The sequence below is a fragment of the Loktanella salsilacus genome (assembly GCF_900114485.1).
GTDB classification, from domain to species: domain Bacteria; phylum Pseudomonadota; class Alphaproteobacteria; order Rhodobacterales; family Rhodobacteraceae; genus Loktanella; species Loktanella salsilacus.
In genome coordinates this window covers 1-41,854 of sequence record NZ_FOTF01000025.1, presented here as the reverse complement: position 1 = coordinate 41,854, position 41,854 = coordinate 1, and the positions used below count along the sequence as shown (strand labels likewise).

The 41,854-nt window shown below is 61.4% G+C and carries 37 protein-coding genes and 1 riboswitch; of the genes, 18 read left to right on the top strand and 19 right to left on the bottom strand.

The genetic code is table 11. The features are described from left to right. The 7 genes from BM131_RS16750 to BM131_RS16720 form a co-directional block, all read right to left on the bottom strand. Window positions 1-257 (bottom strand): transposase (locus BM131_RS16750; protein WP_139222669.1); only part of this gene is annotated, 257 nt, incomplete at its 3' end. A 147-nt stretch (window positions 258-404) separates the two neighbouring features. Next, the gene (locus BM131_RS16745; RefSeq protein ID WP_090191297.1) at window positions 405-1,586 is read right to left on the bottom strand and encodes an acyl-CoA dehydrogenase family protein; all 1,182 of its coding nucleotides are present in this window, start codon (window positions 1,584-1,586) and stop codon (window positions 405-407) included. Further along, on the bottom strand, window positions 1,583-2,353 hold the full coding sequence (locus tag BM131_RS16740; RefSeq protein ID WP_090191296.1) for an SDR family NAD(P)-dependent oxidoreductase: 771 nt from the start codon (window positions 2,351-2,353) through the stop codon (window positions 1,583-1,585). The genes BM131_RS16745 and BM131_RS16740 overlap by 4 nt, the downstream gene beginning before the upstream one ends. Window positions 2,354-2,570: 217 nt before the next feature. Next, window positions 2,571-3,134, bottom strand: a complete 564-nt coding sequence (locus tag BM131_RS16735) for a PqiC family protein (RefSeq protein WP_090191294.1) — start codon at window positions 3,132-3,134, stop codon at window positions 2,571-2,573. Between the two features lies 1 nt (window position 3,135). Further along, window positions 3,136-5,580 carry an MlaD family protein gene (locus tag BM131_RS16730; RefSeq protein ID WP_090191292.1) on the bottom strand — a complete coding sequence of 815 codons (2,445 nt, stop codon included), beginning with the start codon at window positions 5,578-5,580 and terminating at the stop codon, window positions 3,136-3,138. Further along, window positions 5,577-6,212, bottom strand: a complete 636-nt coding sequence (locus BM131_RS16725) for a paraquat-inducible protein A (RefSeq protein WP_090191291.1) — start codon at window positions 6,210-6,212, stop codon at window positions 5,577-5,579. The genes BM131_RS16730 and BM131_RS16725 overlap by 4 nt, the downstream gene beginning before the upstream one ends. Continuing rightward, entirely contained in the window at window positions 6,179-6,817 is a 639-nt protein-coding gene (locus BM131_RS16720; protein WP_175499408.1) for a paraquat-inducible protein A, read from the bottom strand. Before BM131_RS16720 ends, BM131_RS16725 begins: the two co-directional genes overlap by 34 nt. Window positions 6,818-6,927: 110 nt before the next feature. Between BM131_RS16720 and BM131_RS16715 the strand changes: the two genes are divergently transcribed. Further along, window positions 6,928-7,614, top strand: coding sequence for a fumarylacetoacetate hydrolase family protein (locus BM131_RS16715; protein ID WP_090191289.1), 687 nt, complete (start codon window positions 6,928-6,930; stop codon window positions 7,612-7,614). A gap of 60 nt (window positions 7,615-7,674) precedes the next feature. On the opposite strand, the gene BM131_RS16710 is transcribed toward BM131_RS16715, so the two are convergent. The 5 genes from BM131_RS16710 to BM131_RS20315 form a co-directional block, all read right to left on the bottom strand. Next, window positions 7,675-8,901, bottom strand: coding sequence for a D-amino acid dehydrogenase (locus BM131_RS16710; protein WP_090191288.1), 1,227 nt, complete (start codon window positions 8,899-8,901; stop codon window positions 7,675-7,677). A gap of 155 nt (window positions 8,902-9,056) precedes the next feature. Continuing rightward, window positions 9,057-9,144: riboswitch (glycine riboswitch) on the bottom strand. A gap of 171 nt (window positions 9,145-9,315) precedes the next feature. Then, window positions 9,316-9,708, bottom strand: a complete 393-nt coding sequence (locus BM131_RS16705; protein WP_217646881.1) for a copper-binding protein — start codon at window positions 9,706-9,708, stop codon at window positions 9,316-9,318. A 41-nt stretch (window positions 9,709-9,749) separates the two neighbouring features. After that, window positions 9,750-12,941 (bottom strand): efflux RND transporter permease subunit, encoded by a 3,192-nt coding sequence (locus BM131_RS16700; RefSeq protein WP_090191286.1) that lies wholly within the window; start codon window positions 12,939-12,941, stop codon window positions 9,750-9,752. Then, entirely contained in the window at window positions 12,938-15,139 is a 2,202-nt protein-coding gene (locus tag BM131_RS16695) for an efflux RND transporter periplasmic adaptor subunit (protein WP_090191284.1), read from the bottom strand. Before BM131_RS16695 ends, BM131_RS16700 begins: the two co-directional genes overlap by 4 nt. 97 nt (window positions 15,140-15,236) lie before the next feature. Then, window positions 15,237-15,629: a hypothetical protein gene (locus tag BM131_RS20315; RefSeq protein ID WP_090191283.1), complete on the bottom strand. Its 393-nt coding sequence runs from the start codon at window positions 15,627-15,629 to the stop codon at window positions 15,237-15,239. 179 nt (window positions 15,630-15,808) lie between these two features. Here BM131_RS20315 and BM131_RS16685 point away from each other — a divergent pair, with 179 nt between their 5' ends. From BM131_RS16685 to BM131_RS16665, 5 genes are all read left to right on the top strand, one after another. Continuing rightward, window positions 15,809-16,129 carry a hypothetical protein gene (locus BM131_RS16685; RefSeq protein ID WP_090191281.1) on the top strand — a complete coding sequence of 107 codons (321 nt, stop codon included), beginning with the start codon at window positions 15,809-15,811 and terminating at the stop codon, window positions 16,127-16,129. 84 nt (window positions 16,130-16,213) lie between these two features. Beyond that, window positions 16,214-16,684, top strand: coding sequence for a DUF411 domain-containing protein (locus BM131_RS16680; RefSeq protein WP_090191279.1), 471 nt, complete (start codon window positions 16,214-16,216; stop codon window positions 16,682-16,684). Beyond that, a complete protein-coding gene (locus BM131_RS16675) occupies window positions 16,681-17,142 on the top strand; it encodes a c-type cytochrome (RefSeq protein ID WP_245754283.1) in 462 nt (153 codons plus the stop codon). The genes BM131_RS16680 and BM131_RS16675 overlap by 4 nt, the downstream gene beginning before the upstream one ends. Then, a complete protein-coding gene (locus BM131_RS16670; protein ID WP_090191278.1) occupies window positions 17,139-17,480 on the top strand; it encodes a copper resistance CopC family protein in 342 nt (113 codons plus the stop codon). Before BM131_RS16675 ends, BM131_RS16670 begins: the two co-directional genes overlap by 4 nt. Before the next feature lie 6 nt (window positions 17,481-17,486). Further along, window positions 17,487-18,365, top strand: a complete 879-nt coding sequence (locus BM131_RS16665; protein WP_090191276.1) for a copper resistance D family protein — start codon at window positions 17,487-17,489, stop codon at window positions 18,363-18,365. Between the two features lie 50 nt (window positions 18,366-18,415). Here the strand turns inward: BM131_RS16665 and BM131_RS16660 are convergent, their stop codons facing one another. Both BM131_RS16660 and BM131_RS16655 read right to left on the bottom strand, forming a co-directional pair. Beyond that, entirely contained in the window at window positions 18,416-18,865 is a 450-nt protein-coding gene (locus BM131_RS16660; RefSeq protein WP_139222672.1) for a hypothetical protein, read from the bottom strand. A 271-nt stretch (window positions 18,866-19,136) separates the two neighbouring features. Continuing rightward, window positions 19,137-19,706 (bottom strand): TetR/AcrR family transcriptional regulator, encoded by a 570-nt coding sequence (locus BM131_RS16655; protein ID WP_090191273.1) that lies wholly within the window; start codon window positions 19,704-19,706, stop codon window positions 19,137-19,139. A 118-nt stretch (window positions 19,707-19,824) separates the two neighbouring features. Here BM131_RS16655 and BM131_RS16650 point away from each other — a divergent pair, with 118 nt between their 5' ends. After that, window positions 19,825-20,760, top strand: coding sequence for an MBL fold metallo-hydrolase (locus BM131_RS16650; protein WP_090191271.1), 936 nt, complete (start codon window positions 19,825-19,827; stop codon window positions 20,758-20,760). Between the two features lie 52 nt (window positions 20,761-20,812). Here the strand turns inward: BM131_RS16650 and BM131_RS16645 are convergent, their stop codons facing one another. Continuing rightward, window positions 20,813-21,448, bottom strand: a complete 636-nt coding sequence (locus BM131_RS16645) for a nucleoside/nucleotide kinase family protein (RefSeq protein WP_090191301.1) — start codon at window positions 21,446-21,448, stop codon at window positions 20,813-20,815. A 163-nt stretch (window positions 21,449-21,611) separates the two neighbouring features. Between BM131_RS16645 and BM131_RS16640 the strand changes: the two genes are divergently transcribed. From BM131_RS16640 to BM131_RS16620, 5 genes are all read left to right on the top strand, one after another. Then, window positions 21,612-22,505 carry a YihY/virulence factor BrkB family protein gene (locus tag BM131_RS16640; RefSeq protein WP_245754282.1) on the top strand — a complete coding sequence of 298 codons (894 nt, stop codon included), beginning with the start codon at window positions 21,612-21,614 and terminating at the stop codon, window positions 22,503-22,505. Window positions 22,506-22,660: 155 nt separating this feature from the next. Continuing rightward, window positions 22,661-25,783 carry a BapA/Bap/LapF family prefix-like domain-containing protein gene (locus tag BM131_RS16635; protein WP_090191268.1) on the top strand — a complete coding sequence of 1,041 codons (3,123 nt, stop codon included), beginning with the start codon at window positions 22,661-22,663 and terminating at the stop codon, window positions 25,781-25,783. A gap of 95 nt (window positions 25,784-25,878) precedes the next feature. Further along, a complete protein-coding gene (locus BM131_RS16630; protein WP_139222670.1) occupies window positions 25,879-27,210 on the top strand; it encodes a TolC family protein in 1,332 nt (443 codons plus the stop codon). Beyond that, entirely contained in the window at window positions 27,207-29,480 is a 2,274-nt protein-coding gene (locus tag BM131_RS16625) for an ATP-binding cassette domain-containing protein (RefSeq protein ID WP_090191265.1), read from the top strand. Before BM131_RS16630 ends, BM131_RS16625 begins: the two co-directional genes overlap by 4 nt. After that, on the top strand, window positions 29,480-30,649 hold the full coding sequence (locus tag BM131_RS16620) for a beta-barrel domain-containing protein (protein WP_090191263.1): 1,170 nt from the start codon (window positions 29,480-29,482) through the stop codon (window positions 30,647-30,649). The genes BM131_RS16625 and BM131_RS16620 overlap by 1 nt, the downstream gene beginning before the upstream one ends. A 169-nt stretch (window positions 30,650-30,818) precedes the next feature. Here BM131_RS16620 and kynU read toward each other — a convergent pair whose 3' ends face one another. Next, on the bottom strand, window positions 30,819-32,006 hold the full coding sequence (gene kynU, locus BM131_RS16615; protein ID WP_090191262.1) for a kynureninase: 1,188 nt from the start codon (window positions 32,004-32,006) through the stop codon (window positions 30,819-30,821). Window positions 32,007-32,042: 36 nt separating this feature from the next. Beyond that, entirely contained in the window at window positions 32,043-32,804 is a 762-nt protein-coding gene (locus BM131_RS16610) for an SDR family NAD(P)-dependent oxidoreductase (RefSeq protein ID WP_090191260.1), read from the bottom strand. Window positions 32,805-32,865: 61 nt separating this feature from the next. Between BM131_RS16610 and BM131_RS16605 the strand changes: the two genes are divergently transcribed. The 3 genes from BM131_RS16605 (at window position 32,866) to BM131_RS16595 (ending at window position 36,500) form a co-directional block, all read left to right on the top strand. Continuing rightward, the gene (locus BM131_RS16605; RefSeq protein ID WP_090191258.1) at window positions 32,866-33,303 is read left to right on the top strand and encodes a methyltransferase family protein; all 438 of its coding nucleotides are present in this window, start codon (window positions 32,866-32,868) and stop codon (window positions 33,301-33,303) included. Window positions 33,304-33,397: 94 nt separating this feature from the next. Further along, window positions 33,398-34,972 (top strand): Re/Si-specific NAD(P)(+) transhydrogenase subunit alpha, encoded by a 1,575-nt coding sequence (locus BM131_RS16600; protein ID WP_090191257.1) that lies wholly within the window; start codon window positions 33,398-33,400, stop codon window positions 34,970-34,972. A gap of 10 nt (window positions 34,973-34,982) precedes the next feature. Then, a complete protein-coding gene (locus tag BM131_RS16595) occupies window positions 34,983-36,500 on the top strand; it encodes an NAD(P)(+) transhydrogenase (Re/Si-specific) subunit beta (protein ID WP_090191255.1) in 1,518 nt (505 codons plus the stop codon). A gap of 74 nt (window positions 36,501-36,574) precedes the next feature. On the opposite strand, the gene BM131_RS16590 is transcribed toward BM131_RS16595, so the two are convergent. Next, window positions 36,575-38,005 (bottom strand): methyl-accepting chemotaxis protein, encoded by a 1,431-nt coding sequence (locus BM131_RS16590; RefSeq protein ID WP_090191254.1) that lies wholly within the window; start codon window positions 38,003-38,005, stop codon window positions 36,575-36,577. A gap of 100 nt (window positions 38,006-38,105) precedes the next feature. After that, window positions 38,106-38,654: an rRNA large subunit pseudouridine synthase E gene (locus BM131_RS16585; protein WP_090191300.1), complete on the bottom strand. Its 549-nt coding sequence runs from the start codon at window positions 38,652-38,654 to the stop codon at window positions 38,106-38,108. 226 nt (window positions 38,655-38,880) lie between these two features. On the opposite strand from BM131_RS16585, the gene BM131_RS16580 reads away from it, so the two are divergent. The 3 genes from BM131_RS16580 to BM131_RS16570 all read left to right on the top strand — a co-directional run. Then, window positions 38,881-40,056 carry a type III PLP-dependent enzyme gene (locus BM131_RS16580; RefSeq protein WP_392338515.1) on the top strand — a complete coding sequence of 392 codons (1,176 nt, stop codon included), beginning with the start codon at window positions 38,881-38,883 and terminating at the stop codon, window positions 40,054-40,056. 145 nt (window positions 40,057-40,201) lie between these two features. Continuing rightward, on the top strand, window positions 40,202-41,482 hold the full coding sequence (locus BM131_RS16575) for a DUF3422 family protein (RefSeq protein WP_090191252.1): 1,281 nt from the start codon (window positions 40,202-40,204) through the stop codon (window positions 41,480-41,482). A 115-nt stretch (window positions 41,483-41,597) separates the two neighbouring features. After that, on the top strand, window positions 41,598-41,854 hold a 257-nt coding region (locus tag BM131_RS16570), incomplete at its 3' end, for a transposase (RefSeq protein ID WP_139222669.1).

Genomic DNA, 41,854 nt, shown 5'->3' with positions numbered 1-41,854 from the left:
CGCCACGCGTAGAAATAGCCCCGAACCGTTGAAACCGGCGGGAAGTCGTTGGGCAACATACGCCATTGGCATCCGGTCGTTGCAATGTAGAGGAGTGCGTCGACCACGTCGCGCAAACATGTCGTACGGGGCCGACCAGTTGTCTTCGGCGGCGACATCGAAGGCGCTATCAACGCCCATTCCGCATCCTTCATATCGCTTGCGTATTTATCGCCTTTTCGATCATGTTGACGGCGGGTGAGTTCAGTCCAAGCCATTGTGATCTCCATTCAGCTTCACAACCGAACAGAATCACAAACCACTGAACTCACTCAAATAGTTTTAAATCGGGCTCTAAGACTTTTCGCACGAATAGTCCTAAAGCGGGGAGGATGTCTCATCCAAAACATCCTCCCCCCTGTCGCTTAGCTTTGCGTCTTTTTCCAGTCGCGGGCGATTTTACCCGCCAGCGACCATTTATGCACTTCGGTCGGCCCGTCATAGATGCGGAACGCGCGGATTTCGCGGAATACCTTTTCCACGATGGTGTCTGCAGTCACGCCTTGGCCGCCCATGACCTGCACGCAGTTGTCGGCGACGCGCATCAGCGCCTCTGACACCGCGACCTTGGTCATTGACGATTCCGTTGTCCCGTAAGCCCCGCTGTCCAGCACATCGGCGCACCACAGCGTCATCAGCTCTGCCTGTTTCAAATCGATGCGGTTCTGCGCGAGCATAAAGCCGACGCCTTCGTGTTCGATCAGCGGTTTGCCAAAGGCGTGGCGGCGGTTGGCGTAGTCGGTTGCGATTTCTTGCGCCCGCACGCAGGCCCCCAGCCAGCGCATACAATGCGACAGCCGCGCCGGGGCAAGGCGGACTTGGGCATAGCGAAAGCCTTCGCCAGCGGCGCCCAGCATCTGATCGGCGGGCAGGCGCAGGTTGTCGATCTCGATCTCGGCATGGCCGCCGGGCATAGAGTTGTCGATGGTATCAAGGATGCGAACGGTTTTGATCGCCGGGTGCGGCAAGTCCACGAGGAACATGCAGGCCCCGTCATCGGATTTCGCCATGACGATGCCGACCTTCGCCCCTACGGCCCCGGTGATATAGGTTTTGCGCCCGTTGATGACCCAGTGATTGCCATCGGGCTTGCAGGTCGTCTGCATCATCGACGGATCAGACCCCGCGCCGCCGTCCGGTTCAGTCATGAAAAAGGCGGATCGCGCGTCGCCTGAGACGAGGGGTTTGAGGAAGCGGTCCTTTAGGTCATCGCTGGCAACTTTGCCCAGCAGAAACATATTGCCTTCATCCGGCGCGGCGGTGTTCAGCGCGACAGGGCCCAGCGGCGACAGGCCAGAGCGGATCAGCACGGCTGCGGTTTCGCGCTGGGTCAAATGCCCAGTGCCGCCGGGGATATGCGGCGTCATGAGCCCGGCAGCGCGGGCGCGGTCGCGCAGATCGGCGACCAGCTCCTCTGACGGGCCATGCGCGCCTTGGCGCGGGTCCTGCTCGAACGGGGCGACGACGTCGCGCACGAAGGCTTCGACTTTGTCGGCAAGGTCGAGCGCGCGGTCGCTGATGCCGCGGCGTTCCAACAGCGCGCTCATTTCGGGGCCATGCGGATGGCGCCGTCTAGGCGGATGACTTCACCGTTCAGCATGATGTTGTCGACGATGGACAGCACCAGCTTGGCATAATCCGCAGGGTCACCAAGGCGGGGCGGAAAGGGGACTTGGCGGCCAAGGCTTTCCTGTGCGTCGGCGGGCAGGCTTTCCATCAAGGGCGTCAGGAACAGGCCCGGCGCGATGGTCATCACGCGGATGCCAAAGCGCGCCATTTCCCGCGCCACGGGCAAGGTCATCGCCGCAATGCCGCCTTTGGACGCCGCATAGGCCGCTTGCCCGATCTGCCCGTCATAGGCCGCGACCGAGGCGGTGTTGATGATCACGCCGCGTTCTTCGTTCTGGGGGCCCAGCGGGTCCAGCCGCTGCATCGCCGCTGCGGCCTGCGCCATGACGTTAAAGCTGCCCGCAAGGTTCACGTTCACGGTGGCCATAAAGTCGGCCAGCGGCAAAGCGTCCCCGTCGCGGTTCACGACCTTGGCGGGCGGCGCGATTCCGGCGCAATTCACGACGATGCGGGCAGGGCCATGGGCTGCTGCCGCATCAATGATCGCCTGCGCGACACTGGCGGGATCGGTGACATCGGTTTGGCAAAAGGTGCCGCCGATCTGCTGCGCGATCGCTTGGCCGGCTTCGGCGTTGCGATCAAAGATCGCGACCTTTGCGCCTGCGGCCGCCATGGCGCGTGCTGTCGCGGCCCCTAGGCCAGAGGCCCCGCCGGCCACGATGGCGGCTTGCTGTGATATGTTCATGGTGTTCCCTCCCTTGTACGCGTCGCGCTGCGCTTTGGGGGAGTGTGGCACTGCGGCCAAGGAAAGGTCCAGAGGGGGATCGGGCGGATTGTTGTGCGGGCAGGGTGACGGGGGCCAGCCCCCGGCGCTGCGCGCCTCCCCCGAGGTATTTTTGACCAGAAGAAGGGGGAGCGGGGCGGCGCGCCGCTGTGCGGGGCGCGCTGCCGGAATGACGTGGTTAGCGGCCTAGCTTGCGCGCGATGTCTTCGGCCAGTTGCGCGACAGCGCTGCCTTGGGCGGCGATGGCACCGGGGATGTCCGGGGTGGCCATGGGCACGGAATAGGCGAAGTTGTGGCTGCTATTGGCAAAATCGATCCCGTCGCCGCCAATGTAGTATTGGCCCGCAAGGCGGAAGGTACCGGTGACGGCGCTGCCCAGCATATCGGACACGCGCACATCGACAGCCACATCGGGCAGTCCGGCAAAGGGCCAAGGATCGGGGCCGACGTTGGCGTTCAGGATATCGCCGACGCCTTGGGTCAGGGCCAGCGTCACGCTGCGGGACGGATCGTCGGCAGACAGCAGATCGCCGTCAGAGGTGATGACGCCCGGCGCGGTTTCCAGCGCGATTTCCTCGGCTGCGGCATAGGTCGGCAGTGACACCGTGCGGATCATGACCGATCCGACACTGGCGCGCAGGCTGGCGGTGGGCTCCACCGCGGGCATGTTCAGCCGGGTGACGGTGCTGCCGCAGGCGGTCGCGGTCAGCAGGGCGGCAAGGGTGAGGGTGGTTTTTAGCATGTTATCGCCCCGTGATCAAAGAGTTAGGATTGCGCTGGATCGCCCGCGCGAGAGAGGACACGGCATCGGCGGCCTCTTGGATGTCGCGCAGGGTGGATAGTGTTTCAGCATTAAAGCGCGAGCGGTCGCCGTAGGACGACAGCACTTCGCCAGTGGATGTCACCAGCAGGCCGGTCTGGCGGGACAGTTCCGGCAGGCTGCGGGCGGCTTCTTCGATCGCTTGGGCCGCATTGTTAGCCGACTGCAAGGCAGCGTTGACGTTCTGGACTGCGCCGCCTGCGCGGATGTCGTTCAGGAACAGCTGCACCTCGTCCAAGGCGGACGACAGGGACGCGGGCAGGGCCTGTGCACTGGGGGTGCCGACCAGCGCGTCGATGCTGTTGAGCGTGGTCTCTGCCGATTTCGCGAGGCTTTCGAGGTCCATCTGCGCGGCATTGGCGGACAGCGTATTGAGCTGCTGCGTGATCGCGGGCAGTTGCTGCGATGCGGTATCCAGATTTTCAGCCGCGCTGGCCGCTGCCGCGATGGCGTTGGTCAATTGGCCGCTGACGTTTTCCGCCGTCAGGTCCGACAGGATCTGGTCGGCGCTGGCGGCAACATTGCGCAATTCGCCGGGCAGGGCCTGCACGTCGCCGCTGGCGATCAGCGCGCGCGCTTCGTCCAGTAGCTGGTTCAGGAACACGGGCACTTCGGCGATGTCGGAATTGTTGGCCACGCCCTCGATCGCGTCCAGCGCAGAGGTCGCCTGCGCCATCAGCGCCTCGACTTCCAAGGCGTTGACCTTGGTCAGCAGGGCCTGCGCCTGGTCAGAGATTTCGCCAAGGTTCTTGGTGCCGTCTTCGACGTTGGCCACGGTTCGGGTGACGCTGCCGACCAGATCGGCGTTGCCGACCTGTTCGATCACGCCGTTGACCTGCGCCATGATGGTCTGCGCCTGTTCCACGACCGCTGCGATCTGGTCTGGGATGGCTTGGATCGCATCGCCGCCAATCAGCGTGCGGGCATCCGACAGCAGACCAGCGACCTGTTCCGGCGTTTGCATCACACCGTCAGACCGCACCAACGCATTGGCGCTGTCCATCAGGTCGATGGCAGAGGTCATCAAATCCTCAATCGGGAGGTTGTTGATCCGGTTCAGCACACCCTGCGCCTGATCGGCTACATCGGTGATGTTGGACACGGTTGTCGGGATGACGGCAAAGGGCTGCTGTTCCACGTTCAGCGTGGCCGGGGCGGCGTCTGCGACCTCTACCAGTTCGACAATCAGCGACCCGGACAGGATATTGCCCGTCACCAGCCGCGCCCGCAGGCCTTGGTTCACGAAGTCTGCCAGCAGGGCCAGCGCGTCGTCCGGTGTCGCGTCTTCGCCAAGGCCAAGGCGGCCCGGTTCAATCGCCAGCACGGTGCGCAGCTCGACCTTAGCTTCGCCTGCGGTGTCGATCACGACAGCCCCCAGATCGGCGACTTGGCCGACGCGCAAACCTTGGAATCGCACCTCGGACCCGACAGCCAAACCGTTGACCGAGCCGTCGAACATGACGGCGACGTTCAGCTTGGGGCGGCCTGCGTCATTGAACAGGCTGCTGCGGGCGGTTTCTTCGTCGGTGAACAGGTCATAAACCTGACCATCGCGGATCGGCGTGCCGCCGGAAACCACGGTATCAAAAGCGATGCCGCCTTCGAGCAGGGACGCCAGCGATCCGACGTTCAGCGCCAAGCCGCCAGAGCCGAGCGAGACGCTGAAGCCAGCGGTGTCCCAAAAGCGGGTGTTGGATGTGATGATCTTGTCGTAGGGCGCGTTCACGAAGGCGCTGACCTCTACCGTCAGGCCGTCGTCTTGCAGCACGGGGGTGCCCAAAACGCCGACTTCGATGCCTTGGTGCAGCACAGGCGCGCCGCCCGACAGGGCGCTGCCGTCATTGGTGCGCAGAACAATTTCCGTGCCCTTTTGACCAGCAGGGGCCAAGGGCGCGCTTTCCAATCCGGTGAAATGGGTTTGCGCGACGTCGGCTTCGGTGTTCCAGTCGCCGGTGATATAAACACCCGACAAAACCGTATCGAGGCCGCTGACACCGCGCAGACCGACCTCTGGCCGGACCACCCAGAAATTGGCGTCCGCATCCAAATAGGGCGCGACGTTCTGATCGACGCGGGCATAGACCAGCACATTTTGCAGATCAGAGGCGAATTCGACCCGTTCCACTGTGCCGACTTCGACGTCGCGGAATTTGATCTTGGTCTCGCCTGCGGTGACGCCGCTGGCGTTTTCAAAGCTGATCTCGACCTCGACGCCGCGGTTGGCAAAGGACTGCCACGCGACGGACACGGACACGATTAATGCCAGGATTGGCACCAGCCAGACAAAGGACAACCGCCGCCAAATGCTGGGCTTTGCGCTGCGCACATCAAGGGCTGCGGCGTTTGTGTTGGGGGTCTCATCGCTCATTCAGCAGTCCTGTCCGCATCCCAGATCAACCGGGGATCAAAGGCCAAAGCCGATAGCATGGTGAACACCACCGACAACGCAAAACTCAACGCAGCAACGCCGGGATTGATCGTTGCGACCCCGCCCAACTGCACTAAGGCCGATAAAATAGCAACGACGAAGACGTCGATCATCGACCAGCGGCCGATGAATTCAACCACATCATATAGTTTGTGGCGCTGGTGCATCTTCAATATCTGCTGCCGGTGCACACTGATCGCCAGATAAGCGATGGCAAAGAACTTGCCGATCGGGATCATGATGGAGGCAACAAACACGATGGCCGCAATGCCATAGCTGTGGTGCCCGACCAACTGGACAACGCCGCCAAGGATTGTCGCCTCTGAATGTTCGACCAGCGTGTTGGTGATCAGCATCGGATAGATATTGGCCGGGATAAAGGCGATGATCCCGGCGATCAGCCAGGCCCATACCTTTTGCATGCTTTGCGTATCGCGGCTTTCCAGCGGGCCATGGCAACGCTTGCAACGCACTGCGCCGCCCGCGTGGACTTGTCCGCAGCGGGTGCAGGCGATCAGCCCCGCCTCGCGTGCGGTGGTCAGGCGTTGTAGCCCGTGTCCAGTGCTTTCCAAATCGAATACCTATTCATGATTTGATCGTTAAAGACGGTGATGATGACCAGCGCCACAAAGGCCCAGAACGCGGGGCCGACCGTGACCGTGGCCATGCCTGCAATCTTGACCAGCGCCACGGTGACGCCGACCATGAAAATCTCGGCCATGGCCCAAGGGCGCAGCTGTTCGGTCAGGGCAAAGGCGACGCGGGCGCTGTGATGCGGCTTGGACCCGTTCACCAGCGGGCCGATGGCAAAGATCAGCGCCAGAAGCCGCACCAGCGGCAGCACGACGATAAACAACGCCACCGCAATCGCCAGCGGGATCCCCTTGCCGGAACTGAACACCGTGATCGCATGAATGACCGAGGTCGCGTTGTGCTGACCCGACACATCCAGATCAAGGAACGGAAAGCTGATCGCCGCGACCATCAGCACGACGGCGGCGCTGGCAAGGCTGACAAGGCGGACAATTGCCTGCGGCTCTGACGTCAGCAGCAGGATGCCGCAGCGGCGGCAATAGGCCTTTGACCCTTCGGGCAAATCCTGTTCCAGATGCAGCGTGTCGCAGTGCGGGCAAGCGATCAGGTCATCCAATGGGGGCAGGGCAGCGGTGTCGGTCATAGGGTGGCGGCACTTGACTTTATCTGGGGCAGCATACCTGCTGCGGTAACATGTCAGGGCATCATAATCGCAATCAGCGGCAATGGCTACGCCCCCCACAAAAGGTTCATATGTCAGACTTCATCTTTGCCCCCGCCGATCAGCCCAGCCTGCCCATCGCGGGCGCGGCAGACCGTTTCCCTGTGCGCCGCATTTTTTGCGTGGGCCGCAACTATGCCGCCCATGCCGCCGAGATGGGCAATGAGGTGGACCGGGATGCGCCGTTCTATTTCACCAAATCCGCCCATGCCTTGCTGCAATCGGGCCAAGACATGCCCTATCCTCAAGCCACCCACGATCTGCACCATGAGATCGAGCTTGTCGTCGCCATCGGCCCATCCGTCGGGTTGACCAATCCGCCAGCGGATGAAGTCGCGATCTTTGGCTATGCCGTCGGTCTGGATATGACCCGCCGCGACCTGCAAGCGGCGGCCAAGGACGGGCGCAAGCCGTGGGATACGGGCAAGGACTTTGAAAACGCGGCCATCATTGGCGCGATCACCCCGGCAGAGGGCGCCTTGCTGGACGCCGCCCATATCCGGCTTGATGTGAATGGGGACCTGCGCCAAACCGCGCCGCTGTCCGATATGATTCACAGCGTGAAAGCGATCATCGCGCATCTGTCCACGCTGTATCACCTGCGGTCCGGCGATCTGATCATGACCGGCACCCCCGCAGGCGTTGCCGCCGTGGTGCGCGGGGATAAGCTGGTGGGCATCGTCGACGGGCTAGAGCCTGTCACAACCACCATCGTCTAATACGAAAACGGCGGCCCCATGGAACGGGGCCGCCGTAAGCTTTGTTTTAGAAGCCTTTGATCAGGCAGGCATATCCGCCTTGATCTTATCGCCGATAATTTCGGCCGTGGCCGCCGACAGAGTCCAGCCAAGGTGGCCGTGGCCTGTGTTGTAATAGACGCCCGGACGCTTGCCCGCATCGACCTTGGGCAGCATGTTCGGCATCATCGGACGCAGGCCCGCCCAAGGTATTGCATGTTCGGTGACGACGTCGGGAAAGTAATCCTCGACCCAGCGGACCAGCGGCTGCACCCGGTCATCGCGGATGTCCCAGTTGTAGCCGTTGAACTCTGCCGTGCCAGCGATCCGCAGACGGTCATTGCCCAGACGCGAGGTGACGACCTTGGCCTTATCGTCCAGCAAGCTGACCCAAGGGGCGGCTTCGCGGCTTTTGTCGTCGTCCAGTTTCACGGTGATGGAATAGCCTTTCACCGGATAGATGTTCACCCGGTCGCCCAGCATCTTGCCGAACTTGCGGCTGGTCACACCGGCGCAGATCACGACAGCGTCGAACTCGGCATCGAACTTCGCGCCTTTGTTGTCCTTCCACTTGACCAAATGCCCGCCATCCTGCGGCGCGATGTTGGTCACGTCAGAGCTATAGTGGAACGTCACACCCTTTTTCTGGCAGGCATCCGACAGCCCGCGGCTATACATGTGAATGTCGCCGGTGGCGTCCGACGGCGTAAAGAAACCGCCGTAAAAATCGCCGTGCACAGCAGGTTCAATCGTCTTGATCTCGGACGGGGAAACGGCATTGCGCTCTAGCCCGCCTTCGGCCAGCAGGGCGTTTACCCGCTCGGCGTGCTGGTAATCTTTCTTGTCCTTATAGACGTGCAGAATCCCGCGCTCTTCGACGTCAAAGGCAAAGCCTTCTTTCTTGGCCGTCGCGTGCAAATGCTCGCGCGCGGTGATCGCAAGGCGCACGGTTTCCACGGTGTTTTTGCGGTAATGCGGGATATTGGCGACGAATTCGGCCATCCACGAATATTTGTGCCAGCTTGGCTTGGGGTTCACCAGCAGCGGGGCGCTGCGCTGGGTCATGTATTTCAGACCCTTGATGACGGTGGACCACTGATTCCACACCTCGGCGTTGGACGCGGACAGCTGTCCGCCATTGGCGAACGACGTATCCATCGCCGCATAGCGGTTCTGGTCAAACACGGTGACCGCGTAGCCCCGGTTCAGCAGGGCATAGGCGGTTGTTACACCGGTCACGCCGGCTCCGATTACAGCAATTTTCTTCATAGATCACATAGCCTTATCAACAGATCACGTTTCGACGCAGGATACCTGCGCCAACGACCCCCTCTGTCGATGAACCTGAGAGTTTACGCAGAAGCGACCCTTCTGCTTTCCCCTTCGGTGGGCCCGGGAATGACCGGACCGCTTTCCAGATTGTCAGCTTTCGTGCAGTCCGTTTGCCTGAGAGTTTCCGGGGGGTTGCTCCTTCGGCGCCAGGTCAGGACTGGTCTCTCCTGCACAAGCTTATGTGACACGCGCTGATTAATTGCGAAACGCGCACCGGGCAAGAGAATTTGTTGGCGGTCGTGGGGATGTAGGGCAGTTTTGCCCCGCGCCGGGCGTCAGTGCTTAGTTAATAAGCGCCGTTAGAACAGCGGCGCTGGCCGAGGCCCGGCGCACCGGGCCTCGACCGATCAATCACATGTCGGGCACAAGCGCCGCGACGCCGTACATGCCGTCTTCGCCTTTGATCAGCATCATTGTCACGGCCTGACCGTCGGCCATGTCTTCCATGACTTCGGCATTTTCCATCAGCGTCATGTCCATGGTCATCGCGGGCCAACCGATTTCGGGGATCGGTTCGTGGCTGACGTTGACGGTGCCATCGCCCATTGAATGAACGATCGCCTTTACATGAATGGCGCTGTCCAGCACCGCCTGATCCATCGGCGTTTCGCCGTGGCCCATGGTGCTGTGATCCATCGCGCCATGATCCATGCTGGTCATGTCGTTTGTCATGTCGTTTGTTTGGGCAAAGGCTGTGCCTGCGCTGAGGATTAGGCCTGTCACCAGTGTGAGTGTCTTGTGCATCGTCGTCTCCTTCTTGGGGTTTGGGTTATGGGGCTGGGCGATCATTCGCCCGGCACCGCATGGGGTCCGGTGACAGGGGCGTCATGCGCGCCGGCCAGCCGTTCAGCGTTGACGCGGGGTAGCGCAAAGCGTTTCCAGATCACAAAAATTGCGGGGATCACGAGCAGGGTCAGCAGCGTGGCAGTCGCCATGCCGCCAACCATCGGGGCCGCGATCCGCTGCATGATCTCTGACCCGGTGCCGTGGCCATACATGATCGGGATCAGCCCGGCAAAGATCGTGGCGACGGTCATCACCTTGGGGCGCACCCGCAGCAGCGCGCCTTCAAACACGACCTGTTCGACGTCCACTGGCGTCAGATCGCGCTGTTCGGCAACGGCGACCTTTTTGCGCTTTTCCCACGCAAGGTTCAGGTAAAGCAGCATGACGATGGCTGTTTCCACCGCGACCCCGGCCAGCGCGATAAATCCGACCAGCACGGCGACCGAGATATCAAAACTTAGGTACCAGATCAGCCAGACCCCGCCCGCCAAGGCCACGGGTAGGGCGGCCAAAATGATCGCCACCTCTGTCACGCGGCTAAAGGCCATGAACAGCATCAGGGTGATGATCAGCAGCGTCGCCGGGGCCACCAGCGCTAGCCGGTCCTGCATCCGTTCGATGTATTCGTATTGCCCGGACCACGCGATGGAATAGCCCGTGGGCAGATCGACAGTGCGGGCGACAAGATCGCGCGCTTCGTTCACATAGCCGCCCAGATCGCGCCCCGCGATGTCGATGAAAACAAAGCCCGTGCGCCGCGCGTTTTCGGACCGGATCATGCCGGGGCCGTCGACGATGGCGATCTCTGCAATGGCACCCAGCGGGATATGCGCGCCTGACGGTGTGACGACAGGCAAATCGCGCAGGCGTTCGGGGCTGTTGCGCCATTCCTGCGGATACCGCAGGTTGATCGGAAAGCGTTCCAGCCCTTCGACGCTCTCGGACACCTGCATGCCGCCGATGGCGGTCTGCACGACGTCTTGGACGTCTCGCACGCTCATCATATAGCGCGCGGCCTCGTCGCGGTTGACGTTAATCTCGATAAAGCGCCCGCCGACCGGGCGTTCGGCATAGGCCGAGGCGGTGCCGTCGATCCCGGCGACGGCCTGTTCAACCGCGATGCCGATGGTTTCGATCACCTTCAGATCAGCGCCCGAGATTTTGACGCCGACGGGTGTCTTGATGCCCGTCGCCAGCATGTCGATCCGGTTCTTGATTGGCTGAATCCATACATTGGTGACGCCGGGGATTTGCACGGCGCGGTCAAGTTCCGCGCGGATGCCTTCCATGGTCATGCCCTCGCGCCACTCCGCCTCTGGCTTTAGCTGCACAGTGGTTTCGATCATCGTTAGGGGGGCAGGGTCGGTGGCGCTGTCGGCGCGGCCCAGCTTGCCGTGAACGGTCAGCACCTCTGGCACTGTGGCGATCAGGCGGTCAGTCTGTTGCAGAACCTCGCGCGCTTTACCGATGGACACGCCGGGATACAGCGATGGCATGTAAAGGAAATCGCCCTCGTTCAGTTCGGGCATGAATTCCGTGCCGATGCGTTGCAGGGGCCACGCCATCGACCCCACCAGCACGACAGCCAGCAGCGTCGTGGCATAGGGCCACGCGACGGCGGCATCCAGAAACGGGCGGTAGATCCAGATGACGAAGCGGTTCAGCGGGTTCTTATGCTCTGGCAGGATGCGGCCCCGCACGAAGTAGCCCATCAGAACCGGCACCAGCGTGATCGACAGGATAGAGGCCGCGGCCATGGCATAGGTTTTGGTGAACGCCAGCGGTTTGAACAGGCGTCCTTCTTGGCTTTCCAGCACAAAGACGGGCAGGAAACTGACTGCAATGATGGCGAGGGAAAAGAACAGGGCAGGGCCGACTTCTTCGCAACACTCCGTCACGATGCGCCAGCGGTTTTGCGGCGTCAGGGGTTCCTTTTCGATCCGCCTGTGCATCGCTTCGATCATCACAATCGCTGCGTCCACCATCGCGCCGATGGCGATTGCGATGCCGCCAAGGGACATGATGTTGGCGTTCACGCCTTGCAGCTTCATCACGATGACCGCGACGAAAATACCCAAGGGCAGTGACAGCACGATCACCAGCGACGACCGGATGTGCAGCAGGAACGCGGCACAGACCAGCACGACGACGATAAATTCCTCGGTCAGTTTGTCCGACAGGTTCTCAATCGCGCGCTCGATCACGCCGGCGCGGTTGTAGGTCGTGACGATCTCGACGCCCTCTGGTAGGTTGGGGCGCAGCTCTTCGATCCGCGCCTCGACCGCCTTGATCGTGGACAGGGCATTGCCGCCCCAGCGCAGGATCACGACACCGCCGACAGCGTCACCGATCCCGCCAAATTCACCGACACCGCGACGCAGTTCTGGCCCCAGCCGGATGTCGGCCACGTCGCCCAGCGTCACTGCGGCACCGCGCGCGTTCACCATCAGCGGCGCGCTGGCCAGATCGGACAGTTCGTCCACATACCCGGTAGAGCGGACCATATATTCCGCCTCGCCCATCTCGATCACGCTGCCGCCGGTTTCGCGGTTTGCGCCTTGGATCGCGCCGCGCACTTGTGCGAGCGTCAGGTCATAGGCGCGCAGTTTGTTGGGGTCGATCACGACCTGATACTGCTTGACCATGCCGCCGATGGTGGCGACCTCTGACACGCCATCGACGGTCTGAAGCTCGTATTTCAGGAACCAGTCCTGAAGCGTGCGCAGTTCGGACAGGTCGTGATTTCCGGTCCGGTCGATCAGCGCATATTGATAGATCCAGCCGACACCGGTGGCGTCCGGTCCCAGTTCGGGCGACACCCCGTCAGGCAGGTTCGACGTGATCTGGCTGAGGTATTCCAGCACCCGTGACCGCGCCCAGTACAGGTCGGTGCCATCCTCGAACACGACATAGACGTAGCTGTCGCCAAAGAACGAAAACCCGCGCACGTCCGTCGCCCCCGGCACCGCAAGCATGGCCGTGGTGATGGGATAGGTGACCTGATCTTCGACCACTTGCGGGGCTTGGCCTGCGTAGGGCGTCTTGATGATGACCTGCACGTCCGACAGGTCGGGGATCGCGTCAACAGGCGTTTCGCGTACGGCCCAGACGCCAGCGATGGCGATCATGACGCTGACCGCGAGCACCAGAAAGCGGTTCGCGATGGACGCGCGGATGATGGCAGGGATCATTGGCCGACCTGCTGATCATCTGCCACGCCCACCAGCGTCAGCGTGAAATCATCGTTGCGCGTCATCAACAGCGTCACGTCCTGCCCAATCGGCAGATCGCCCGCCGCAAGCGCCGGGTCCACGGCAAAGTCCATCGTCATGCCGGGCATGCCGATATCGACCATCGGGCCGTGGGTGATATTGGCCATGCCGGCCTCGGGGTCGATGGTGTTGATGGTGCCGGTCACCGTCATCGGGGGTTTTGGCATTTCTGCCGCAGCCAGCACCATCGTCATGCCGTCCGGGCGGTCAAAGGTCAGGGTCGTTGCCACGCCGACGGGCAGGGCCGCGGGATCGACGGCGGCCGTCAGGTCAAAGTCCATTGTCATGCCCGGCATGCCAATTTCGGTGATGTTGCCATGGGTGATCGTGGCGCGGCGGGCAGCCACATCGACGGCGTCAATGGTGCCTGCAACGGTGATCGGGGCGGCGGTTGTGGGGGCTGGCGTTACGGCAGAGGTTTCAGGCATCTCCATTTGCATGCCGTCTTCCACCGGGCGCACGCCGACAATCACAAAGGTATCGCCGTCCTTGGCGAGATCAAAGTTGACGGCGGTGCCGACCGTGACAGCTGCGGTGTCTACGCCCGCCACAGGCATATCCATCACCATCGCGGGCCAGCCCAAATCGGGGATCGGCTCGTGGTTCATGGTCAGCTTGCCGTCAGCGGTGACGCCTTCGACCACGCCAACCCCGGTCGCAGCGATCCCGTCGTCGCTGCGGACATCGGACAGATACAGCAGTCCTCCGGCGCCTCTTGTAATCTGGAAGGCGACGTCTTGCCCGATGGTCATGCGGTCCATCGCCACATCGGCGCGGACGGGGAACTTAGATTCCATCGCAGGCCAACCCAAGGAATCAAGCGCGGCATGACGGATCGTCGCGTTTCGTGTTTCGGGATCAAAGGCTAGCAGCGTGCCGGCCCCCTTGGCGGGGGCCGCATCCGTCGGGGCCATCCGCATCAGACCCGCGTTCAGCGCGCTTTCGCTGTCGATCAGGAACTGAGCCGAGGCGACGACTTCGTCCCCCGCAGCCAAACCCTGCACGACTTCGGTGCGGCCGCCTTCGTCGAAATCATCGCGCAGACCGGTTGTGATCAGACGCGGGGCAAAGGTGCCTTCGCCGGTCTTTAGGATCACACGCTCGGCGCTGCCCGTGCGGATAATCGCCTCTGTCGGGACGGTCAGCGCCAGCCGCGATGCGCCCGGGGACAGGGCCACAGTTGCGAACATATTCGGCTTCAGCAGCCCTTCGGCATTATCCACGACCAGCCGCACGGGCAGGGTCCGCGTCTTGGCGTCAAGTTCGGGATAGATGTAGTCGACACGGCCTTCGAATACGCGGCCGTTCATGTGTTCAAAGCGGATCGCGGCGGTCATGTCGTCGGTCAGGCGGGCGATGTCCCGCTCGAACACATCGACGACCAGCCAGACAGTCGCCAAGTCGGTCAGGGACACGGCGCGGACATTGGGTTGCAGATACATGCCATCCGCCGCCTCGATCCCGATGACAACGCCGTCTTGCGGGGCATAGACCGACAGGTTGCGCGCAATCTCGCGCGAGGTTTCGACCTGTGTGATCTGGTGGTCCGACATGCCGACGCTGCGCAGGCGGTTGCGCGAAATCTCGATGATGCGGGTATTGCCCTCTTGCAGGGCGCGGATGTGTTCGGCGCTGGCCGATCCGATTTCGGGCGAGAACATAGCGAACAGCAGATCGCCCTTGGCCACCCGGTCCCCGACGGCGCGGACCTTCAGATCCTCGATCCAGCCTTCCACGCGGGTGTGCACATGGCTGGTCAGGTGATCGTCATAGCCGACATAGCCAACGGTCGGAATTGTCTGGGAAATATCCTGCGTTGTGGCGACGGCCGTGCGCACGCCGATGGCGTTAATCTCGGCCGCGGAAAGCGTGACGGTGGATGGATCGGCGGCGGGCGCATCCCCTGCGTAAACCGGGATCAGGTCCATCCCCATTGGGGATTTGCCCGGACCGTCCTTGCGAAAGTTCGCGTCCATAGGCGCGACCCAATACAGGACCTCTGGCCCCGTATCCGCCATGGTGTCATCGCGGTTAAAGTAAAACCGTTCAGCCGAAATGCCGCCGGCCAAACCGGCCCCAAGCGCCAGAATGGAAAGTGCTGCGTAGCGTCCGCTCATCGTGTGCCCTCACGCGGCCCGCCATTGCGCGCCGTGGATAAAGATCAATTGTAAAAGGGGTGCGGTCCATTTGACGGCGCAGCCCCTCGGTTATCGATCAGGCGTGTTTTGGGGGTTTGGGAAGCATGGCAGGGCTGGTGCCGCCGGCCACCGCTTCATCAAGCGTCGCCGGATTTGCCATCACCTCTATCCGGGATGATGCATTTTGGATCATGGCCACAGGCATGGCATAAAAACAAATCATGCCCGCACACAGCGCGTCTGTTTCGTGGCATGTCTGGGTCTGGGTCTGGGGCTGCGTTTGGTCAACGTCACTTGCGCCGTGATGGTGCGCAGCTGCAGATGCCTGCATGTCTGACATGGCAGACATATCGCACTGCATGCCCATCGCTGCGTGCGCCGCAAGCGGTGCCAGCAAGCCCACGATGACACAAAGCACCGCAAGGTGCTGCATGATTACACGAAAAGGGTTTTGCAGGGCAGACGTCATATCCCGTGGATACCGCCGAACGGCAGAACTGCAAGTCACAAAAGTAACAGATCATGTTTCACGGCACGTCATGTTGCCGCACACCCGTGCACGCTGCAAACGCGCGCAAACCGCGACCCGCTGCCGCGCCCACATTCAGCAACTTGCTTTTGTTGGCATACCCACCATAGGTAGGGGTCATGTTGATCCTGCGTGCCTTACTCGTTCTGTTGGTCCTTTGCACCACAGTCACTGCCAGCGTCGCCGCTGGTGGGCACGAACATGTGATGGGCGATGCCGCACACGCAGGGAACGACACCCCTGCAGCGGACGCGACTGTCGCATGCTGCGGTGACGCGAATGACGCGGCACCCGTGTGCCATGTCTGGGTCGCGCTTGTGCCCGAAGCTGCGACGATCCACGGCGCACAGCAACTGCGGCGCGCTGCGTCCATTGGGCCGCCAAACAGGCTTGCTGGAACAGCGCCTTCATCTCTTTTGAACCCTCCCCGCGTAGGCTGAGCGTCTAAGCCGTCCCGTAACGCTGCGCCTTTTGCCATCCTATGGATTGGCGCAGTTTGATCACTTCGTCCGAGGTTCAAAATCATGACTTTTATCAAACTTCCCCTGATGGCTCTGGCCGTCGGTCTGTCGACACTCAGCTTGCCTGTCTTTGCGCAGGCCGCAGATTCTGCGATGGACCATGCCATGCATGTCACCAAAAGCCCCACCTGCGGCTGCTGCGAGGCATGGGTCGATCTGGCAAGGGCCGATGGCTTTGACATCACGATCACCGATGCAGACGATGTCGCGCCAACCAAGGTGCAGGTCGGCGTGCCGCCAGAGCTGTGGTCCTGCCATACCGCTGTCGTTGACGGCTACGTCATAGAAGGGCACGTGCCCTTCGACGCCATCGCCAAGTTGTTGCAAGACAAGCCTGCGATCACCGGCCTTTCGGTGCCCGGTATGCCGATGGGGTCCCCCGGAATGGGCGATGATCCTACGGCGCAATACAATGTGATTGCTTTTGGCGGCGCGGCAGAACGCGGCGCAATCTATTTCGAGGCTGGCCAGTGAAGCGCGGCCTGATTGCCGGGCTTGGTATCGTGGCCGCAGGCGGGCTTTGGTTCGCCTTGGCGGGCGATAAATCGCAAGCGGGCACGATCCGCCTGATGCCCGGCGATGCGGCGATCGTGGCAGAGGGTGCGGAGCTTTATGCAGCGCATTGCGCAAGCTGTCATGGCGCAGATTTGCAGGGGGCACCCAACTGGCAGTCACCCAATTCTGGCGGCCGGCTGCCTGCGCCGCCGCACGACGCCAGCGGGCATAGCTGGCATCACGACAGCGCCACCTTGTTCGCGCTGACGAAACTGGGGGTGGCGGAAATGATTGGCGATCCAACCTACAAATCGGACATGCCCGCGTTTGGGGAAACCCTGACTGACGATCAGATCATCGCTGTGCTAAGCTATATTAAGTCCACTTGGCCGCAAAGCATCCGCGATAGCCATGACATGAGGGAGGACCAATCGTGAAGACATCTATCCTAGCGGCAGCCTTTGCGCTGACAGCAACCTTTGTCTTGGCCCACGCCAAACCCGCCACGATGACGCCAGAGGACGGATCGACCGTGACCGCGCCAGAGGTTATCGCGATTCACTTTGACGCCCCGATGCGCGTGACGGCCTTTACCCTGACCGGACCGGACGGAGACATCGCCGTGACCCGCACCGTCGGAATGGAGCCGGTCACGCAGTTTGACGCCGCACCGGGCAGCCCGCTGCTACCTGCGGATTATACAGTCGAGTGGCGCGGCATGTCGCAGGACGGGCATCCCATGCAGGGCAGCTTTGCCTTTGCGGTCGCGGACTGATTGGGGATGGAGGGTGGGACTGCCATCGACGGCCTGACCGCCTGCGCCATTATCGCAAAAGCCATCGGTTCTGCGGCCGCCTTGCTGGCGATGGGTGGGCCGTTGTTCGTGATCGCCTTTCGGCAGGCCCCGGCCACGGTGCTGCAAATGGCGCGGCAGATCGCCGTTGCTGCGGCCATGATCGGCATCGCGGTGTTGGCAGTCCGCTTTGGCATCCGCGCCGCGCGGATTTCTGGCATGGGGTTTGCAGGGGCTGTGGACCCCATGATGCTGGGCTTTGTGTGGGACTCGCCGCTGGGAACGGCAGCGATCTGGCGCATGGCGGGATATCTGTGTGTCCTTGGGCTGATGATGCCCAAGCGGGGCGGGGTTGCCGTGTCCCTGATCGGCGCTGGGCTGTTGGCTGTGTCCTATACCCGCGTCGGGCATGCCCTAAGCGATCCGCAAATGCTGTTGTCGGCCCTGTTGGTGGTGCATCTGTTGGCGGTGGCGCTGTGGGTTGCGGCGCTGCTGCCCCTGCGCCGCGCCGCCAGTGTGCCGGCGGGTGCTGCGCTGCTGCATAACTTTGGCGTTCTGGCCAGCGTGACGGTGCCAGTATTGATTATTGCGGGGCTCGGATTCGCTTGGATCATGGCCGGATCACTCTGGGCCCTGTTCGGGACGGCCTATGGGCTGATGCTGCTGGCCAAGGTGGCGCTGGTGTCGATCCTTCTGATGCTGGCAGCGCTAAATAAATGGCGGTTGGTGCCCGCGCTTGCGCGCGGTTTGCCCGAAGCGGACAAGGCGCTGCGACGCGCCATCACGTTAGAGGTCGCCATCGTCGGCCTGATCCTACTGGCGACGGCGACACTCACGTCCGTCACGACGCCGCCCATTCATCTGTAAGCGGACGGTCATGGCGCATCCGGCAGGGCGCACGGAAATACAATAATTGCCTAAAAAGTACGTTTTGACCCGTTGGTCTTTAGCCAAAGCCAACCTTTGAATCCGGCTACAACTAACACCATGCAGATCAACGGAACTATCCAGCCCGTGATGATTTGTGCAGCACTGATCGGCTCATTTCCTGCGGCCGTCCATCCGATGTAGGAGGAAAACGCGCTGGCACCGAGGAATGCGCTGAACAGGACGAGTACCAAGGGCAGCCACGCTGAATTTCCAGCGCGGATACGAAAAGCAAGGATAATGAGCAATAACGCTATAGTGGCGCACCACGCCACGATGGTCAGGTTCGGCGTTGGTTGAAAAAGGGTGGTCAGGGACACCAATGCTGCGTTTGCCCCCATGACCAAGGCGGGGAGCCCAGCCATTTTGACAGCTTCTTTTGCGCTATCTTCGTCAGTAGAGGATATCCAATACCCAAAAAGCTTTGTTTTAGTCGCCATATACGTTGCCGCCCCCGTGAATTGTGAGGGTAATTTACCTGCTATGTTCGCAAAGAAAACCCGTAAAGTCGGCTAATAAAGTCGTTCACGACGTCGACACACCTACCAAAAAACCACCGTTTTTGAACATTCATAAACGCGCCTTTTTTGAATGCGCCTAAGGCCTGCCGCGCTGACTAAGCTGCCGTTGCCCCGCCGTATTCTAACCTCTGCTTCTAAAAACCAGTGGTACGCTACATGCCATACAAGGATGAACCACGACGGTTAGCGCTTATACACTGATCAAATGGATCAATTGGTTTAATGTGGTTTCAAGATCGCCTGGGCGCTGGGTGGCGCGGGCCACCATCATCGAACCTTCCAAGCTGGATACAAACGTCGCTGCCAAAGCGTCCGCATCAACGTCCTGTCTTAATTCCATGCTGGCTTGGCCGTCCCGTATGACTGCTGCGATCCATGCACGTTGCGCGTCAAAGAACGCAATGACTTCGGCGCGGACTTGATCTGGCAAGGTTGACGCATCCGCCGCAAGTATACCCCCAAGGCACAGGCCGCCACGTTCTTGCAGTGTCGCCACAAATAGGGACCCGTAAGCGCGCAAAAGCTCTGGCGTTGACCCCGCCTTTAGCCCGTCTAGCGCGGCGTTGAACGCCTCGCGGTAAGCCCGCGCTGTTGCTTCGGCAAGATCGGCCTTGGTTGCAAAATGGTAATGAATGCTTGCGCTTTTGATCCCGACTTCGGCGGCGATGTCACGAAAGCTGAAGCCGTTATAGCCTCTATCCATCATCAGCACGCGGGCTGAATCCAAAATAGCCGCAGCTTTGTCGTTTCGGTCCGTCATATGCCTCAGGTCCCTTTGCCTACCTAGTACTAGATAGTGGGTTGACCTGCGGGAATCAAGTCACTAGCCAATGCGTGCCTATCTAGTACTAGATAGGTAAGTGAGCAAAGGAAACGCTATGACAAATCTTATCCTAAACCGCCGGGCTTTGATGGCAGGCTCTGCTGCGACAGCGCTTGCCGCCCCTAGCATCGTAAGTGCGAATGTTCTTGGCGGCGGACCTCTTGGCCAAGGCACCACGCCGCTAGAGCACGGCATCGTCACCGTTGCCGACTTTGGAGAGGTCAAAATCCACAGCTACCAAAGTCCGGATTTGACAGGCTGCGTGACCACACATGTCATTGAAACACCCGAGCGGCTGGTGTTTGTGGACGGTCAAAGGTCAGTCATCTACGGCCAAGAGGTGCGTGACTACGCCGAGAAGACGGGCAAGCCGGTGGATCGCATGATCATCTCTCACCTGCATCCTGACCACTGGTTCGGGGCCTATCAATTTCGCGATGTGCCTATTTTTGCATTTGCCGAGACGCAGGCCGAAATCGATCAGCTTGGCGCATTCTTTATCGAAATCAGCATCGAGTCATTGGGCGAACACGTGCCGCCAACCAAGGTCGTGCCAAACCGCGTCATTGAACACGGCGCTGTCGAAGTTATCGATGGCGTGACCTTTGAATTCCGTCATGTCACAGACGCGGAATCCGACAACATGATGACGATCTACCTTCCTGATCAAAAAGTTCTGATTGCTCAGGACATGTTGTACAACAATTGCCACCTGTTCTGCGGTCACGGCAACTTTGACGGCTGGAAAAATGGCCTTGTCGAGATGCGTAAAGACACCTCCTTTGATCTAGTGCTGCCCGGTCACGGCCCTACTGCGGGATCGCGTCAGGCGATGGATGATGCGCTGATCTATCTTGACCACGTTCAGGCCGCTTATGCCAAATCCGAAACGGGTGACGCATTGAAGGCCGCGATTTTGGACCGGTATCCGTCATATCTGGCGGCAGGTCTTGTCGACATTCAAAACCTGTTTCTGTTCCCGAAGGGTTAACTTATCCCCGTTGCGGGCGACCCGCCCGCAACGCCAAAACCGGCCGCCGCTATCAGTCCTGCGCTGTTAGCGTGATATTGCAGGGCAGGGCCTGCAAGCTGATGCGCTCTGCGTTCGAAATATCGTTCCCCTCGGCGCGGCGGGTGGCGGCGGTGCGGGAATGGTTCAGCGATAGCCAGCGCTGGATCAGCCGGGCGCGCAGTTGCGGCATCGGCACTTCGAGGCGCACGGACAGATCCCACAGGGGGGCCAGATTCGCCCAAGGCATCTCGTTGAACATCAGGTAATTGCCTTCGACGATAATCACCGCGCAATTGGCAGGGACGACAACAGCGCCCGCAATCGACAGATCGCGGCTGCGGTCGAACATGGGGGCCACGACCTCTACTGCTTCTTTCATGCGGCGGATCATGTGCAAAAAACCGTCTGCGTCGAATGTTTCCGGCGCGCCCTTACGGGCCCGCAGGCCGCGCGCGTCCAGGACGGCGTTATCCAGATGAAACCCGTCCATTGGCACGATCATGGCCGAACAGCGTTCTTGGTTCAGCCGCCGCGCCAGTTCGGACGCCAGCGTTGACTTGCCGCTGCCAGGCGCGCCCGCGACGCAGATCAAGAGCCGCTCTTGCGTCTCGTGCATCTCGTGTACGCGTTCTGCCAGCAGGTTAACCTGTTCTGTGATACTTTGCATAACTGCCCTCGTTTTCGCGTTTGCCGCGATTTGAGGGTAGGGTAGCGCCGCGCCGCCCGCGCATTGAAGCGTAAAGCGCGGCGTCTGCGCCTTTTGCGTAACACCCATGACCGGGATGACACACACGCTGGGCAGCGCCCGCGCTTTGCCCTAACTCTTGGATATGAGCGATACTCCGCACCCAACCACTCAGCTGCAACAGCCCGCAATCCGCCCCCACGTGGGCGTCGTAAGGCGGCTTTGGGCGCTGATGATGGCCGTTTGGACCACCGCGACAGAGCGGCACATTTCCCTGATCGCCGCAGGCGTCGCGTTCTTTGGCATGTTTGCCTTATTCCCCGCGTTGGCTGCGATCATCGCGGTCTATGGCTTGCTTGCCGATCCGACCATCGTGGTGCAACAGCTTGAATTGATGAAGGAAATCATCCCAGAGGACACCTATCTGCTGTTCGTTGGCCAGATGGGCCGCTTGCTTGCGGCGCAGACGGGCACGCTGGGCTGGGCCTCTGGTCTGTCGCTGTTCCTTGCGCTGTGGGCTGCACGTGCGGGCGTTGCCGGGTTGATGGAAGGGCTGAACGCCATCGCCAACCGGCCTGCGCGCAACGGGTTCAAGCAGATCATCGTGGCGCTGACGCTGACGGTCACCTTGGTCGCGCTGGCGATTCTCGCTCTGGCGGCTGTGGTCATCGCGCCCATCGTGATGAAGTTCGCCCATATCGACCCCACAACCGCGTGGCTGCTAGAGGCGATCCGCTGGGTTGTTGCGCTGTTTGTTTTGTATGCCGCGCTGTCGCTTTTGTACCGTTTTGGCCCCAATCAACGCGGCGCGCGTTTGCGCTGGATGACCATCGGGGCAGGGACCGCCGTCATCCTATGGATCGCCGCATCCGCAGGTCTATCCTACTACCTCGGAAATTTTGGGCGCTATAACGAGGTATACGGTTCTATCGGTGCGGTCATTGGCATGCTGCTGTGGCTCTACATCACCGCCTACCTTATTTTGTTGGGCGCGGCGCTGAACTTGCGGGTGCATGGCAACATCGACGGGCATCACTAAAACCTGCAGGCTATTGCAAATGTGTCACCATCAGGGCGGGTATGGGGAATGCTTCGCCACATTTCACCTAGCTTAAAGAATTAACTCCGGCTAATCTGACTGCAATCAAAATGGACGTGTCCCTTGATGGGCGCGCAATGAGGCGGAGTAGTTTTATGTCGGCGATTGATTTCGTTGTTCGCAATGATGCGGGCGGTTTACAGCGTGGCCAAGTGTCTGGCAAAGGCGCTGATGCAAATATTATCATCTCTCAGGGCGAAGACGTATCGCTGAACCTAGAGCGCAGCCATGTCATGTCCTATGCCCGTCAGGGCTCGGCCTTGCAGGTTATGCTGGTCGATGGAGAGATCATCACCATTCAAGGGTTCTTTGACGCGAACGGCGCGGCGCAGAACCAGTTGTTCCTGTCCTCTGGCGGTCAGTTGGCCGAAGTTCAGCTGGTGCCCGGCGACGGCAACCTGATGCTGGCCCAGTATGTCGACAGCGACAGCTTTGGCAAATGGTCCCCCGATGACGAGCTGTATTTCACGCAGATCGCAGCACTGCCCGCAGACGGCATCGAAGACGCGCAGGCCACCATGATGGCCGCGCCTTTGCTGGGCGGCATCAGCGGCTTGGGCGGCCTTGGCGCTGCAGGCGCAGCGGCGCTGGGCGGTTTGGCTCTGGTCGGCGGCGGCGGTGATAGCGGCGGTGACGGCGAAACTGCAGTCGAGACTGACGGTGGCACCGCAACCGAAACGCCTGACGAGCCCGATGGTGGTGAAGGCGGCACCGAAGGCGACGGCGGCGATACCGATCCAACGGATCCGACTGTCCCGACCGATCCTACGGACCCTACCGACCCGACAGATCCTACCGATCCCACAGACCCCACCGATACGCCTGATCCGATCGAACCGCACGACCCGGGCGATACCCCTGTTGAAGCTCCCGAGCTGCCAGCCGTTGAAATCACCGGCGGCACCCGCGCGCAGGATCACGTTGTAAACAACGCTGACTATCAGGACGGCGTTACGATCACCGGTACGGGTACACCCAATGCATCCGGCACGGTCACTGTTGGCACTGTGGTTGTTGACATGACTGTCGACGGCAACGGCGACTGGACAATCGTGATCCCCGCGACCGATCTGCCCTCTGGCGAATACGACCTGCCGGTCAGCGCGACTGTCACCACCGAAGGCGGCACGATCACGCACACTGGCACGCTGGACGTGGACACGCTGGCTGAAGTCACCTTCAGCGCTGACACGGTTGAAACCGATGGCACCGTGAACTTCGTCGAAGAATCCGACGGCGTTGTGCTGACGGGCACCACGCAGGCGGGCTCGACTGTTGCCGTGACCTTTGGTGGTAGCAGCTATAACGCTGTCGTCACAGGCGAGACATGGACCCTGAACGTTCCTGCTGGCACGCTGCCAACGGGCGATCTGGGCACCAGCGTCGACATCACTGTCACCGCGACCGATAACCACGGCAACACAGCCACTGTGACCGACACGCTGGAAATCGACACGATCACGGGTGTGACCATCACCCCGATCGCAGCTGGCGGCGACAACACTGTCAACGCAGCCGAGCGCACGGCAGGTCTGACCATCACGGGCACCGCCGAAGCTGGCGCAACCGTTGTCGTCACCATGGCGGGCTACGCGCACACCGTGACCGCGAACGCATCGGGCCAGTGGACAACGACCTACGCTTCAACCGAGATTTCGCGCAGCGAATTCAAGGTCGAAAACGTGACGGCTGTTGCAACCGATGCGGCTGGCAACACGGCCTCGGCCGCTGCCACGGTTAAGATCGACACCGAAATCGGCGTCACGATCACGCCAATCGCAGCCGGCGGCGACAACACTGTCAACGCTGTCGAGCGGGACGCAGGTCTGGTCGTCAACGGCACATCCGAAGCAGGCGCGACGGTTGTCGTCACAATGGCGGGCTTCTCGCACACTGTGACCGCGAACTCTGCGGGCCAGTGGACCACGACATACTCCAAGACCGAGATTTCGCGCAGCGAAGGCAAGGTCGAAACCGTCACGGCGGTCGCATCTGATGCGGCTGGCAACACGGCAACGACGTCTGCGACAGTCAAAGTCGACACCGAAATCGCGGTTACAGTCGACACCTCTGACGTTGACGGTCCCGACGCCATCGTGAACTTCGAAGAGCGTAAAGACGGCATCGTTCTGCACGGCACCGCCGACGCAGGCTCTACCGTGGTTGTGACCTTCAACGGCTATACCCACACTGTCACCGCAACCAGCGCTGGCACATGGTCGTCCAACTATGCGGTTGGCGAGCTGCCAATCGGCAATGTGGAAAACAACTACGCCGTCACCGTTAAGGCGACCGATACCGCTGGTAACACCGCGACCACCACGGGCACCGTGAAGCTGGACACATGGGTTAACAACCTGACCCACCCCGGTCTGGTCGAAACCGACGACGTTGTGAACAAGGCAGAGGCGTCGGACGGCATCACGTTGACCGGCAAAGTCGAAGCTGGCTCCTCTGTGGTTGTTGACTTCAACGGTCTGGCACACACCGCCACCGTGACCGGCACCACCTGGACTGTGACCTACACGGGCGCTGAAATCCCGCAGGGCACTTATGACGCGGCTATCACGATCACCGCGACCGACGCGGCTGGCAACGTGCGCAGCATCACCGACACCTTCGTGGTCGACACCGATGTGCCGGACGCGCCTGGGATGGAAGGCATCGGCCTGTACGATAACGGTGTCCGCGACATCGCCATCGACAACACCGACGACAGCATCACCGTGCATTCTTACAACAGCGGTAGCGCTGGCACGACGCTGATCGCTGACAACGGCGACCGTTACCTGAACGGCCGCACCGGAGAGCTGGAGTTCGGCTTCGACAACCCTGTCGTAGACGGCAAGCAGTTGATCGTCACCGCGACCGACGATCACGGCAACACCAACTCGACCCTGCTGGTGCTGGACGAGCGTTCGACCAACGTTGTGGACGTCACGGCGACAGGCATCGACGGCTTTAACGTCGGCGCAATCGACCTGACCTTTGCAGATAAATCGACCCTGTCGCTGACCAAGGCGAACATCGACGATCTGTCCGCGAACGACAATGTTCTGGTCGTGCATGGCGCGCTGGACGACGCTGTCACCTTCCAAGGCACTGCGACAATGACTGGAACCGAAGTCATCGGCGGCGAAACCTACAACGTCTACAGCGTTGGCGGCGACTCCGTGCTTAAGATCGACGACGACATCCAGTTCTCGACGACTATCTAAACGTCACGATCCAAGGGGGCCGGCAACGACCGGCCCCCTTTGCCCCACTAGGCGGGGGGCATGCCACCATAATAAAAATCCGGGGCGGAGCAGACGTGAGCAAGACAACACATAAAAAGACCCTCATTGCGTTTTGCGCGATGGCGGCACTCAGCGGCTGTTCAGGCGGCGCAGACAGCGTAACCCGCAGTCCGTTTTCGGCGATTGGCCTTGGCAAACCTGCCGTGGCGGACAGCCCCAGTGCACCCGCGCTTGCCACTGAAACACCCGACGGCACCCAATCCGAAGTGATCGCTGGTCTGCTGACCCGCCGGTCCATCCTGCCGCAAGGCCCATATTCCCAAGTGTCCAGCGCCGTTCTGGCCGCGAACTCTCGTGTTGCTGAATCCGATTTGCGCGCCGCGACCCTGCGCGCCGAGGCGCAATCGAAAAACTGGCTGCCGACCCTTGGCCCCTCTGTGTCGCTCACCTCGCTTGGCGCGGTCGTCACATCGCTGGTCGTGGAACAGGTGCTGTTCGACAACGGCGGCAAAAAGGCCGAACGCGCCTATGCTAAGGCCGATGTCGAAGTCGCCGCCGTCGCGCTGGCGCAAGACACCAACAACCGCGTCCAAGACGCGCTGACCCTTTATCTGTCCGCCCAAAAGGCCGAAGCCCGCGCCGCCGTGAACGCCGCTGCGATGGCCGATATGGAACACTTCGCTTGGATCATGGACGAGCGTGTCAAAGGCGGCGTGTCGAACTCTGTTGACCGCATGGTCGTGCAGCAAAAGCTGAATCAGATGCAGGCCGACATGTCCTCTGATCTAGAGGCCGCAGCCGCTGCCCGCGCCGAACTGGCCGCCATGTCCGCAGCGCCGCTTGACGGCGTCAAAGGCACATCGCCCCTACCGGTCGAGCTGGCTGCGACCCCCTTGGCCGTCGTCAAGGCAGAGGCCGAGGCCACCCGTTCTGTCGCCGAAGCCAAAGCCGCCCGCGCAGGTTTCCTGCCCAGCCTGTCAGCTGTCGGCGCAGTGTCTGGCAGCAAATCCAGCGGCGGTCTGTCGATTGAAACCGAAGACGGCATCGGTTTTGGCCTTGGCGCATCGCTGGCGGCCGTCGATCAGCAGGCCGAAGGCGCAAACGCCCGAATTTCCCAAGTCCGCGAAGATGTGGAACGGTCCTTGCGCGCTTTGGAAGGCGAATTGTCGTCGCTACAGCGCCAGCAAGAACAGACCGCCACCTTGGCGGAAGGCGCAGAGGCGAACTATCGCAGCTTTGCCGAACAGCAACGCGCTGGACAGCGCGACGTCAACGACGTCGTCAGCGTGTTTGAAAGCGCGGTGCGCTTGCGCCGCGAAGCCGCCGCCTTGCCCTTTGAAGTGGCCCGCGTCGAACTCAAAATAGCCGCCCTCAAAGGTGTGCTGGTGGATGGAGACAAGATATGACCGGACCCGTGCTGGCGTTTGACGTGACCGGAATCCGGGGGGGCAAGTTGACCCGCCACGGCGGTCAAACTGCAACCGACACCGCCCCCGATCTGGCCGCCGCGCCCGTGGCGGCAGAGCCTGTCGATCTAACCCCGCCCGCAGCGCCGGTTGTCGCCGCATCGCGCCGCGATAACGGCACAGCAAAGCTGTGCGCCGCCGTTGTGGCGACCTACGCCGGACTGCTGGGTGTCGATCTGAAAGCCACCGATATTCTGGACCGCCAGATTGACGATGCCAGCGCGGGCCTGCCCGTGGATACGCTGATCGCCGCGCTGAATGACGCGGGCCTGCGTGCCAGCGCGCGCACCGCGCTGCCGCCGCAAATCGCCGACTGGCCCGCCGTCGCCCGCCTGACCAATGACACGCTGGTCCTTGTGCTGGAACAGACCCGCGACACCATCATCCTGCACGACCCCGCCGCCGCCGATCACCGGCAAGAGGTCCCGCTGGCCGAGTTCGTCGAACATTTCACCGGCCGCATCATTCACGCCGTCGTGCCCGCCGCCGAGCTGAACCGCCGCCACGCGATCCAAGCCAAGCCGGGTCACTGGTTCTGGTCCGAATTCGGCAGTTTCCGCCGCGTGATCGGTGAAGTCGCCCTCGGTTCTCTTGTCGCCAACCTGCTGGCCGTGGCCGTCGCGCTGTTTTCGTTGCAGGTCTATGACCGCGTCATCCCGCACCAGTCCGTCGCGACCCTGTGGGTGCTGACCATCGGCGCTGGTATCGCCATGCTGCTCGAAGCCTGCCTGCGCATCGCCCGCGCCCGTCTGATGGACGGGGCAGGGCGCCGGATCGAACTGCGCCTGCAAGACATGCTGATGAAAAAGCTGCTGGGTATGCAGTCCGGCCTGCCGGGGCAGACGCCCTCCACCACATTCTCGGCGTTCCGCGAATTTTCCGCTGTGCGTGAATTCTTTACCGCCTCCACCATCGGCTCTCTCACCGACATCCCTTTCATCTTTCTGTTCCTTGCCCTTGTCTGGTCCATCGGCGGCCCCGTCGTCTGGGTGCTGGTCGCAGGCGGCATCCTGATGGTGCTGCCATCGCTGCTGGCACAGAAAAAGATGATGAAGCTGACGCTGGCGACCCAAGGTGCATCGACCCGTTCGTCCCGCCTGCTGCAAGAAGCAGTGTTCGAAGCTGACACCATCAAATCCCAACGCGCCGAGGATCGCTTTTCCCGCCTCTGGGCCGAGTTGACGGGCCTCTCTGCCATCTCGACCTCTGAACAGCGCCGCCTGTCCACAACACTGACCTATTGGGCGCAGGGCGTGCAGCAGGCGACTTATGTCGCCGCCGTCGTCATGGGTACCTTCCTTGTGTTCAAAGGCGAATTCACTGTCGGCACGATCATCGCCGTCGGCATCCTGACGTCCCGCACCCTTGGGCCGCTGAACGGGTTGTCCGGTCTGATCGCCCGTTGGTCGAACACCCGCGCCGCGCTCGATGCGCTCGACAAAATTGTCCAGGCCCCGCAGGACCACGATCAGGATCGGACCTACCTGCGCCGCGAAAAGATCAACGGCCAGTATGACCTGCGCGAAATGTCCTACACCTATGACGAAGAAGGCGCGCGCGCCCTCGACGTACCGAACCTGACCATCAAAGCAGGCCAGCGCGTTGCCGTCCTTGGGGCCAACGGCTCTGGCAAATCGACGCTGCTGAAAATCCTGTCGGGTCTGAACCAGCCCACCACGGGCCGCGTGTTGATCGACGGCGTGGACATGGGCCAAGTGCTGGCCCGCGACCTGCGCCGCGGCGTGGGTTATCTGGGGCAAGAGGTAAAGCTTTTCGCCGGTACCCTGCGCGACAACATGAACCTGACCCAGCTGGAACGCGACGACGACCGCATGCTGGCAGCCCTTGATTTCGGCGGTTTGGGCCAGTTCGTCCGTAACCACCCCAAGGGGTTGGACCTGACGATCCGCGACGGCGGCGCTGGCCTATCCGTCGGCCAACGCCAGTCCATCGGCTGGGCGCGTCTGTGGCTGCAAGACCCCAGCGTCTGCCTGCTGGACGAGCCGACGTCGGCGCTGGACCAGACCCTTGAAAAAGCTCTCGTGTCCCGCCTGACCACTTGGCTAGAAGGGCGCACCGCTGTGATCGCGACGCACCGCATGGCGCTGCTGCAACTGACCGACCGCACCATCGTGCTGCACAATGGCCGCATGGCCATCGACGGCCCCCGCGACGACGTCATCGCCCATATGAACAAGGAGGCGTCGTAATGGCCCTTGCTGATCACGAATTCGAAGGCCAAATGCGCCGCCCCTCGATGGTCATCTGGCTGGTCGGCGCGACGGTGCTGCTGTTCATCATCTGGGCCAAATTCGCTTGGGTTGACGAAATCGTCCGCTCTTCTGGCGAAGTCGTCAGCGCGTCCCGTCCCCAGATCATCCAGAACTTCGAAGGCGGTATTTTGGGCGAATTGCTGGTCAGCGAAGGCGATACCGTCGATGACGGCCAGATCCTTGCTCGCCTGCAAGGCACCCAATACGTCGCCCAAGTGAACGACCTGCAAGAGCAGATCAACGCCGCCAACATCCGCCGTCTGCGGCTAGAGGCTGAAATGGCAGGCCTGTTCGATTTCGATATCCCGGACGAGATCGCCGCCGCCAGCCCCGCGATGGTTGCGTCGGAAAAGCAGCTGCTGGCCGCGCGTCAGGCTGACTATGCGTCCAAGGTGGACGGCGCGCAGCGCATCATGTCCGAATCCAAGCGCGAGCTGGACCAGATGGAGGACATGCTGGCCCGTGAAATCGTGTCGCTGTCCGAAACCACCCGCGCGCGCAAAGCCTATGCCGACGCCGAAATCAAATACAACGAGATCGTCACCGGCGCGGAACTGGCCCGCGCGAACGAAAACTCAGAAGTGCTTGCCGGTCTGTCGCAACTGCGCCAGCAACTGGCCTATGCCACTGACCAGCTGGACCGCACGATCATCCGCGCGCCTATGCGCGGCGTGGTCAACAACCTTGGCGTCACCACCATCGGTGGTACGATCCGCGCTGGCGAAGAGATTTTCCAGATCATTCCGCTGGATGACGCTTTGTTCGTTGAAGCCCACGTGAAGCCGCAGGACATCGCCAATGTGACCACCGGCCAGACCGCGACGGTCAAGCTGTCCGCCTATGATTACACGATCTACGGCAGCCTGTCGGGCGTGGTGCAGAACATCTCTGCCGATACCTTCAAGGACGAACGCCGCGCCGACGCCGACCCCTATTACCGCGTCAGCGTGCGCGTCGATATGGAAGACCTTGGTGTGCGTCAGCAAAAGATCGAAATGCGCCCCGGCCTGCAGGCCAATGTCGAACTTCACACCGGTGAAAAGACCATCCTGCACTACCTGACCAAGCCGCTGTATCGCAGCCAAGAAGCGCTACACGAGAAGTAAGCGCGTATTTACCTTTATGACCAAAAGACCCGCCGGACGGCCGTCCGGCGGGTCTTTTGCTATCTTTCGGGCGGGGCCGCGGTAGGGATATTCACCTGTGGTTCACGGCGGTTAACGAAGAAGGTGCATTTTACATCAGATGTATCGCATGCGAAACATTTGCGTTTTGTTATGTCACGGCAGATCGCGCCTGAAACTGCGGATCATCCCACAGCTTTTCGTTCATCACGCGCGCAATCACTGCTACCGCCGCATCAACATCGCCTTCGTCGATGAACAGCGGCGTAAAGCCAAAGCGCATGATATCCGGCGCGCGGAAATCGCCGACGACGCCATGCGCAATGCAGGCCTGCATCGCGGCATAGCCTTCGGCGTGCCGGAACGACACCTGAGAGCCGCGCGTCTGGGGATCGCGGGGGCTTGCCAGCTCTAGCTGGGGACAAGCTGCCTCGACCCCTGCGATAAAGCGCTGGGTCAGGGTGATGCTGGCGTCGCGAATGTCAGTCATGTCGACGCCGTCCCAGACATCCATCGCCGCCTCTAGCGCGGCCATCTGGATCACGGGGGGGGTGCCGACGCGCATGCGGGCGACGCCTTCGCCGGGGCGATAGGTTGGTTCAAACGCAAAGGGCGCATCATGCCCCAGCCAACCCGCCAGCACGGGGGCGGCGGTCTGCGCATGGCGCGGCGCGACATAGATGAAGGCCGGCGCGCCGGGGCCACCGTTGAGGTATTTATAGGTGCAACCTACCGCGAAATCCGCGTTGCACCCTGCCACGTCGACCGCCAAAGCCCCCGCCGAATGGGCCAGATCCCAAACGGTGACGATCCCAGCGGCCTGTGCCTGCGCCGTCAGCGCTGCCATGTCATGCAGCCGGCCTGTGCGGTAATCGACCTGTGTCAGCATCAGAACGGCGACCTCGTCCGTGATATGTGCGGCCACGTCCTCTGGCGCGACGACGCGCAATTCCAGATCGCGGTCAAAGGCGCGGATCAACCCTTCGGCGATATACAGGTCCGATGGAAAGTTGCCGCTGTCCGACAGGATCACCTTGCGGTCCGTCATGGCGAGTGCGGCGGACAGCGCCTGAAACACCTTTATCGACAAGGTATCCCCAAGGGTGACATGCCCGGCTTCTGCCCCGATTAATCGCCCAATCCGGTCCCCCAGCGCCATGGGCTGCGCCATCCAGCCAGCCTTGTTCCAGCCGGTGATCAGCATGTCGCCCCATTCGTCCACCATGGTCCGGCCCACCCGGTCCGCTGCTGCGCGGGGCAGGGGACCAAGGGAGTTACCGTCGAGGTAAATCATCCCGATCGGCAGGTGAAATTGATCCTTGCGGGATTGAAATGGCATGCTTTGTCCTTTTGAGGTGCCGAAAAGTCTTCGGGTCTAAACTTGTCCGCCAGCGATTTCGATCGTCTGGCCATTTACGCTGCGGGCGGCGTCAGAGCATAGCCAGATCGCTGCGGCGGTCGTCTCGTCCACTTGCAGCAGACGCTTGTGCCGATTGCCGCTAGCGACGATGCCTTCGGCCCCGGCGCGGTCAACGTCAAAGCGGCGCATCAGGCCCGGCAGTTGGTTCTGCACGATGTCGGTGTCGACATAGCCCGGGCAAAGCGCGTTAAAGGTCACGGGACGCTTTTGCATGAATTCTTCGCTGAGGCCCCGCACCAGACCGATGACGCCGTGTTTGGATGCGGAATAGGGAATCGCATTTTTCAACCCGCGCACACCGGCGATAGAGCTGACGACGATATAACGCCCCGGCAGATCGGCGGGCAGGGTTTCCAGCGCGGCCTGAAAGGTCAGGAACACACCGTCAAGGTTCGTCGTCATGGTGCGGCGCCAGTCGGCGAGGCTGGTTTTCATAAAAGGGCCGCCTTCGGCGATTCCCGCATTCGCGATGCAGATCGTGATGGGACCGCGCGCGGCGGCAACCTCTGCGATCCCGCTGCGCACGGCGGATTCGTCCGACACATCCATCACGCAGGGGTGGATACGGGGATTTTCAGCCGCAAGCGCCTGCAGCGGCTCGGCCCTGCGACCTGTGATCGTGACCTCTGCGCCGGCCTCTGCGAGCGCCAATGCGATCGCGCGGCCAATCCCGCTGCCGCCGCCGGTGACGAGGGCGTGCTTGCCGATGTGTTCCATGATATCCTCCACTTATGGCGCGATGCTACCGTTCGGGTCCGCACGTGCAAGGGGGAGAGCCATGAAATATCTTGATTTACCGCCCGTTTGGCTGGCTTTGGCCGCGGTGGTCGTCTGGGCCAGCCGCAGCATTGTGACGATGGGCACCGCAGGGCTGCAATGGGCGGGGATCGCGTTGGTCGCGGCGGGGCTGGCGTTGATGCTGGCGGCGGTGATCACCATGACACGGGCGGACACGACGGTTATTCCGCACCGCCAGCCGCATGCTTTGGTGACGCAGGGTATTTTCGCCCGCACCCGTAACCCGATTTATTTAGGCGACGTTCTGCTGCTGACGGGGCTGTGCCTGTGGTGGCAGGCCCCGCTAGGCTTGGCCACGGTGCCGGTTTTCGCCATCTGGATCAGCGCCCATTTCATTACCGCAGAAGAGGCGCGTTTGCAGGCCGCCTTTGGCGCGGCCTTCACAGAATATACCAAGGTCGTGCGCCGATGGCTGTGAAACACCTTGCAACCGTGCTGTTGTGAAATATTGTTGCGTGGAAATGTGGTACCAGCTATGTGGTATACTAGAATACTAAAGAGGGGATAGCCCGTTGAAGATCGGCGCACCAAAAGAAACATACGAGGGCGAGGCCCGGGTTGCGATGACGCCCGCCTCGGCCAAGGATCTGCAAAAGCTGGGGCATGATTGCCTGGTCCAGTCCGGCGCGGGTTTGAAAGCAGGATTTACCGACGACGCGTATCGCGCCGCCGATGTGACCGTGGTTGATGATGCGGCGGCGCTGTTTGCGCAGGCCGATATCATCGCCAAGGTGCGCCCGCCCTCGGACGCCGAGGTTGCGCTGTTGCGGGACGATCAGACGCTGATCTCTTTCTTCTATCCCGGCCAAAACGCAGAGCTGTTGGCCGCTGCCAATGCGCAGGGCGCGACGGTCGTTGCGATGGACATGGTGCCGCGCATTTCGCGCGCGCAAAAGATGGACGCGCTGTCGTCGATGGCCAATATCGCGGGCTACCGCGCGGTGATCGAGGCGGGCAGCAACTTTGGCCGCTTCTTTACCGGTCAGGTGACGGCTGCGGGCAAAGTGCCGCCAGCCAAGGTGCTGGTCGTGGGCGCGGGCGTTGCTGGTCTGGCCGCCATCGGCACAGCGACATCGCTGGGCGCGATCACCTACGCCTTTGACGTGCGGCCCGAAGTGGCCGAGCAGGTCGAATCGATGGGCGCAGAGTTTGTCTTCCTCGACTTCAACGAAGAGCAGACAGACGGGTCCGCGACGGGTGGTTATGCCGCTGTGTCCAGCCCCGAATTCACCGCAGCCCAGCTGAAGAAATTCCGCGAAATCGCGCCCGACATGGACATCGTCATCACGACAGCGCTGATCCCGGGCCGCGACGCGCCAGAGCTGTGGACCAAGGATATGGTCGACGCCATGAAGCCCGGATCGGTCATCATCGACCTTGCGGCAGAACGTGGCGGTAACTGCAAACTGACCGTAAAAGACGAAAAGATCGTCACGGAAAATGGCGTGACCATCGTGGGTTACACCGATTTCCCATCGCGGATGGCGACGCAGGCATCCTTGCTTTACGCGACGAACGTGCGCCACATGGTGTCCGATCTGACGCCGGGCAAAGACGGCGTGATCGACCACAACATGGACGACGACGTCATTCGCGGGGCGACGGCCACACACGAGGGCGAGGTGACCTTCCCGCCGCCCAAGCCCAAAATCGCGGCGATTGCGGCGGCTCCGAAGAAGGACAAGCCGAAGGAACTGACGCCCGCTGAAAAGCGCGCGAAAGAGGTGGCGAGCTTTAAGGCGCAGACGAAGTCTCAGGTCACGTTGCTGGTCGTTGGCGGTCTGCTGCTGGCGCTGGTCGGGGCTTTTGCGCCCGAAAGCTTTATGAGCCACTTTATCGTGTTCGCGCTGTCCTGCTTCATCGGTTTTTCCGTGATCTGGGGCGTGGCGCACAGCCTGCACACGCCGCTGATGGCCATCACCAACGCGATTTCCGGCATCGTCATCCTTGGCGCGCTGCTGCAGATTGGCGCTGGCAATTGGATCGTCGTGCTGCTCAGCTTTATCGGGGTGCTGATCGCATCCATCAACATTGTCGGCGGGTTCCTCGTCACGCGGCGCATGCTTGCCATGTTCCAGAAGTCCTGAGGAGGGTTCCATGTTTTCAGTAGGTATCACATCGGCGGCCTATATCGCGTCCGCTGTTCTGTTCATCCTGGCCCTTGGCGGCCTGAATAACCAAGAGTCCGCCAAGCGGGCGGTCTGGTATGGCATCGCCGGCATGGGAATCGCGGTAGTGGCGACGGTCTTTGGACCGGGCGTTTACAACGTGTTCCTGATCCTGATCGCCATCGCGGCGGGCGGCTTTGCGGGCTACTATGTGGCTGGCAAGGTGCAGATGACCGAAATGCCGCAACTGGTCGCGGCGCTGCATTCCTTCGTGGGTCTGGCAGCCGTGTTCATCGGCCTGAACGCCGACATCATGTTGCACGCCGTGCAGCAGATGCAGGCGGCAGCGATGGGTGTGCCGACGATTGCGGACGGTCACACCGTCGCGATCCCGGCAGGCACAGAGCTGACGGGCTTTGGTGAAAAACTGTGGCACAAGGATGCGGTGGAAATCGCGATCCTGAAGGTCGAAGTCTTCCTTGGTATCTTTATCGGTGCGGTGACGTTCACAGGCTCTATCGTGGCCTTTGGCAAGCTGGCCGGTAAGGTCGACGGCAAGCCGAAAAAGCTGATGCTGCCAAGCGACGAGAACGCGGTTCCCTTCATCTCTGGCCACTATCTGAATGCTGCGGCGCTGATCGTGTCGGTGCTGCTGGGTATCATGTTTGCGCAGGGCGCTGGTATCTGGACGATGGTTCTGGTGACGCTGATTGCCGGTTTTATCGGCTGGCACCTGATCATGGGCATCGGCGGCGCGGATATGCCGGTCGTTGTGTCGATGCTGAACAGCTATTCTGGCTGGGCGGCAGCGGCGATTGGTTTCACGCTAGGCAATGACTTGCTGATCGTGACGGGTGCGCTGGTCGGCTCGTCCGGTGCGATCCTGTCGTATATCATGTGCAAGGCGATGAACCGGTCCTTTGTGTCGGTGATCTTGGGCGGCTTCGGCGGCACCACGGGGCCTGCAATGGCGGTCGAGGGCGAGCAGATTGCCATCGACGCGGACGGTGTGGCGTCGGCGCTGAACGAAGCGGATAGCGTCATCATCATCCCCGGTTACGGCATGGCCGTGGCGCAGGCGCAGCAGGCCGTAAGCCAGCTGGTGACCAAGCTGCGGGCGCAGGGCAAGACCGTGCGTTTCGCGATCCACCCTGTTGCGGGGCGTCTGCCCGGCCACATGAACGTGCTGCTGGCAGAGGCGAAGGTGCCATATGACATCGTGATGGAGATGGACGAGATCAACGACGATTTCCCCACCACCGACGTGGCCATCGTCATCGGGTCCAATGACATCGTGAACCCGGCGGCGCAGGACGATCCCAACAGCCCCATCGCTGGCATGCCAGTGCTGGAAGTCTGGAAGGCCAAGCAGGTTTTCGTGTCCAAGCGCGGGCAGGGAACAGGCTACTCCGGGATCGAAAATCCGCTGTTCTTTAAGGACAACACGCGGATGTTCTATGGCGACGCGAAAAAGTCGCTGGAAGAGCTGCTGCCAAAGATCGACTGATCTAAGGCCCGCCGTTTTCGTTTCGACCAAAAATTGGAAAATGCCCGCAGCGTGATAGCTGCGGGCATTTTGCGTTAGTCGAATGTGTAGGCTAGGCGCAGGCCGCCCCAGTGCTGGCCGCCCGCTTTGATCGGGGCAGAGACGTCTTTCATCATCACGAATTGCCCGCCGCCCATATCCCGGCGGTAAACTTGCAGCAAAAACGGGGCTGTGCTGCGCCCGGATTTCAGCCCCACCCGGTCATCAAAGATCCGCCGATTGCGGCAGTTTGCGCCATTCCAGACCGGATCGCGCGAGGGCGACTGCGAGAATTTCGCATTATGGGTCGGCAAATAGCCGCGCTGATCAATCGCGGCGCAAAACACCACGCGCGGGTCCAGATCAAAGGCCGGTTCCTGCACGGCTGGCAGCGTCTTGTCAGTAAAGGCGGTAAAGCGGGTGCGGAACTGCTGCGGGTCGGTGCCGGTGATCGCCTCGTAGTTAGAATCGAACAGATCGCGCAGGGAAATGCGGCCTGCGGCAAGCGCCTCGTCCCAGATCGCGCCGATGCGGGCGGCGGCGGTTTGCACAAAGGTGATGAAGGGCGTGTCGATTGACGCACCGCCGATCAGGGCGGCGGCCTGCACGATGGCTTCGCTGCGCGCGATCAGGGCGGTGCTGCGGGTGGTGGCTTGCGTGACGCCTTCACCCGTTTGACTGGCCAGTTTCGACAGGCGGCTAAAGGCGGGCACAAAGGCTTTGGTGGCGGCGTCGACCTGCGCCGCTTGGTTGGCGATGACGCCGGACTGTTCCGTCGTCGCCCGGATCGAACTGGCGATATCCATCAGCGCCTTATCGGTGGCCGTGGCGGCGTCGATGACTGACCGGGCATCGGTGGCCACGTCTTGCGATTCGCAGTGCAGGACCTGAAAGGTCTGCGTCAGGTGCTGCGTCTGCTCTGTGACCTTTTCCGCCGCGGCAGAGGTTTTGTGCGACAGCTCTTTGATCGCGTCAGCGACCACGGCAAAGCCGCGCCCGGCGTCGCCCGCGCGGGCGGCTTCAATCCGGGCGTTGATCGCAAGAATATTCACATGCACTGCGATATCGGCAATCTGCGCATTCGCTGCGGCGACCGCGTTCAGGGAATCGCGCACCTGCGCGATGCGATCCTCGAAATCTGTGACCCAGCGCGACACCGCTTTCGACGTATCGGCAGAGGCGCGCAGCGTCGCGACAGAGGTATCCACCGCATCAAGGCTGGCCTGCGCCGATGTGGTCAAAAGCGCGGTGGTCTGACCCATGGTGTCAGAGGTCTGGTTCAGCGACCGCAGCGCGGTTTGGCTATCGGCGAGGGTGCTAAGCTGTTCGTTCGCCGTCTGGTGCAGGTCATCCAAAAACGCTGCAATATTGACGATTTCGGACCCCAGCCCCGATATCAACCTATTCAAGCGAGAGCTGTCAGCACCACCGCCGTTGGTCGTTGGGCCTGCCGATACCGTGGGCGGCGGGCGGGGGTGTGCGGTCATACGCGGGGTCCGTCATGCTGAGTGCGATTTCAGTAAGACGTAGCGATGATTGGTTTTGAATCGGTAAACGCGGGCCAGTCTGCGCGCGTTTACGCGCCGTTTAAAGCGCCGCGTCGCGCCATGTGCCGGGGGCCAGATTGTCCAGTGTCCAATCGCCGATCTGCCAGCGCACAAGGCGCAGCGTCGGGTGGCCGACATGGGCGGTCATACGGCGGACTTGGCGGTTGCGGCCTTCGGTGATGGTCAGTTCCAGCCAGCAATCGGGCACCGATTTGCGGAACCGCACCGGGGGATTGCGCGGCCACAGGTCCGGGGTGTCGATGCGCCGCACCTTCGCCGGGCGGGTTGGACCGTCCTTTAATGTCACGCCGCTGCGCAGGGCAGACAGGGCCGCGTCGTCAGGCGTGCCTTCGATCTGTACCAGATAGGTTTTCGCCGCCTTGTAGCGCGGATCACTGATGCGGGCCTGCAGCGCGCCATCATCGGTCAGCAAAAGCAGCCCTTCGCTATCGCGGTCAAGACGGCCTGCGGGGTAAACCTTTGGCACATCAATGAATTTCGACAGGGTCGGGCGCGGCGAGGGGCTGTTCGCATCGGTGAATTGCGACAGAACATCGAAGGGTTTATTGAACAGGATCAGACGCGTCATGGGCCGGGTGTAGCGCGGCGCGGGGCGCGGTGCAAAATAAATGCACGCAGCGCAAAATACCCACTTGATCGACGCCGCGCTTTGCCTCACATGCGCCTTCATAGACGCCAACGCACGCGCCTCTGACCTGCAGTTTTGCAATGTTCACGCAGCGACGGTAACGTCTCCCTTGGAACTGAGCGGTCTCGGAAAGGTTGATACCTTCCAATGGCCGAGTCTACTGGAGATGACCATGATTGCATCAACTGCTGGCGCTGCGGCGCCTGTTCGTGTCGCCACCCCAAAACTGGACGCTTATGTCGCCGGGCGCGCATTCGATAAACCGACCCTGATCATCGACTGCGACCGCGTCGAAGAGCAGTATAACGCGCTGAAGGCTGGCCTGGGTCATGCGGACATCCATTACGCCGTCAAAGCGAACCCTGCCAAGCCGGTGCTGGAACGCCTCGTTAAGCTTGGCTCGCATTTCGATGCGGCCTCCAAAGGCGAGATTGAGATGTGCATCGCCGCTGGCGCGCACCCCGATACGATTTCCTATGGCAACACGATCAAGCGTGCCTCTGACATCGCTTGGGCACATGCCGCTGGCATCACCCTGTTCGCTGCCGACGCCGAGGAAGAGCTGGACAAGATCGCCGAACACGCCCCCGGCGCGTCGGTCTACATCCGCCTGATCGTCGAGACGTCAGAGGCCGACTGGCCGCTGACCCGCAAGTTCGGCTGCGACGCAGGGCTTGCGCTGGTGCTGCTGGACTATGCCAAAGAAGTCGGTCTGACCCCTGTTGGTTTCTCTTTCCACGTTGGATCGCAGACCCGCCGGGCAGAGATGTGGACCCCCACGCTGGACCAGATGAGCGACATCTGGAAAGCGGCAAAGGACGCGGGCCACGAGCTGACCTTGCTGAACATCGGCGGCGGTTTCCCTGCGTTTTACGGCGAAGCGATTGACACGCCGACGGTCTATGCGTCCCGCGTCATTGCGCTGGTGGAAGAAAAGTTCGGCCATATCCCTCGCGTCATGGCAGAGCCCGGCCGCGGCATGGTGGCCGAAGCTGGCGTCATCGCCTGCGAAGTCATGCTGGTTAGCCGTAAGTCTGACCGCGATGTGCACCGCTGGGTGTATCTGTCGATCGGCCGCTTCTCTGGTCTGGCTGAAACAGAGGGCGAGGCGATCCGCTATCAGTTTGAGACCGACCGTGATGGCGACGCTGTGGGTCCGTGCATCATGGCGGGTCCGTCCTGCGATAGCGCCGACGTGCTGTATGAAAAGCGCCCGATGAACCTGCCGCTGACGCTAAAGTCCGGCGACCGGGTGCTGATCCGCAACACCGGGGCCTATACCTCGACCTATTCTTCGGTCTGTTTCAACGGCTTCCCGCCGCTTGATGTGGTTGTGATCTAAGCACTTTCCCGAATTTTTCGACACGGCTGGCGGCGCACTGTATACCACGGTGCGCCGCTAAGCATTTGTGGATGCACGGTTTTTTGTTTTGCACGGCGGCAAAGGCGGCTAGACTAGGCGGTAAACCAGCCTGAAAGCGCCCTCTATGCCCGATATCCAAGACCACCCTTTGCGTTATACCATGGCGAACGAGCTGCACGCGCGGCCTTTCCCGGTGGTGCAGGCCCCGGCGCGGGCAGCGTATCTGGCGATTAAACCGGCGCAGAATGCCGCCGGGCGGGACCGGAATGCGGACCGGGTGCATTTGATTGCGCTGCTGGACCGCTTTGGCGCGGCGCATCCCCAGCCGGGGGCGACGCATTATTCGGGGCAGATTGGCAAGCACCTGCTGAAATGGGAAAGCCATACGGAATTCGTGACCTTCACGGTTTTCGCGGATGGCGTCGCGGATCGACCTTATGATGCAGCATCGTTTGCGGTGTTTCCTGACGATTGGCTGCGGCAGGCGCCGGGGGTGCGGATCACCTCTGCCTTGATCCGGGTCGAGGCACTGTCGGATGACGCGGCGGTTGCGGACAAGGTAGACAACTGGTTCGTGCCCGAAAGCCTTGCCATCAGCCATGTGCTGGATGGAGAGTTGGTGATCGCATCGGATTTCCGCATCGATACCGGCGGGCACATGCGCTTTGCCATCTTTGCACGCCCCGAAGCAGGTTCGCGGCGCACGGGCCGCGTCGTGCAGCGCTTGTGCGAGATTGAGACCTATAAGGCGATGTCGATGCTGGGCCTGTCCCGCGCCCGCGATCTGGCCCCGCAGATGAGCGCGATTGATAATCGGCTGACGGCCCTGCTGTCGGAAATGTGCGGTCCCGTGGGCGAGCCTGCGGCGCTGCTGCAAAGCCTGCTGACAGTGTCGGCAGAGCTAGAGAATATCGTGGCGCAATCGGCGTTCCGCTTTGGCGCGACGGGGGCCTATGAGACGATCGTGAACCAGCGCATCGCCGTGCTGCGCGAGACGCGGTTCGCCGGGCGGCAGACCTTTGGCGAATTTATGATGCGCCGCTTTGATCCGGCGATGCGGACGGTGAAATCGACCGAAGCGCGGCTAAAGGCGATGTCGGACCGGGCGTTGCGGGCGGGCGATCTGCTGCGCACGCGGGTGGATGTGGAACGATCGGCCCAGAACCGCGATCTGCTGGAAAGCATGGACCGGCGGTCTGACTTGCAACTGCGCTTGCAGCGCACGGTCGAAGGGCTGTCCGTCGTGGCGATCAGCTACTACGCGGTCAGTCTGGCGATGTATATTTTGGGGCCGCTTGAATACCAGCTGGGTATTTCCAAGACGGTCATGGCCTCGCTCGTGACGCCTGTTGTGTTGATCGGCGTTTGGCTGATGCTGCAACGGTTGAAAAAGCATCTGGAGTAGGCGTTATGCCCTAAGACTTTTCGCGGTGAAAAGTCTTAGAGCCCGATTTAAAACTATTTGAGTGAGTTCAGTGGTTTGTGATTCTGTTCGGTTGTGAAGCTGAATGGAGATCACAATGGCTTGGACTGAACTCACCCGCCGTCAACATGATCGAAAAGGCGATAAATACGCAAGCGATATGAAGGATGCGGAATGGGCGTTGATAGCGCCTTCGATGTCGCCGCCGAAGACAACTGGTCGGCCCCGTACGACATGTTTGCGCGACGTGGTCGACGCACTCCTCTACATTGCAACGACCGGATGCCAATGGCGTATGTTGCCCAACGACTTCCCGCCGGTTTCAACGGTTCGGGGCTATTTCTACGCGTGGCG

What these genes read in the sequence shown, in the direction of transcription:
- BM131_RS16700 (WP_090191286.1), bottom strand. Translation starts at nt 12,941, where the DNA reads ATGATCCCTGCCATCATCCGCGCGTCCATCGCGAACCGCTTTCTGGTG.
- BM131_RS16665 (WP_090191276.1), top strand. Translation starts at nt 17,487, where the DNA reads ATGGAGGGTGGGACTGCCATCGACGGCCTGACCGCCTGCGCCATTATC.
- BM131_RS16635 (WP_090191268.1), top strand. Translation starts at nt 22,661, where the DNA reads ATGTCGGCGATTGATTTCGTTGTTCGCAATGATGCGGGCGGTTTACAG.
- BM131_RS16740 (WP_090191296.1), bottom strand. Translation starts at nt 2,353, where the DNA reads ATGAACATATCACAGCAAGCCGCCATCGTGGCCGGCGGGGCCTCTGGC.
- BM131_RS16590 (WP_090191254.1), bottom strand. Translation starts at nt 38,005, where the DNA reads ATGACCGCACACCCCCGCCCGCCGCCCACGGTATCGGCAGGCCCAACG.
- BM131_RS16680 (WP_090191279.1), top strand. Translation starts at nt 16,214, where the DNA reads ATGACTTTTATCAAACTTCCCCTGATGGCTCTGGCCGTCGGTCTGTCG.
- BM131_RS16585 (WP_090191300.1), bottom strand. Translation starts at nt 38,654, where the DNA reads ATGACGCGTCTGATCCTGTTCAATAAACCCTTCGATGTTCTGTCGCAA.
- BM131_RS16655 (WP_090191273.1), bottom strand. Translation starts at nt 19,706, where the DNA reads ATGACGGACCGAAACGACAAAGCTGCGGCTATTTTGGATTCAGCCCGC.
- BM131_RS16625 (WP_090191265.1), top strand. Translation starts at nt 27,207, where the DNA reads ATGACCGGACCCGTGCTGGCGTTTGACGTGACCGGAATCCGGGGGGGC.
- BM131_RS16640 (WP_245754282.1), top strand. Translation starts at nt 21,612, where the DNA reads ATGAGCGATACTCCGCACCCAACCACTCAGCTGCAACAGCCCGCAATC.
- BM131_RS16735 (WP_090191294.1), bottom strand. Translation starts at nt 3,134, where the DNA reads ATGCTAAAAACCACCCTCACCCTTGCCGCCCTGCTGACCGCGACCGCC.
- BM131_RS16745 (WP_090191297.1), bottom strand. Translation starts at nt 1,586, where the DNA reads ATGAGCGCGCTGTTGGAACGCCGCGGCATCAGCGACCGCGCGCTCGAC.
- BM131_RS16580 (WP_392338515.1), top strand. Translation starts at nt 38,881, where the DNA reads ATGACCATGATTGCATCAACTGCTGGCGCTGCGGCGCCTGTTCGTGTC.
- BM131_RS16595 (WP_090191255.1), top strand. Translation starts at nt 34,983, where the DNA reads ATGTTTTCAGTAGGTATCACATCGGCGGCCTATATCGCGTCCGCTGTT.
- BM131_RS16610 (WP_090191260.1), bottom strand. Translation starts at nt 32,804, where the DNA reads ATGGAACACATCGGCAAGCACGCCCTCGTCACCGGCGGCGGCAGCGGG.
- BM131_RS16715 (WP_090191289.1), top strand. Translation starts at nt 6,928, where the DNA reads ATGTCAGACTTCATCTTTGCCCCCGCCGATCAGCCCAGCCTGCCCATC.
- BM131_RS16645 (WP_090191301.1), bottom strand. Translation starts at nt 21,448, where the DNA reads ATGCAAAGTATCACAGAACAGGTTAACCTGCTGGCAGAACGCGTACAC.
- BM131_RS16685 (WP_090191281.1), top strand. Translation starts at nt 15,809, where the DNA reads ATGTTGATCCTGCGTGCCTTACTCGTTCTGTTGGTCCTTTGCACCACA.
- BM131_RS16650 (WP_090191271.1), top strand. Translation starts at nt 19,825, where the DNA reads ATGACAAATCTTATCCTAAACCGCCGGGCTTTGATGGCAGGCTCTGCT.
- BM131_RS16695 (WP_090191284.1), bottom strand. Translation starts at nt 15,139, where the DNA reads ATGAGCGGACGCTACGCAGCACTTTCCATTCTGGCGCTTGGGGCCGGT.
- BM131_RS16660 (WP_139222672.1), bottom strand. Translation starts at nt 18,865, where the DNA reads ATGGCGACTAAAACAAAGCTTTTTGGGTATTGGATATCCTCTACTGAC.
- BM131_RS16720 (WP_175499408.1), bottom strand. Translation starts at nt 6,817, where the DNA reads ATGACCGACACCGCTGCCCTGCCCCCATTGGATGACCTGATCGCTTGC.
- BM131_RS16705 (WP_217646881.1), bottom strand. Translation starts at nt 9,708, where the DNA reads ATGCACAAGACACTCACACTGGTGACAGGCCTAATCCTCAGCGCAGGC.
- BM131_RS16605 (WP_090191258.1), top strand. Translation starts at nt 32,866, where the DNA reads ATGAAATATCTTGATTTACCGCCCGTTTGGCTGGCTTTGGCCGCGGTG.
- BM131_RS16730 (WP_090191292.1), bottom strand. Translation starts at nt 5,580, where the DNA reads ATGAGCGATGAGACCCCCAACACAAACGCCGCAGCCCTTGATGTGCGC.
- BM131_RS16575 (WP_090191252.1), top strand. Translation starts at nt 40,202, where the DNA reads ATGCCCGATATCCAAGACCACCCTTTGCGTTATACCATGGCGAACGAG.
- BM131_RS16710 (WP_090191288.1), bottom strand. Translation starts at nt 8,901, where the DNA reads ATGAAGAAAATTGCTGTAATCGGAGCCGGCGTGACCGGTGTAACAACC.
- BM131_RS16620 (WP_090191263.1), top strand. Translation starts at nt 29,480, where the DNA reads ATGGCCCTTGCTGATCACGAATTCGAAGGCCAAATGCGCCGCCCCTCG.
- kynU (WP_090191262.1), bottom strand. Translation starts at nt 32,006, where the DNA reads ATGCCATTTCAATCCCGCAAGGATCAATTTCACCTGCCGATCGGGATG.
- BM131_RS20315 (WP_090191283.1), bottom strand. Translation starts at nt 15,629, where the DNA reads ATGACGTCTGCCCTGCAAAACCCTTTTCGTGTAATCATGCAGCACCTT.